The sequence below is a fragment of the Massilia sp. Bi118 genome, from assembly GCF_918697865.1.
Taxonomy (GTDB): Bacteria; Pseudomonadota; Gammaproteobacteria; order Burkholderiales; family Burkholderiaceae_D; genus Telluria.
Genome location: NZ_CAKKMV010000018.1, coordinates 54,358 through 110,993 on the forward strand (window position 1 = coordinate 54,358; position 56,636 = coordinate 110,993).

The 56,636-nt window shown below is 62.9% G+C and carries 47 protein-coding genes, 4 tRNA genes and 1 pseudogene (1 of these 52 running past the window's edge); 12 read left to right on the top strand and 40 right to left on the bottom strand.

Annotated elements, in window-relative coordinates:
• Positions 1 to 970, bottom strand: the 5' portion of a protein-coding gene (locus LQV39_RS22490) for a copper resistance protein B (RefSeq protein WP_230029413.1). It extends 188 nt beyond the left edge of the window; only the first 970 of its 1,158 coding nucleotides appear in the window; the start codon lies at positions 968 to 970; its stop codon lies off the left edge, out of view.
• The gene (locus LQV39_RS22495; protein WP_230029414.1) at positions 967 to 2,856 is read right to left on the bottom strand and encodes a copper resistance system multicopper oxidase; all 1,890 of its coding nucleotides are present in this window, start codon (positions 2,854 to 2,856) and stop codon (positions 967 to 969) included. Before LQV39_RS22495 ends, LQV39_RS22490 begins: the two co-directional genes overlap by 4 nt.
• An 806-nt stretch (positions 2,857 to 3,662) precedes the next feature.
• Between LQV39_RS22495 and LQV39_RS22500 the strand changes: the two genes are divergently transcribed.
• The 5 genes from LQV39_RS22500 to LQV39_RS22520 all read left to right on the top strand — a co-directional run bounded on the left by LQV39_RS22500 (position 3,663) and on the right by LQV39_RS22520 (position 6,514).
• Positions 3,663 to 4,058 (top strand): DUF2946 family protein, encoded by a 396-nt coding sequence (locus LQV39_RS22500; RefSeq protein ID WP_230029415.1) that lies wholly within the window; start codon positions 3,663 to 3,665, stop codon positions 4,056 to 4,058.
• A 190-nt stretch (positions 4,059 to 4,248) separates the two neighbouring features.
• A complete protein-coding gene (locus LQV39_RS22505; protein ID WP_374199461.1) occupies positions 4,249 to 4,605 on the top strand; it encodes a copper-binding protein in 357 nt (118 codons plus the stop codon).
• Positions 4,606 to 4,687: 82 nt separating this feature from the next.
• The gene (gene copC, locus LQV39_RS22510) at positions 4,688 to 5,053 is read left to right on the top strand and encodes a copper homeostasis periplasmic binding protein CopC (RefSeq protein WP_230029416.1); all 366 of its coding nucleotides are present in this window, start codon (positions 4,688 to 4,690) and stop codon (positions 5,051 to 5,053) included.
• Positions 5,053 to 5,985, top strand: a complete 933-nt coding sequence (locus tag LQV39_RS22515; protein ID WP_230029417.1) for a copper resistance D family protein — start codon at positions 5,053 to 5,055, stop codon at positions 5,983 to 5,985. The genes copC and LQV39_RS22515 overlap by 1 nt, the downstream gene beginning before the upstream one ends.
• An 85-nt stretch (positions 5,986 to 6,070) precedes the next feature.
• Positions 6,071 to 6,514, top strand: a complete 444-nt coding sequence (locus LQV39_RS22520) for a DUF411 domain-containing protein (RefSeq protein WP_230029418.1) — start codon at positions 6,071 to 6,073, stop codon at positions 6,512 to 6,514.
• A gap of 18 nt (positions 6,515 to 6,532) precedes the next feature.
• Here LQV39_RS22520 and LQV39_RS22525 read toward each other — a convergent pair whose 3' ends face one another.
• From LQV39_RS22525 to LQV39_RS22615, 18 genes and pseudogenes are all read right to left on the bottom strand, one after another.
• A complete protein-coding gene (locus LQV39_RS22525; RefSeq protein ID WP_230029419.1) occupies positions 6,533 to 8,905 on the bottom strand; it encodes a heavy metal translocating P-type ATPase in 2,373 nt (790 codons plus the stop codon).
• 53 nt (positions 8,906 to 8,958) lie between these two features.
• Entirely contained in the window at positions 8,959 to 9,165 is a 207-nt protein-coding gene (locus LQV39_RS22530; protein WP_230029420.1) for a heavy-metal-associated domain-containing protein, read from the bottom strand.
• 58 nt (positions 9,166 to 9,223) lie between these two features.
• Positions 9,224 to 9,520 carry a heavy-metal-associated domain-containing protein gene (locus tag LQV39_RS22535; protein ID WP_230029421.1) on the bottom strand — a complete coding sequence of 99 codons (297 nt, stop codon included), beginning with the start codon at positions 9,518 to 9,520 and terminating at the stop codon, positions 9,224 to 9,226.
• 19 nt (positions 9,521 to 9,539) lie between these two features.
• Positions 9,540 to 12,707 (bottom strand): efflux RND transporter permease subunit, encoded by a 3,168-nt coding sequence (locus LQV39_RS22540; protein ID WP_230029422.1) that lies wholly within the window; start codon positions 12,705 to 12,707, stop codon positions 9,540 to 9,542.
• Positions 12,704 to 14,248, bottom strand: coding sequence for an efflux RND transporter periplasmic adaptor subunit (locus LQV39_RS22545; protein ID WP_230029423.1), 1,545 nt, complete (start codon positions 14,246 to 14,248; stop codon positions 12,704 to 12,706). The genes LQV39_RS22540 and LQV39_RS22545 overlap by 4 nt, the downstream gene beginning before the upstream one ends.
• Positions 14,245 to 15,585: a TolC family protein gene (locus LQV39_RS22550; RefSeq protein WP_230029424.1), complete on the bottom strand. Its 1,341-nt coding sequence runs from the start codon at positions 15,583 to 15,585 to the stop codon at positions 14,245 to 14,247. The genes LQV39_RS22545 and LQV39_RS22550 overlap by 4 nt, the downstream gene beginning before the upstream one ends.
• A gap of 906 nt (positions 15,586 to 16,491) precedes the next feature.
• Positions 16,492 to 16,728 carry a helix-turn-helix domain-containing protein gene (locus tag LQV39_RS22555; protein WP_230029425.1) on the bottom strand — a complete coding sequence of 79 codons (237 nt, stop codon included), beginning with the start codon at positions 16,726 to 16,728 and terminating at the stop codon, positions 16,492 to 16,494.
• Positions 16,729 to 18,171: 1,443 nt separating this feature from the next.
• Entirely contained in the window at positions 18,172 to 18,648 is a 477-nt protein-coding gene (locus LQV39_RS22565; RefSeq protein WP_230029427.1) for a hypothetical protein, read from the bottom strand.
• Positions 18,635 to 20,839 (bottom strand): integrase, encoded by a 2,205-nt coding sequence (locus tag LQV39_RS22570; protein WP_230029428.1) that lies wholly within the window; start codon positions 20,837 to 20,839, stop codon positions 18,635 to 18,637. Before LQV39_RS22570 ends, LQV39_RS22565 begins: the two co-directional genes overlap by 14 nt.
• A gap of 1 nt (position 20,840) precedes the next feature.
• A complete protein-coding gene (locus LQV39_RS22575) occupies positions 20,841 to 22,766 on the bottom strand; it encodes a hypothetical protein (RefSeq protein ID WP_230029429.1) in 1,926 nt (641 codons plus the stop codon).
• Positions 22,763 to 24,034 carry a tyrosine-type recombinase/integrase gene (locus LQV39_RS22580; protein ID WP_230029430.1) on the bottom strand — a complete coding sequence of 424 codons (1,272 nt, stop codon included), beginning with the start codon at positions 24,032 to 24,034 and terminating at the stop codon, positions 22,763 to 22,765. The genes LQV39_RS22575 and LQV39_RS22580 overlap by 4 nt, the downstream gene beginning before the upstream one ends.
• A 196-nt stretch (positions 24,035 to 24,230) precedes the next feature.
• Positions 24,231 to 24,479: pseudogene (locus LQV39_RS22585) on the bottom strand (radical SAM protein); the annotation flags it as partial.
• A gap of 110 nt (positions 24,480 to 24,589) precedes the next feature.
• Positions 24,590 to 25,210: a tRNA-uridine aminocarboxypropyltransferase gene (locus LQV39_RS22590; RefSeq protein WP_230029431.1), complete on the bottom strand. Its 621-nt coding sequence runs from the start codon at positions 25,208 to 25,210 to the stop codon at positions 24,590 to 24,592.
• Positions 25,211 to 25,247: 37 nt separating this feature from the next.
• On the bottom strand, positions 25,248 to 25,871 hold the full coding sequence (locus LQV39_RS22595; protein WP_230029432.1) for an NADPH-dependent FMN reductase: 624 nt from the start codon (positions 25,869 to 25,871) through the stop codon (positions 25,248 to 25,250).
• Between the two features lie 69 nt (positions 25,872 to 25,940).
• Positions 25,941 to 27,326 (bottom strand): efflux transporter outer membrane subunit, encoded by a 1,386-nt coding sequence (locus LQV39_RS22600; RefSeq protein WP_230029433.1) that lies wholly within the window; start codon positions 27,324 to 27,326, stop codon positions 25,941 to 25,943.
• Between the two features lie 35 nt (positions 27,327 to 27,361).
• The gene (locus LQV39_RS22605; protein WP_230029434.1) at positions 27,362 to 28,462 is read right to left on the bottom strand and encodes an HlyD family secretion protein; all 1,101 of its coding nucleotides are present in this window, start codon (positions 28,460 to 28,462) and stop codon (positions 27,362 to 27,364) included.
• Between the two features lie 20 nt (positions 28,463 to 28,482).
• Positions 28,483 to 30,228 carry an MFS transporter gene (locus tag LQV39_RS22610; RefSeq protein ID WP_230029435.1) on the bottom strand — a complete coding sequence of 582 codons (1,746 nt, stop codon included), beginning with the start codon at positions 30,226 to 30,228 and terminating at the stop codon, positions 28,483 to 28,485.
• On the bottom strand, positions 30,225 to 30,701 hold the full coding sequence (locus LQV39_RS22615; RefSeq protein WP_230029436.1) for a MarR family winged helix-turn-helix transcriptional regulator: 477 nt from the start codon (positions 30,699 to 30,701) through the stop codon (positions 30,225 to 30,227). Before LQV39_RS22615 ends, LQV39_RS22610 begins: the two co-directional genes overlap by 4 nt.
• Positions 30,702 to 30,951: 250 nt before the next feature.
• Between LQV39_RS22615 and LQV39_RS22620 the strand changes: the two genes are divergently transcribed.
• Positions 30,952 to 32,136, top strand: coding sequence for a dienelactone hydrolase family protein (locus LQV39_RS22620; protein WP_230029437.1), 1,185 nt, complete (start codon positions 30,952 to 30,954; stop codon positions 32,134 to 32,136).
• Positions 32,137 to 32,314: 178 nt separating this feature from the next.
• Complete coding sequence (locus tag LQV39_RS22625) at positions 32,315 to 33,514, top strand: triacylglycerol lipase (protein ID WP_230029438.1); 1,200 nt, start codon at positions 32,315 to 32,317, stop codon at positions 33,512 to 33,514.
• Here the strand turns inward: LQV39_RS22625 and LQV39_RS22630 are convergent, their stop codons facing one another.
• On the bottom strand, positions 33,515 to 35,428 hold the full coding sequence (locus LQV39_RS22630; RefSeq protein ID WP_230029439.1) for a PAS domain-containing sensor histidine kinase: 1,914 nt from the start codon (positions 35,426 to 35,428) through the stop codon (positions 33,515 to 33,517). It abuts the gene before it with no gap.
• Positions 35,429 to 35,666: 238 nt separating this feature from the next.
• Between LQV39_RS22630 and LQV39_RS22635 the strand changes: the two genes are divergently transcribed.
• The gene (locus LQV39_RS22635; protein WP_230029440.1) at positions 35,667 to 37,919 is read left to right on the top strand and encodes an ATP-binding protein; all 2,253 of its coding nucleotides are present in this window, start codon (positions 35,667 to 35,669) and stop codon (positions 37,917 to 37,919) included.
• A gap of 19 nt (positions 37,920 to 37,938) precedes the next feature.
• A complete protein-coding gene (locus tag LQV39_RS22640; protein ID WP_230029441.1) occupies positions 37,939 to 38,397 on the top strand; it encodes a response regulator in 459 nt (152 codons plus the stop codon).
• A 30-nt stretch (positions 38,398 to 38,427) separates the two neighbouring features.
• Here LQV39_RS22640 and LQV39_RS22645 read toward each other — a convergent pair whose 3' ends face one another.
• From LQV39_RS22645 to LQV39_RS22680, 8 genes are all read right to left on the bottom strand, one after another.
• Positions 38,428 to 40,026, bottom strand: a complete 1,599-nt coding sequence (locus LQV39_RS22645; protein WP_230029442.1) for a response regulator — start codon at positions 40,024 to 40,026, stop codon at positions 38,428 to 38,430.
• A gap of 158 nt (positions 40,027 to 40,184) precedes the next feature.
• A complete protein-coding gene (locus LQV39_RS22650; RefSeq protein ID WP_230029443.1) occupies positions 40,185 to 40,526 on the bottom strand; it encodes an HNH endonuclease in 342 nt (113 codons plus the stop codon).
• A 42-nt stretch (positions 40,527 to 40,568) separates the two neighbouring features.
• Positions 40,569 to 41,663 carry a tartrate dehydrogenase gene (locus tag LQV39_RS22655; protein WP_230029444.1) on the bottom strand — a complete coding sequence of 365 codons (1,095 nt, stop codon included), beginning with the start codon at positions 41,661 to 41,663 and terminating at the stop codon, positions 40,569 to 40,571.
• A gap of 78 nt (positions 41,664 to 41,741) precedes the next feature.
• Positions 41,742 to 43,142: an MFS transporter gene (locus tag LQV39_RS22660; RefSeq protein ID WP_230029445.1), complete on the bottom strand. Its 1,401-nt coding sequence runs from the start codon at positions 43,140 to 43,142 to the stop codon at positions 41,742 to 41,744.
• A gap of 69 nt (positions 43,143 to 43,211) precedes the next feature.
• Entirely contained in the window at positions 43,212 to 43,409 is a 198-nt protein-coding gene (locus LQV39_RS22665) for a hypothetical protein (protein WP_230029446.1), read from the bottom strand.
• A gap of 132 nt (positions 43,410 to 43,541) precedes the next feature.
• Positions 43,542 to 43,617, bottom strand: a tRNA-Asn gene (locus LQV39_RS22670).
• Between the two features lie 13 nt (positions 43,618 to 43,630).
• Complete coding sequence (locus LQV39_RS22675) at positions 43,631 to 44,749, bottom strand: acyl-CoA dehydrogenase (RefSeq protein WP_230029447.1); 1,119 nt, start codon at positions 44,747 to 44,749, stop codon at positions 43,631 to 43,633.
• 55 nt (positions 44,750 to 44,804) lie between these two features.
• Positions 44,805 to 44,880 (bottom strand) — tRNA-Asn (locus LQV39_RS22680).
• Between the two features lie 98 nt (positions 44,881 to 44,978).
• Between LQV39_RS22680 and purT the strand changes: the two genes are divergently transcribed.
• Both purT and LQV39_RS22690 read left to right on the top strand, forming a co-directional pair.
• The gene (purT, locus tag LQV39_RS22685; protein ID WP_230029448.1) at positions 44,979 to 46,193 is read left to right on the top strand and encodes a formate-dependent phosphoribosylglycinamide formyltransferase; all 1,215 of its coding nucleotides are present in this window, start codon (positions 44,979 to 44,981) and stop codon (positions 46,191 to 46,193) included.
• Position 46,194: 1 nt separating this feature from the next.
• Positions 46,195 to 46,854: a class I SAM-dependent methyltransferase gene (locus tag LQV39_RS22690; protein ID WP_230029449.1), complete on the top strand. Its 660-nt coding sequence runs from the start codon at positions 46,195 to 46,197 to the stop codon at positions 46,852 to 46,854.
• Here the strand turns inward: LQV39_RS22690 and LQV39_RS22695 are convergent.
• From LQV39_RS22695 to LQV39_RS22715, 5 genes are all read right to left on the bottom strand, one after another.
• The gene (locus tag LQV39_RS22695) at positions 46,793 to 47,287 is read right to left on the bottom strand and encodes an RES family NAD+ phosphorylase (RefSeq protein WP_230029450.1); all 495 of its coding nucleotides are present in this window, start codon (positions 47,285 to 47,287) and stop codon (positions 46,793 to 46,795) included. The genes LQV39_RS22690 and LQV39_RS22695 overlap by 62 nt on opposite strands.
• Positions 47,284 to 47,778, bottom strand: coding sequence for an antitoxin Xre/MbcA/ParS toxin-binding domain-containing protein (locus tag LQV39_RS22700; RefSeq protein WP_230029451.1), 495 nt, complete (start codon positions 47,776 to 47,778; stop codon positions 47,284 to 47,286). Before LQV39_RS22700 ends, LQV39_RS22695 begins: the two co-directional genes overlap by 4 nt.
• Before the next feature lie 107 nt (positions 47,779 to 47,885).
• Positions 47,886 to 47,961 (bottom strand) — tRNA-Asn (locus tag LQV39_RS22705).
• Positions 47,962 to 48,047: 86 nt separating this feature from the next.
• Positions 48,048 to 48,123: transfer RNA gene (locus tag LQV39_RS22710), tRNA-Asn, on the bottom strand.
• Between the two features lie 53 nt (positions 48,124 to 48,176).
• Entirely contained in the window at positions 48,177 to 49,388 is a 1,212-nt protein-coding gene (locus tag LQV39_RS22715; RefSeq protein WP_230029452.1) for an amino acid aminotransferase, read from the bottom strand.
• A gap of 107 nt (positions 49,389 to 49,495) precedes the next feature.
• On the opposite strand from LQV39_RS22715, the gene uvrB reads away from it, so the two are divergent.
• Positions 49,496 to 51,580: an excinuclease ABC subunit UvrB gene (uvrB, locus tag LQV39_RS22720; RefSeq protein WP_230029453.1), complete on the top strand. Its 2,085-nt coding sequence runs from the start codon at positions 49,496 to 49,498 to the stop codon at positions 51,578 to 51,580.
• 122 nt (positions 51,581 to 51,702) lie between these two features.
• Here uvrB and LQV39_RS22725 read toward each other — a convergent pair whose 3' ends face one another.
• The 6 genes from LQV39_RS22725 to LQV39_RS22750 form a co-directional block, all read right to left on the bottom strand.
• Positions 51,703 to 52,803 (bottom strand): trypsin-like serine protease, encoded by a 1,101-nt coding sequence (locus tag LQV39_RS22725; protein WP_230029454.1) that lies wholly within the window; start codon positions 52,801 to 52,803, stop codon positions 51,703 to 51,705.
• Between the two features lie 268 nt (positions 52,804 to 53,071).
• Positions 53,072 to 53,542 carry an FKBP-type peptidyl-prolyl cis-trans isomerase gene (locus LQV39_RS22730; protein WP_230029455.1) on the bottom strand — a complete coding sequence of 157 codons (471 nt, stop codon included), beginning with the start codon at positions 53,540 to 53,542 and terminating at the stop codon, positions 53,072 to 53,074.
• 54 nt (positions 53,543 to 53,596) lie between these two features.
• Positions 53,597 to 54,841: a glycosyltransferase gene (locus LQV39_RS22735; RefSeq protein WP_230029456.1), complete on the bottom strand. Its 1,245-nt coding sequence runs from the start codon at positions 54,839 to 54,841 to the stop codon at positions 53,597 to 53,599.
• Positions 54,842 to 54,920: 79 nt separating this feature from the next.
• On the bottom strand, positions 54,921 to 55,751 hold the full coding sequence (locus LQV39_RS22740; RefSeq protein WP_230029457.1) for a helix-turn-helix domain-containing protein: 831 nt from the start codon (positions 55,749 to 55,751) through the stop codon (positions 54,921 to 54,923).
• A 10-nt stretch (positions 55,752 to 55,761) separates the two neighbouring features.
• Entirely contained in the window at positions 55,762 to 56,361 is a 600-nt protein-coding gene (locus LQV39_RS22745; RefSeq protein WP_230029458.1) for a MarC family protein, read from the bottom strand.
• A gap of 27 nt (positions 56,362 to 56,388) precedes the next feature.
• Positions 56,389 to 56,636: hypothetical protein (locus LQV39_RS22750; RefSeq protein WP_230029459.1), on the bottom strand; the 248-nt coding region annotated here is incomplete at its 5' end.

Here is a 56,636-nt window from a genome sequence, read left to right on the forward strand (position 1 = left end):
CCCTGGCCGGATCGGCGCGGCTGTACAGGTTGGCCTCGACTTCGGGTTCGAGGATCAGCTGCTGCGTGAACAGCAGTTCGTAGCGCACGTTGAAACGCGCGGCAAGCCTTCCACCGGACCAGTAGGCGGTCGCTTCCGTATCGAACCAGTACGGCGCCAGGCCGCGCACGCCGAAGGCCAGCCAATTGCGCGAATCGCCGCCGCCGCTGTCGTGGCGGACGCCGAGCTGGGTGCTCCAGAAGGTCGCGAAGGTGCGGTCCCACAAGGCTTCCGTGCGCAGGGACTGCAGGTGCCCTCCGCGCCGCTCACCCTCGGCCTTGAACCAGGCCTTGTTGTAGTCGTTCCCGTACCACGCGTCGGCGTCGAGGTTCTGGCCGTGTTCGCCGTCACCCTTCGCGTATTCGAACTTGTCGAGCAGGATCCGGCCGAAGCGCATCTCGTCGTTCATCTCGTTGCCAGGCAGGTGCGCGAAGCTCGTGCCTTCGGCATAGGCGTCCGGGTCGCGTGCGTCGGGCGGTGGACTGCCGCCCTGCATCGGGCCCATCTTCATGTCGTGGTCCATTCCGCCCATGCCGTCCATGCCGCCCATCGCTTGTCCCATGCTGTGGTCCATGCTTGGTTTGCCCTGTTGCGGCGCAGGCTTGGCGCCCTGCACCTGATCGTCACCCGCATGATTCATCTGCGAATGATCCATCCCGGACTGGTCCATCTGCGATTTTTCCGTCTGCGTGTGGTCCATCCGGGAATGGTCCATCCGCGAATGGTCCATCTGAGAATGGTCCATCTGAGAATGGTCCATCTGGGAGTGATCCATTCCTTCCATCGTTTTGGACTGGCCCGTGCCGGATGCCTGGCCGGTGCCGCCCTCCTTCGGCGGCTCGGTCGTCTGAGCCGATGCCGCGTCCGCCGCCACGAGGCCAAAGATCAGCAGCGCGACCGCTGCACCAGTTTTCGTCGTTGCGGTTTTCATGAAACGACCACCTCCCTGAACATGCCTGCTTCCATGTGATAAAGAAGATGGCAGTGGTAAGCCCAATGGCCTGGGGCGTCGGCCGTCACCCGGTAAGTGACGCGCTGGGCCGGCTGCACGTTAATCGTGTGCTTGCGGACCAGGAACTCCCCGCTCGGCGACTCGAGCTCGCTCCACATGCCATGCAGGTGGATCGGATGGTTCATCATGGTGTCGTTCACCAGCACGATGCGCAACCGCTCGCCGTGCCTGAAGTGGACGGGCTTGGACTCCGAAAACTTCTGGCCGTCGAAAGACCACATGAAGCGCTCCATGTTGCCGGTCAGATGCAATTCGATCTCGCGGGTCGGCTCACGGTCGTCGACCGGTCCGCCGATCGTGTGGAGGTCGGCATAGGTCAGCACGCGCCTCCCGTTGTTGCGCAGATTGACACCGGGGTCGTCAAGATTGGTGCGAGGCATATCGACGTGCATGTCGACACCCGGGCCATACTCGGTGCGGGCGTGGGTGACTTTCGGAGGCATGCCCTGGGCCATTGGCATCATGTGGCCGCCGCCATGGCCGGCGTGCTGCATCGGCATCGGCATCTGCATCTGCCCGTGGCCCTCGCCCATCCCGCCGTGGGACATGCCCGGCATGTCATGCATGCCCTCCATCGAGTGCATGTCATGCGGCGTCTTGCCTCCCTTGCCGGGCGCCTGGTCCATGCCCGACATGCCGCCCATGCTCCCCATTGCCATCGCGCCCATCATGTCCTGCATGGCCAGCCACTGGGGCGGATCCATCTCGGGCACCGGGGCAGACATGCCCGCGCGCGGTGCCAGCGTCGCGCGCACGAAGCCGGAACGCCCGATCGACTGCGCGAAGATGGTGTAGGCCTGGTCGCCGGTTGGCTCGACCAGCACGTCATAGGTTTCGGCAACGGAAATCCGGAATTCGTCGACCGGCACGGGCTCGACGTCCTGTCCGTCCGCGGCGATCACCGTCATCTTGAGGCCCGGAATGCGAACGTCGAAGATCGTCGTCGCCGAGCCGTTGATGAAGCGCAGCCTCACTTTCTCACCCGGACGGAACAAGCCGGTCCAGTTCCTGTCCGTAGGTGTACCATTGATCAGGTAGGCCATCCTCACGCCCAGGTTGCGACTGGCGGTCACGTCGCTGAAGTCGGTCGGCAACATGCGCATCTGGTTCCACATCTTGCGTTTGTCGAGCGCGGCCCCGAGGCCGTTCTTCCGTAAGTCGTCCAGGAACTGGCCGACGGTCGGCTGGTTGGTGTTGAAGAAGTCGCTCATTTTCTTGAGCTTGGCGAAGACCTTGGCGGGATCGCCATCGACCCAGTCCGACAGCATGACGACGTAGTCACGGTCCGCCTTCACCCGTTCGCCGTTCTTCGGCTCGATCACGATCGAACCGGCCAGGCCGCTCTGCTCCTGGAATTCGGAATGGCTGTGGTACCAGTAGGTCCCGCTCTGCTTGACCTGGAAGCGATAGGTGAAGGTCTGGCCCGGAGGAATTCCGGTGAAACTGATGCCGGGCACGCCGTCCATCTCCGCCGGCACCAGGATGCCGTGCCAGTGAATGGAACTCGTGACCGGCAGCCGGTTGGTCACGCGCAGCGTCACGGTGTCGCCCTCGCGCCAGTACAGGACCGGCCCAGGAACCTGGCCGTTGACCGCGGTGGCGACCTGCGGTGCGCCAGTGAAGTTGACCGGCGACGGCACGATCTCCAGGTCGAATTCGGTGCCGCGCAAGATCGGCTGCGCGGCCTGACCGGCTGCCAGCAGTCTGGCTGGGACCAGCCCGGCGAGGGCGGCGGCCCCTGCGCCCTGCAGGAGCCGTCGTCGCCACCAGTTCACGGCGCTCTCCTCAAAAACACGTTGCTGCATGAAGTATTCCCCTAGATGAAGTGATGAAACAATTGCCGCAGTACGGGCCCGCGTCGCGCACGCAGGCGCACTCGCAGCAAACCTCGCTGCGCAGCTACGTGGCGAACGCGGCCTTCGCGCGCCTAAAGCGTGCGGGCTCCGCGCGTGTTTCGTCGATATCGAAATTCGAATGAAGATGAATGGCTGGCAGGCATCGATCGATGGCATGTCGCGTGCATCCCGCATGCGCGACGTCTCCGACGGATGCCGGGAGAGCGTTCAGCCAACCTGGGAAGTCAACCGCGTGGCGGTCGCTCTATGCGGGATGGGATCCAGCCCGTGAAGGAGGAGATTGGGGAAACGGAGTCAGTTGCAAACTGCTCTGCTGGAAACCCAGCAACTGCGAACGGCGGGGGCGCCGAGGCGCCGATATAGCCGGCACTGCACGCCCGGCAGGAAGAATGCTTTTGGTGGGCGCCACTATCGCAGGGCATGTCATGATCTGCGGCGACGCTCGCGTGCGCTTGTGCGGTCGACTGGGTCATCGACATCGCCATCTCATGCTCGTCGCAGTCATCCATGACCGCAGCTTCCGGGCTTGCCGACGTGGTATGCGCCATTCTGCATGGCGATGTGATCGTGGCGGCGATGCCCTGCATGGGCAGCGACACGATCAGTATCCATAGCATGAGGACTCGAACGAATGGGCGCATGTAATCAATCTAGCACATGCAAAAATGACATGTCCGCACGATACGGCATCGCAACGTTCGAAGCTTACCTGCCGATGGGATTGCCGATACTTTCGCATATGCTAGAATCGACCTGTGAAAGCCATCCTGAAAGTCTTGATCGTCTGGATGACGTTGCTGGCGGTGCCGCTCCAAGGCTTCGCTTCCGCGACGATGTCCTTCTGTGTGGCGCCAGTGGCGGCACAGGACAGTCACGACCACGAATCGATGACCGACGACGTCGACATGTCCAGTACTCACGCCCATGACGAGCACGCGGGTCCGGACATACAGGCCGATCATCATCCCGCGTCTCATCATCAGGCCGGCAAGTGTGCTACCTGTGCGACATGCGGCTCCTGCTTGTCGATGGCGCCTTCGTTTCTTGCCGTGCTGCCGGCAACTGCTTCTTCGTCGACGACCATTCCATTTGACCGGCATCTCTTGCCATCGGTCTACCTTGCGCTCCTAGAGCGACCTCCACGCGTCTGACCTTTCACACTGCTGAACGCTTCGTTCGTGTCAAGGCACGGACCTACCTGGCTACGCCTTCGTCGCCGGCACTTCAGCGTACACAGCCCTTCTTTATCTGTAACTGAAACGGACTGCGTCAGACCGGCAAAGGCCGTCGCGCGTCCACTGCAATTAAATTTTGACTGTTTTGGAGTATCAAATGACTCGTATGTCTTCCCTGTTCAGCACCCTCATCGTTTCCGCCGGCCTTACGCTGGCAGCGGCCAGTGCCTCTGCACAGATGCAGATGCAGGACCACAGCCAGCACCACGCCGCGCCTGCCGCTTCGCAGGATGATGCGAATGCGCTAACCGATGGTGAGGTCAAGAAAGTCGACAAAGACACCGGCAAGCTGACGGTGCAACATGGCCCGCTGACCAATCTCAACATGCCTGGTATGACCATGTCCTTCAAGGTGCAGGATCCAGCGATGCTCGACCAGGTGAAAGCTGGAGACAAGATCCGGCTGCGCGTCGAGCGCATCAACGGCGCCTTCACGGTGACCAAACTGGAAGCTGCCAACTAAAGCTGCAGGCGTTCTGTCGGCGCTGCGGGCAGAACGCCACACATCCATACCCCGACCTAACCACCGAATCAGGAATAAAAACATGTCCATCAAACGCATCCTGGCCTTGGCCACTTTCGCTTTCGCAAGCACCGTAACTTCGGCCGCATTCGCACACGCCAAACTGCAATCGTCGGACCCTCAGGCCGGCAGTACACTCGGCGATGCACCGAAGCAGGTGCGCCTCAAGTTCAACGAAGCGCTCGAGCCTGCGTTCAGCAAAATCAAAGTGATGGGACCCCAAAATAACGAAATCCCAGTCACCGCGACCACCGTCGACAAGGCGGATCCCACCGTCATGACGGCGCCGCTCCCGCCGCTGTCCTCGGGCGAGTATCACATCCAGTGGGCGACGATGACCCACGACGGTCACAAGGCAAAGGGCGAAGTCACGTTCAAGGTCAAGTGATGGGGCTGGACCTGCAAGCTGTCCAGCACCTCATCACTGCCCTTCTGAACCTCGCAGTAGCCCTCGTCACGGGAGCGAGCGCTTCGCGCTTGTGGATTAGTCGTGACGCATCCAGCTGGGCCGACGCGCGCCGCCAGTCCGTCCGCAAGACTGCCTTGATCGGTGTCGTGGTCGCTCTGGCCGCGAACGCCGTGCTGTTGTGGCTGGAATCGGCGGCCATGGCCGAGGTCCCCGTGACCGAAGCGGCTGGCGCCACCTGGTCGATGCTGACCTCGACACACCTTGGGCTCGCGTGGTCCATTGGGATGTTCGGGCTGGCCATGGCTACCGTCGGAACCTGCATGCGCGGCGATCGGAACCAGGTGCCTGCACTGCTGACTTTGGCGTCGCTTGCCGTATTCTGGTACACGCGCGGCATGGTCAGCCACGCCGCCAGCGAAGGCGACTTCAGCCTGCCCTTGCTGGCGGACTGGATCCACCTCGGCCTGATCAGCCTATGGGTCGGTGAAGTGTTCCTTGCTGGCGGGGTCATGTTGAGGGCAACCGAAAACATGGTCACGGCCGACAGACGCGCGCGGGCAGCTTATGTGGCGTCCCTATCCAGCTCGGCGACGTTCGCGCTTACAGGCATCCTGGCCACGGGCCTGTACGCAAGCTGGCGCAACCTGGACGGATTCGAAAACCTGGTCGGCAACCCGTATGGCAACACGCTTGTAGCGAAGCTGCTGCTCGTAGGCGTTGCGGCGATGCTGGGTGGGATCAATCGCTTTGTCGTGATGCCGCCGTGGCTCACGCGCGAGTCCGCAGGAAATGCCGCCCCCGAGCTTTTACCGATGCGGTTCAAGCGCATACTTTGGATCGAAGCGCTTGTCTTGCTTGCGGTCGTCGTTCTGGCGGCCTGGCTTGCATCGACATCGCCCCCGGGCGAATAGATGTAGGACGTTCCAGCTGACTGATAGTTGATTTGACGCTGGCAGCCGACCATATCCGTCGGCGCCAGCACTTAGGAGAAGGATTATGTTAATCGGAAAATTCAGAAATCTCGCGGTCGCTGCCCTGATCGGGCTGCCGATGCTCGCCAGCGCCTCAACCCAGGCCGTCGAGGTCTACAAGACCGCAACCTGCGGCTGCTGTGAAGAATGGGTCAAGCACCTGCGGGCCAACGGATTCAAGGTCAATGCGCACGATGTCGCCAATCCATCCGACACCCGCGAGAAAATGGGCATTCCCAATCGGCTCGGCTCATGCCACACGGCAGTTGTCGGCGGTTATGCGATCGAAGGGCATGTGCCAGCCGCCGAGATCAAGCGGCTGCTTGCTGCGAAGCCGAAAGCGAAGGGGCTGGCCGTGCCGGCCATGCCGCCTGGCTCTCCTGGAATGGAGGGACCGACGCGCATGCCGTACGACGTGCTACTGGTCCGCAACGACGGCAGTACGACGGTCTACAAGCACTACAAGTAAGCGATCGGGCGCCTGCAGCTACTTCGCCGTACCGCGCAGGCGAAGCGCGTTGGTAATCACGGATACCGAGCTCAGACTCATCGCCAACGCCGCAATCATCGGCGATAGCAGGCGACCGGTGAACGGATAAAGCACGCCTGCGGCCAACGGAATCCCGAGCGCGTTGTAGAAAAAAGCGAAGGCCAGATTCTGCCGCATGTTGCGCACGGTCTCCAGCGACAGCAGGCGCGCCCGCGCGATGCCGCGCAGGTCGCCCTTGACCAAGGTGACGTGGGCCGAGTTGATGGCGACATCCGTTCCGGTACCCATCGCGATACCGACATTGGCCTTGGCCAGTGCGGGGGAGTCGTTGATGCCATCCCCTGCCATCGCAACCGTTTTCCCCTGCGCCTGCAGCTTTTCCACCAGTGCCAGCTTGTCCTGCGGCTTGACCTCGCCGTAGACTTCCGGGATGCCAAGCTTGGCCGCAACCGACCTGGCGGTCGTGACACCGTCGCCGGTCGCCATGACGACCGTGATGCCAGCCTCCTTGAGCGTTGCCAGCGCTTCCGGCGTGGTCTGCTTGACCGGGTCGGATACCGCCACCAGCCCCAGGAGCTGCCGATCGGCCGCCAGGTACATGACGCTTGCACCTTCCTGGCGCCAGCTTTCCGCCTGGGCCGTGAGTGGCTTCCAGTCGACCTTTTCGATGTCCATAAGCGCGGTATTTCCGAGGGCAATGCGCTTGCCCTCGACAACTCCACGCACGCCGATGCCGCTGGACGATTCGAAGGACTCGGGCTTAGCCAGGATCAGACCGCGGCTTCGCGCCTCGGCCACAATCGCATGGGCTAGCGGGTGTTCGCTGCCCTGGTCGATGCTGGCGGCGATCCGCAACACCTCCTGTTCGTCCCCGCCCGACACTGCGGCAGCCGAATGGAACGCCGGCCTGCCTTCAGTGAGCGTCCCCGTCTTGTCGACGATGAGGGTATCGATCTTGCGCATGCTCTCGATGGCCGCCGCGTCACGGAACAGGATGCCCTGCGTGGCGCCGCGGCCAGTGGCCGCCATGATGGACATCGGCGTCGCCAGCCCGAGCGCGCACGGGCAGGCAATGATTAGCACCGAGACGGCATTGACAAAGCCGTATACCCAGCTTGGCTCCGGCCCGAAGAGCCCCCAACCAAGCAGCGTCAGCAAGGCAATGGCCACGACAATCGTCACGAAGTAGCCTGCCACCACGTCGGCCAGGCGCTGCATCGGTGCGCGCGAACGCTGTGCCTGGGCGACCATCTGGACGATTTGCGACAGCATGGTCTGCGAGCCCACTTTTTCCGAGCGCACAACCAGGCTGCCGCTGGCATTGATGGTGGCACCGATCACCTTGTCACCCGGGCGCTTGGTCACGGGCACAGGCTCGCCGGTCAACATGGATTCGTCGACCGCGCTGTCGCCCTCCAGGACAATGCCATCGACCGGCACCTTTTCGCCCGGACGCACACGCAGCGCATCGCCGACGTGCACATGGGTCAACGGAATGTCTTCTTCCGTGCCATCGGCATTGATGCGGCGCGCCGTCTTCGGCGCCAGACCCAGCAGCGATTTGATCGCAGCGGATGTCTGCGACCGTGCCCGCAGCTCGAGGATCTGACCCAGCAGGGTCAGGGAAATGATGACTGCGGCCGCCTCGTAGTACACCCCGATGCGCCCATGCATGAGGAAGGTTTGTGGGAACATGTCCGGGGCCACGGTCGCAACCACGCTATAGCCGTAGGCCGCGGCTACGCCGAGCCCGATCAGCGTCCACATGTTGGGGCTGCGATTCCTGATCGACTGCACCGCGCGCGTAAAGAACGGCCACCCCGCCCACAGCACGACCGGAGTGCTCAGCACGAGCTCGATCCAGCTTTGCCCAGCCAGACCGTCCGGGAAAATACGATGCCCCGCCATCGCAAGCACGGTCACGATGACTGTCAGCGGCAGAGTCCACCAGAAGCGGCGCTTGAAATCCACCAACTCCGGATTTTCCTCTTCTTCCAGGGACGGAAGCATGGGCTCGAGCGTCATGCCGCAAATCGGGCAGTTGCCGGGCTGCGGCTGCCGAACTTCTGGGTGCATTGGGCAGGTGTAGATCGTGCCTTCCGGCGCGCTCGCCAGCGGTTCATGGGCAGCGGAGCCTATGTACTGCTGGGGCGCCATCCGGAACTTGTCCATGCACCTGGTGCTGCAGAAATGATAGGTCTGCCCTTCGTGCGGAATTTCTTTGGCGAGGTCGGGACCGACTTTCATCCCGCAGACCGGATCGGTGAACGGCTTGTCACCGGTTCCGCTCGCGTGGTGAACACCGTGACCAGTGCCATGGTCATGATGATGTTCGTGGCCGTCGTGATCGTGATGCGACTGGTCGTTCATATCGAAGCCTTTGTGGATTCGTTATTCAAAGCTCACATTGGGCGCACCCGGACTCAGACCGCCGCCACCTGGGTTGCCGGATAGCCGGCAGCGGTAATCGCAACGGCGACTGCATCTGGTGCTTTCGCGCTTTCCACGCGGACCAGTTTGTCTTTCAACAGCACCTCAACTTTTGCGTCCGGATCCAAGGTCTGCACGGTACGGGTCACCCGGTTGGCGCAGCCGCCGCAGGACATCTTTTCTACCTTGAGCGTGTACATGGCGTTCCTCCTGTTTGATTGCTCTGGCTACAATGTAGACCTTCCCATGATAGGAAGGTCAAGCCTGATCCGCGCGATCAGAGACAAGACGTTTCAATACTCGCTCGACTGTTGCTACGTCCGTCGGCCGTTCGACACTGACCCTGCTGGTTTTCAAATCGATGCCGACTTTTAAGCAGGGGTCGATTGCCCGGATTGCCGCTTTCAGCCGGTAGGCGCAAAACATGCAATACATACCGTTCACTTGAAACTCAACCATATAGCCCTCCTGAGGGATAAGTTCAGGGAAGCGTAAACCTTCCAATAATGGCAAGGTCAATGGGTTCCGAAATCGGCGATCTCGCAGCAGAGCCATGGCTCTTGCGTGTCGGACGTCAACTTGCTCCTTCCGACACAGCCTGCTTGATCCTTGACTGTTGACGCAAGCCTCGTCGCCGAATCAGCAAGTAGACCACCGGCACCACGAACATCGAAAGCACCGGCGCCGTAATCATCCCCCCAACCATCGGCGCGGCGATCCGCTGCATGATCTCCGACCCGGTCCCGGCCCCGATCATGGCCGGCACCAGGCCGGCGATGATCACCGCGACCGTCATCGCCTTCGGCCGTACGCGCAACACGGCGCCCTCGCGGATCGCTTCGACCAGGTCGGCCTCGCTTCCCTTCCCTTCCGCAAGGCGCGCCTCCCAGGCATGCTTCAGGTACAGCAGCATGATCACGCCAAACTCGGCCGAAACACCAGCCAGCGCAATGAAGCCTACTCCGCTCGCCACGGACAGGTTATGCCCCAGTAGCCACAACAGCCAGGCGCCGCCGGCCAAGGCGAACGGCAGGGTCGCCATGATCAGCGCAGCCTCGTCGAAGCGGCCAAAGGTCAGGTACAGCAGCACGAAGATGATGGCCAGCGTCGCCGGCACCACCACCCTCAGCTTCGCAACGGCGCGTTCCAGGTATTCGAACTGACCGGACCAGGAGATCGAATACCCTGCAGGCAACCGAACCTCCTTCGCGACAGCCTGCTGCATGTCCCGTACCGCCGACCTCAGGTCACGTCCCCGGACGTCGACATATGCCCAGCCCGACAGTCGGGCATTCTCGCTCTTGAGCATGGGCGGCCCATCGTTGATGCGGATGGCGGCCACGTCGCCCAGCCGGATCTGGGCGCCCGCTCCAGTGAGCACGGGCAGATCGCGCAGTTTTTCCAGCGAATCGCGCACCTCGCGCGGGTAGCGCACATTGATCGGAAAGCGCTGCAATCCCTCGACCGTTTCGCCGATGTTCTCGCCGCCGACCGCGGCGGAAATCACGCTTTGCACGTCCGCCACGTTCATGCCGAAGCGGGCCGCGGCTGCACGGTCGATCTGCACGTCGATATAGCGCCCGCCATTCAGCCGCTCGGCCAGGGCCGACGAGACGCCAGGCACCTTGCGCACCGCAGCCTCGATCGCACCGGTGACGCGGTCGATCTCCTGCAGGCTGGTCCCGGCCACCTTGATGCCGACCGGGCTCTTCACACCGGTCGCCAGCATGTCGATGCGGTTGCGGATCGGCGGCACCCAGACGTTGGACAGGCCCGGCACCTTGACGACCCGGTCGAGCTCCTCGACCAGCTTGTCCGGCGTCATCCCGGCGCGCCACTGGTTCCGCGGCTTGAACTGGATCGTGGTCTCGAACATCTCGAGTGGGGCTGGATCGGTCGCGGTTTCCGCCCTGCCCGCTTTTCCGAACACGGTCCGGACCTCGGGAACCGTCTTGATCAGGCGGTCAGTCAGCTGCAGCAGCTCCGCGGCCTTGCCGACGCCGATGCCCGGCAGCGCCGACGGCATGTATAGCAGGTCACCTTCGTCCAGCGGCGGCATGAACTCACCTCCGAGCCGGCTGACCGGCCAGATCGTCGCGATGGCGATCAGGGCCGCGGCAAACAGCGTGCCCTTCGGGTGGCGCAGCACGGCATCGAGCAGCGGCCGGTACGCCCGGATCAGGAAGCGATTGAGCGGATTTGCCTCTTCCCTGGGAATCCTGCCGCGGATGAGGTAACCCATCAGGACCGGAATCAGCGTCACCGCCAGGCCGGCGCTTGCTGCCATCGCGTAAGTCTTGGTGTATGCCAGGGGCGCGAACAGCTTTCCTTCCTGCGCCTCCAGTGCGAACACGGGAATGAACGAGAGCACGATGATGAGCAGCGAGAAGAACAGTGCCGGCCCGACCTCGGCGGCCGCCTGCTCGATCACCTGCCAGTGCGCTGCGCCTTCGAGCTTCCTGCCGGGATGCCGGTGGCTCCAGGCTTCCAGGTGCTTGTGCGCGTTCTCGATCATGACCACGGCCGCGTCGACCATCGCTCCGATCGCGATCGCGATGCCGCCCAGCGACATGATGTTGGCGTTCACACCCTGGTAATACATGATGGTGTAAGCGGCGAGGATACCCAGCGGCAGGGAGACGATGGCCACCAGTGCCGAGCGCAGGTGGAACAGGAACAGCGCACAGACCACGGCGACGACGATGAATTCCTCGATCAGCTTGTGCTCCAGGTTCGTCACCGCGCGCGTGATCAGACCCGAGCGATCATAGGTCGGCACGACCTCCACGCCCGCCGGCAGGCTGGCCTTGAGCTGGGCAAGCTTCGCCTTCACGGCACCGATGGTCTCGAGCGCGTTCTTCCCCGAGCGCATGACGATGATGCCGCCGGCAACCTCGCCCTCCCCGTTCAGCTCCGCGATCCCGCGCCGCATCTCCGGACCGACCTGCACGCGCGCGACGTCCCCCAGCGTTACCGGCACGCCGCCAGCGCCGGTCCTCAGCGGAATGTGCCGGAAGTCGTCGAGGGAGGACAGGTAGCCGGACGCCCGAACCATGTACTCGGCCTCGCCCAGCTCGAGCACGGAGCCGCCGGCTTCCTGGTTGGCCTTCTGTACCGCATCGACCACGGTGGCGTGCGTAATGCCGTAGGCGCGCAGCTTGTCGGGGTCGAGCTGGATCTGGTACTGGCGCACCATCCCGCCGATGCTCGCGACTTCGGACACGTTCGGTACCGTCTTCAGTTCGTACTTCAAAAACCAGTCCTGCAGGGCGCGCAGCTGCGACAGGTCGTGCTTGCCGGTGCGGTCGACCAGCGCGTACTCATAGACCCAGCCGATACCGGTCGCATCCGGCCCAAGCGCCGGCTTGGCCTGCGGCGGCAGGCGCGACTGGATCTGGTTCAGGTATTCCAGCACTCGCGAACGGGCCCAGTAGGGGTCGGTCCTGTCCTGGAACAGGATGTAGACAAAGGAGTCGCCGAAGAACGAGTAGCCGCGCACGCTCCGTGCGCCCGGGACCGACAGCATGGTGGTGGTCAGCGGATAGGTCACCTGGTTCTCGACGATCTGCGGCGCCTGGCCTGGATAGGTCGTCCGGATGATCACCTGCACGTCCGACAGGTCGGGCAGCGCGTCGACCGGTGTGCGCTGCGCGGCCCAGATGCCCCAGGCCACGAGTCCGACGGTCGCCAGCAGCACCAGGAAGCGGTTGACGATCGACCAGCGGATCAGGCGCGCGATCATTTGCCGTCTCCAAGTACGGCGCCGCCCGATGCGCGGGAAATCGAGACGACCTTGAACGTCCCGTCATCCGAGGCCTGGAATTCGAACTGCACGGCATCCCCGACCTTGATGTCCTTCGGCAGACCGCCGGCCGGTGGCACGAAGCCCATGGTCATCGGCGGCCACTTCAAGCTGGGAACCGGTCCATGGGAAATCGTCACCTCGTCGCTGGCTATCTGCTCCACCTTGCCGGTGGCGCGATGCGTGGGGGTTTTCGCCGGCATGGTGGGCATGGCGGGGTTGGATTCGGCGGGGCCGCCTCCGCCAAGGCGCTGCAGGGTACCGCGCAGGCTCGCCTCCGAATCGATCAGGAACTGGCCCGAGGCCACCACCTTCTGGCCTGCGCTCAGTCCTTTCACGACCTCGGTCTGTCCGTTCGCCTCGGCACCTGTGACGACCTCCACTGGCGCGAACCTCCCTTGATCGGATACCGTGATCACGGCGGTGCGGGTCCCGGTCTGGATCACGGCTTCGGACGGTACCAGCAGCGTTTCACGGCCTTGCGCCGGCGCCATGTGGATGGTCGCGAACATGCCCGGCACCAGCTTGCCGCCCGGATTCGCCAGCTCGATCCGAGCCTTCAGCGTGCGCGTGGCCGTGTTCACATCCGGCAGCAATGCCTCCACCTTGCCGCTGAACTCCGTTCCAGGGAAAGCCGGGCTGGTGGCCCGTACCGGCATCCCGGGCCGGACCTGCGCCGCCGCACTCTCCGGCACCTCGGCATTGACCCAGACCGTGCGTAGGCCGTTAATCCGGAACAGCGGGGCCCCGAGCGAGACTGCCATTCCTTCACGTACCGCCAGCTCGCTGACGACCCCGTCGACCGGTGCCGTGACGGTGATGCGCGGGCTGACCTGTGCTCGTGCACTCACCTGCCTGACCTGTTGTTCGGTCATGCCCACCAGGCGCATTCGCTGTAGCGCCGCATCGAGCAGACCCGCGGTATCGCCACCGGCCGGCATGCGCTTGATGGCCAGGTATTCCTCCTGTGCGGCCACCCAGTCGGGCACATACAGCTGGAGCAACGCCTGGCCCTTGCGCACCGGATCGAGCGGCGCACGCACGAACAGCTTTTCCACGTAGCCGCTGCTGCGGGCCTGCAGCTGGACGAGATCGCGCTCGTTGAACGCGACATTGCCGACGGCATCCAGTGTGCTTGCCAGGGAGCCCTTCCGGACCTCGGCGACGCGGATGCCGAGATTCTGCTGGACGCCCGGGCTGACGGCCACGCCGCCTTCCGCCTGGGCTTTATCGGCATAGACCGGCACCAGATCCATGGCCATGAAAGGCGATCTGCCGGGCTTGTCGAACTTCTGGCCAGGCACCATCGGATCGTGCCAGTACAGGACTTGCCGCCCCGTTTTATCGGTTCCCGGAGCGGCGGCCGCAGCGGGAACTGCATCGCGTGCGCCCGCCCGAATACCGAGGCGATACGCACCGGCGCCGCTCAACCCGAGCACGAGCAACGCGCCGATGACTGCAATGATGATGCGACGGTTCATGGCCTTGCCTCCGGCTGATTCATGGAAGGCGGCATACTGCGGCCCGATGGATAAAGAAAGTTCAGTTGCGCCCAGCGGTTTGCCGTCTCGGCCGCGAGTTGCAACGCCTGGAGGCGGATGTCGAGTTCGTTGCGCCGCGCGGCCAATACCTCGGCCAGGGCGGCCGTGCCGCCACGATAGGCGGCGAGAACGGCCGCGCTCTGGTCGGCGGCGAGGGGCTCGAGTTCGCGTTTGTAGCGGGCGAGGCGCTCACGGCCGCTGCGCCACTCGTCCAGCATCACCCGCACTTCCGCGACATGAGCGCGCAGCACCTCCTCGCGCTCGTCCCTGACCTGGTCGGCTTGCATGATCTTTGCTGCGAGTTCGCGGTCCTGGCGGTTCTTCTTGTCCCACTGAAGCGGTACCGACACCCCCACGGACAGCATGTTCGAATAACCCTGTCCCCGATGCTGCAGTGACACCTCGACCGACCAGTCGGGATGCCGGTTTGCCTCGGCAAGCCGGGCTTCCGCGCGCGCGATCGCTTCCTGGCGGTCGAGCACAGCGATGTCGGGGTGGTGCGCGAGCTGGCTGTCGAGGGACCCCGGATCGAGCCTGACCTGGTCCATACCCGGCAAACCCACCAGCGCGGTATCGGCGTCGGGACCGGCCCAGCGCGTCAACACGCTGCGAGCCGTCCTAACACGGGTATCGAATTCGCTCGCCTTATCCTGGGCCGCGCCGATGCGGCCGCGGGCCGCAAACACATCGCCCTGGCTACCCTTGCCGGACCGGTAGGCAGCTTCGGCCGCATCCAGGTCCAGCTGCGCCTGGGTGATTTGTTGCCGGACGAGGTCGGCCATCTGCTTCGCGAAATACAGGTCGATCCAGGCCTGCGCGGTTTCGCGCTCAATCCGGGCAATGGCCACTTCCTTTTCCGCTGTGGCCTTATCCGCCGTCCGGTCCAGCTGTGCCGCTCGCAGGCGCCGCTTGTCGGACCCGGTCAGTTCCTGCGTGACGCCGATCCTGCGCATGGTCATGAAGTCGGAACCGATATTGAAGCGGTCTGAACCGCTGACCGGCAGGTTGTCGATGCCGGCGCGGAGGACCGGGTCGGGCAAGCGCCCCGCGGCGACCGCGAGTTCTCGGGCAGCTGCGATGGAGGCGTCCTGTGCTGGCAGTGAGCGCGAGCGCTCCAGGGCGCGCTGCTGAGCCTCCGCCAGCGTCAGGCCTGCGTTTGCGGCCGTGGCCTGTTCATTGGGTAAGGCAAGGCACAACAGCATTGCGAGCGCAAGCGTCGAGCCGAACACGTCGGGGCGACACGGGGTGCGCCTCCTGGTGAGGTGAAGGAAATGCATGTAATAGCTCCAGAGTGCGAAGAACGGCACCGCCACGTGCTTAGCGTGGCGGAACGATGACTCGGCAACTGAAGGCTATAGACGGAAACAGCAGTGGCGTATCGCTATCGGTGGCGATGTGCCGGTGGCGTGCAGGAAGACCAAAGGAGGGGCTGGCGTCGCGCCCCTGTCCTCTGGCCACAGTAGGGACAGCGCAAACCCGGTCGCGACGAAAGGCATCACCAAGGGATTCGCTGGCTTCTCGAGCGAGACGGTCTGTTTATGCGTGTCCGCGTAGCACAGCGCGGGACTTTGCTTGTCGGCCTCCACGCAATCCACCATCGCCTGGCCGGAACTGTCCAGCATCGGTGTGTTTTTGGCGGGACTCAGATTTGGACAAGCGTAAGCCGCCAGGGCCACCTGCATGAACAGGAGGCTCAACAGCGCGACAACGGCGCTCAGGAGGCGGATTCGGCGAGGATAGCGCATTGGTCGATAGCAGATTTACACATTATAAGAGTGCGATCCCGGTTGCGCTAGCAGTCTCTGATCCGTGCCCAAGCGACTCCACTGGAATCGCGCCTTCCGTCGACATTATCCCCATGATGTTAAATCGCAACCCGATCGTGATTGCTTCCAAATTCGGTAGGTACGTTGACTTCGAAACCGGCAAGCGTCCTCCCGGACTGATCAGTCAACCTGCCCACATCAAGCAAGAAATCGAAGGGCTGTTGAAGCGCCTGCTTACCACTGGATGGACGGCAACGAGCGTAATCGCTGCTGATCTGATTCCTGGCCGTAGCCGCAGCCGGTCAGCTATGAACGCTTTAGCAAAGGGTGCAAAGCATACAAGTCTACAACCTGCCGTGTCACCATCGAACGCCTAGTATGTGACATCATACGGCTGGCCTTTCGAGGAGCGTCCGCTCACGCTTCACCTTGATCCACGTCCATCATGTCCAGAACCCGCCCTGGCTTGATGTTTAAGGCCAAACTCAGCTTATAAATGGAAGTAAGCGTAGGCTGCTGCGCGCCTAGTTCAAGCAAAGAGATGTACTTTCTCTGTAGCCCTGCCTTGAAGCCAAGCTCTTCCTGAGTCAAGCCTGCTGCCAATCTCAATTTTCGCAGCACTTTTCCAAAAACTAGTGCAATGTTCTGTTCCACGCTCCCCCCTTTGATGGGAGGGAACAGTGGGATACCAGCTAAGCTTTGTCTTCCCACTATTGTGGGAATTTTTGGATAGCCTTATGATGTAAGCTTTTTAACATGATCGTCTCATCAGCCGGAAGACCCGTCCTCGCCATAATGATCAAAAACTTAGTGGAAGCGCACCCCAAAGTCTTCTGTGGGAAGTACCCTCAAGTGTCGCCTACCATTCCAGTTGGATGGCACAGGTTATTAGATGAGTTTTGTCTACTACTGGAAGCGATTTGCGATGAGTATGAACTCGCCAGCCTACAGTTTCACAGTATTCTTAATGAATCGAGTTGCCTCATCCTAAACTTTGATTTCGCTTGTGAGCTTAGCGAGAGAAAGGCCCAGACTATCGACGCTCGCGTCTTTGCTCTGAGAAATCGCAGTTTTTTTTCTTGTTCCGTCTGTGGCCATTTGGTCGAAAATATAACAAATCCTGCTCTTTGCAAAGAACACGAAAAATTAGCTAGCGCTTTTCCCACACCTCATCCACAAACAAACTCAAGGCTCGGGCCCTTTCCAAATTGAATTTTCAGTCATAATCTGAAAATCCCTAGTTTCTTCTCTTTACCGAGAACCTAAACCGTTAAATAAAACATAGGCATGTCATCTAATCATTTGATTTTCCTAGACACGGAGTTCACTAGCTTCGAATCGCCTGAACTGATCAGTCTTGGGCTGGCAGCTTCTACTGGAGAAGATTTTTACGCTGAAGTCCCTTTTTCAACTACTTCGGTTAGCCCATTCGTACACGAAGTAGTGATACCTCTTCTTAAACAAAATTCGGCGGATTACTGCAAATTTGATGAGCTACATGTTCGCATCCTAAATTGGCTGACTGTAGTACGGACGGGTGTTGAGATCGTGCTTTGTTTTGATTCGCAATATGACGAGATCTTGTTCCGAACTATCTTCGACGGATATCCTCCGCAATTCCTCCGCTTCCGCAATGTCGACAGGAACATCAATGAGTTCTTACGACACGAATTTCATGTAAAAAATATGCTTCCGGAACATCATGCGTTAAATGATGCCATGGCAATGCGCTATGCTTTTCGAGAGTCATTGCATAGACCAACCAGCCCCTAGCCTTCTATAATAGCTTGGCGATGTATTTCAACTAGTTGCCAGCTTCGCCCGACATATAACCGCTAGACATATGGAGCGAAAACTTACGACATCACGGTGATTTTTCCAAATCAAATGAACAGGGATGACATCTTAACTGATCTTACCCAGTCGCACTTTGAGAGAGCATCTAAGCCTTCGATTGAATTTGCGCGAGCAGCTTCTATTTCTCACATCGAAATTTCACCAACAAAGCAAAATGTGACCCAGTTGAATTCCCGGAAATTAGCAACGCTTGTCTTTGTGAATAATTCGTTAATTTTGCTTCGCCATGCGAATTTTCCACTATTGCTCTGTCGGCAACAAATGCGCCACCTTGCCTTGTTGTGCAATTGCTTTGCGCATTCGTGATGCAGCAGCACGCTCCCGAGCCGCCTCTTCCTCAGCCTTGACGCGGGCTTGAAAATGCGCCATGGCTTCCGCCTGATATTTTTTCACTTGAGCCGCCAGTTCCGCCTTATCCGCTCGCAGCCTTTGGATAAGCTCAGTATGCGTCGTCGGCAAAGTATTCCTTCCGCCCTTGATCTGCTTTATCAATTCCCTTACCCGTGGGTACCGACAACCCGTCTCAACCGCAATAAGAGTACGTGCTCGACCAGCCTCCAGCGCTACAGTGCTCACATTAACTTTAAGGACGCCTTTCGTTTTCTGCTCCTTCAACTTCTTGTGTTTCGGCTCACCGTCTTGAAGACGCTTGATTGCATCGAGAAAATCCTGCTCAATAGGATCAATCGCAGGTGCTTTGGCTTTAAGCTGAGGCATACGTTTCTTCCACTGTTTTTGCTACGCGCACATCCAACTCTTCTAGGTCCACATCAAATTTTCGAAGAATGCTTCCAGCTTGGTTTGCACGAAACTGAATAACTCGGAAATCGACCAAACTCACCCCGGCAGCTTCGTTTAATTTTATGGAAACCCAATTGTTTACGTAGCGATCCACCCAGAATGGCTCATGGCTCTTATCCATGATCGCGCATGCACAGCCTGCGCAAAGGCTCGGCTCACGTGTTGCGGTATTCGGCTCTTTTCGGACCCAAACAGGCGTTTGCACTGTGTCATGACAGCGCATTTCGCTTGTGCGAGTTGGGCAGCAAGTTGCGTGAGGCGAGAAGTACATTTGCAACTGACTTGCGTCTGCCCATTCCACCACATGTTGCCACTTCTCAGATGTCGGAAGATTAGCGATCGCTTCACGCAATATTGTTGTCGCAGCCTCCAACTGTTCCCCCATCCTCCCCGCGAATGCAGACCTTCCAATCACCATTTCAAAAATTATGCTGTTACGCTTCTGACGGGAAACAGAATTAAGCGACTCGACTAGGAGCGGGTTCTTGCCAATATACCCCCCTTCCGTCATAGCCAAGCTGAGGTGGTGGAACTGCATCTGGATTGCCGGCAGCAAGCGCGAGTCGCATGCCAAGGTATAGTTTGCCCAGGTTTTGCGAAGCATGTGGGATCTAAAAATCATTCCTTTACTCTCGCGCCATTGGATCAAGTCGTTATCTTCAGATTTGTGTAGACTCTCATCCGGCAGCCCCGACAGATCAACCCAGTTAGAAATGAAACGCTTCATTGCCACGTGCATTTTACCCGCATGCATTGCGCCAAGCTTATTCACTTTTGTTTGGAGGGTTTCACCGCTTTTCGATGCCAAAATGAGTCTATCCGTTTTAGCGTTAGCTCTCCAAGGCTCGTAAATCCTGTTTAGAATTACAAGAGCACGTATCGCGTGAGGTAGTTCGTGCGTCCCCTTAGGGCGCATGCCTAAAACCCAGTCCACCTCCCGTGGCAAACCGGCTTCCGTCTTAGACAGTACAGTGCGAATTACAAACCATTCATACAACCCAGTACTACTCTCATCGATACGCACCCCCGTCGGCAACCCTGTTACGTCATCAAAGCCAGCTTGAATTCCGAGTAACTCTGACATTCGCATTCCTGACATAGCTTGAATGGTGATTGCGCACGCGTCGCGAACAGCTTCGAACAATTTGCGCAGCTTGATTTGCGCATCACTCGATTTACCAGTTTCTCCCGTTGTCTTAACGTCGAGCGGCCGGTGCCACGGTTCAGAATCCTCTTCTAAAGTAGAGAACCGAAAGTTAGCCATAAATACGCTCGCCCTGCGACGCCGAGCCTGTTCGCCCTTACCGCCAAGTTGAGTCCTCGTGCCACCTCTACCATTATCAACGATCACAATACCTCCCTCGTCCGGATCGCGTACAACGTCGAGTAGGCGAATAACGTCTTCGGCAGGCTTTCCCAGGAACCACGTTGTCTTGTTTAAGAGCGGAATTGCCACCTCATCGGGTAGCGGTTTTATCCAACCCATAGCCTCAGTTGCTATTTCCCGAGCAATTTTCGCAGCGCCGTGCCCAAGGAACGGGTGACTAGATAGCGATCGAATACCCATCCTTGTCAAAGCTACTCGCTCGTTCCAGAGATCGTACAACGGCTGCAACGCGACCCTAACTGTAGACTCGCCAAATACCTCGCTGTCCAAGACTTCTGAAATGAAGCTCGGCAAGTCATTCAAGTAATGATCGCAAACAGCGCTTGTCAATTCGGATGGGTCGTTGTATCCCTCCTTAACCATCCAAGAAATAAGCCACTTGAGCGATGACTGAATCGTTCCCAAAGTACCAGGAGCTGGTGGACCGCCTGTCGCGGGCACTTTTAGTCGAACCAACACAAGTACTTTGGCCCAGTGAAGCCGCTTACTGTGCTGAGGCTCAGTCAGCCGCGAATCGTCATGCAGCTTCATGCTCCAGTTGATCGTGCTTGTGGACTTACCGACCCCCGGCGTAGGATTGTATTCAAACCACTTATTGTCCTCGAACAGACTGTATTTTGTGACCTGCAACTTACACAACTCGGCATAAGTCAGCTCATGCAGTTTGGTCGGCGCACAAACATTCTTAGTCGGTTGAGACGAATTGATTTTTAACGTCATACTAACCAACCAAAGGTAAAGCAATACGAATTTTTTTAGACTCTTCCAAAACTTCGTTAGAGACCAAAGCTAACAACGCACGTAGATCCGCCAAGATAGGAGCCCATCGCTCCAACCAAGTTTTTGCGCTCATTTTAGGTTGACTCTTAAAGATCGCCTGCTCTAAGGCTGAGTAATACGCCACGCTTGTGGGATCGTAAGGACGTGCACCGCCTAATGGGCAGCCAGGACACGCACCATAATCTGCGCACAATTTACCGGGTTGTTGGTTTGGCCGAGGAGAATCGAATGGATCAAGGCAAATGAAACCGGGAGTGGCAGCTCCCTTATCTTGGGCGCGCTCCAAACTCCGGGGATCGATGTCGCCACCACTAGTTATCCAACGTTCACGAAGCAGGATCACTTGTCCGATTCTCTCCCGATAGCGATTACGTACACCTGAACTCGTATAGTGTGTCCAAGTCGTTATCGGATTGCGATGGTTTCCAACCTTCTGCGCCGCTTCCAATCCACCATCAATCATCTGGACCATGTCAATGATAGTAGGCCGCAACTGCCCGAGCGAGAAGTATGGGAGTTGGTTCTCGTTAATAAATCGTCTTAAATTATATCGCCAAGTAATATCGGCCGACGCGACGTCATTCCCGCCTCTGTACGAACCGAAGCTACATGGAGCTTTGCCTCGCACCTCCGGAACATAAACAAACAGTCTGTCGGCGTGCTCCTTATTTACCGTAGGCCTGATGCGCGCGCATATCTCATTGAGACAATCAAGCAAACGATGAAGACTTAGCGATTGAGAAACGCTACCCGCTGGATCGAGGAGTCGCACCAAGTCGCTTGAAGCTCGCCCCTTGACACCCACAATTTCGACCGCCGGCGTGCCAGCTCGGTCTCTGTCGCGGTTTATGCATGACCATTCTAACGTCAAGACCGTGTCCGGATTAAAGACGGTGCAGATCGTCAAAAGAATAACAAACGGCACCAAATCGCGTGGAGTCGGCTGAAAGAAACCCGATACTTTTCTTTGCGTGTGAATATGTACAATTGCATTAGCCAACCTTTTATTTTCCCTAGCAATCGAGCCTAAGTCAGGAACAACATTTGGAAACATGGCATCGATTTCAGCCAAGCAGACGGCAAGGTCAGCGTAGTCGTTCATGTTATGTTGTAGTTGCCGACTAGGCGACTCTAAACCTTCGCGCCCCTCAACGATCAAACGCCTGCCTCTATCCCATCGTGCTTGTATTTCAAGCACCTCTTTCTCCGCACTGTGCATGATTTGCAAAAGCGAGTGCAAGGAGAGAACTTCAGTCGGTTGAAGTGTCTTCCTGACTCCGACGACGCCGAACGGTACACGTTCTGCTATGCGTCGGGCTTCTGCAACCCACTGGCCGGTTTCTACAGCTTCGAGAAAGATTCGCACCACACCTAGTGTTTTCCCTACGGTTTTCGGGTGTAGTGGCTTTCCAGATGAGGGATGCAACAACCACTCTCTAAATCCGACGAGCACCTCATCACCAATATCACTTGGGTGAATATGTGCCAGCTTCGAATCACGTAGAAAGGCAAAAAACCCGCGCCTGATGGTCCTGAACATGTCGGAGCGTGAACTCGGCGCCCGTGTGGCCCCGGCCGTAAGAAAAGCATCCTGAAACATCGGTTTCAGGTTAGGAAAATCAAGCAAGAAACTTATGTCGTTCCTATTTGGTATTTCACCCCTCGCACTGGGGAATATTGCAATCAGAGAAATTTTCCCTGTTTTCGGATTAACATCATTCTTAACACGAGCTTGAATGAATGGGTTGCGATTTTCGCCTCCCTTAGCCCTAGAAAGGGTTTGAGCAACTACACTTGCCGCGGCAGACAGCTTTCTATTGGATGCATTGAGAGATTTAGATGAGGTCAAAGTTTGTCGTCCTTTCATAGGCCGATCAGCCTACGCACATTTAGAAGTCCAGGGCGATCAGTAAAAATCTCGACATGAGCCAAATAGGTGTCAATTGTTGTGCTTAAATGGGAGTGACCAAGCTGGGCCTGAATCTTCTTCCAAGGCTCCGGGTTCCCGCTCGCCACTTCGGCGTGATACATTAAGACAGCGCAAGTATGTCTGAGGTCGTGATAACTGTGCTTCGGCACCTTGTCGTGGAACACTTCTCCGGTCTCGGGGTTAACCTTTTCCACTGTCTCCACAAAGCCGAGCGAAATGCACGCTTCACGCATCATTTTCTGAATAGCGTCATTAGAAATCGGCTGTCCGCGCCTAGGGGACTCAAGACGTCCAAGCAGTAATTGAATCGGCGCACTGCGCGGTCGTCCTTTCCATGCACGCAAGGCTTCGGCACGCTCACCATTAATATATTCAATCGCATCGACGACTAGCCAAGTAGGAATCGCCACTTGCCTGGTCTTGCTGCCTTTTCCGCAGACGATAAGTTTAAGATCCGCATAGGGTGAACTCAAGTCAGGACTTAAACTGAGAAATTGCAAGGTAGTAAGCGATATGACTTCAGATAAGCGAAGTCCAACTACCCACCCTAGATCGCAGATAAGTCTATCTCGTGCTGCTCGCCTATCGGCCTGACGATTTGCAGCCTGCGGTCCCACATGATTGAGGAGGTTGGTCAGATCACGCACCATCAACGGGTGAATGACCACATTGGGACGCGTTTTAGGTAAATCACGATCTTTCGCTCTCGGCAGACTCACTGATCGGGTATGCGCAAAGGCATCACGATCGATTTCAATATTTGCTACGACTTCCTCAACGTAGCCATCAATGTCCCCTGCATACCACCCTTTGCGTCGCGCAAACGCATAGAAGCTTCTGACAACCGACATTGAATCTGAAACGCCTTGGGCGCGATAGTGTCTACCAGTGCGCGGAGAAATACTGGAAAGGTAGGCGTCGCGATACGATCGACGATCCTCCGCACTGGCGTCGAGCCAATGCTTTCCCATGGCCTGGAGAAATTGAAACCAACTCTTCAAGGAGTAGGCAGCTTTGGACCACGTATGAACGCTTGGGGTGCTTCCGGCCGAAACATACCGATCCCATAGAAAGCGCGTCGGCTCCTCAAAAAGGGTGGCTTTCCCTGCAGATTCCAGAAAGAGCGCTGGCTGGCCCGCTTTGAGTTCTGCATGACTTCCATCATGCGTCATTAAGACTATTTCATTGTCCAAAAATGTGTTCATGCGCCAAATCCGATAGTAGCACAAGCATAAACACAATCATTCCATAGAGCAATAGCTCAGCCCAGTAGTTTTTTATGCCGAGCGGAATGGATGAACAAATCTAATTGTCGAGAAATAGTATGGGAATCAAAAAATTTAGCCGTCCTCGCCCCATGAAACCCGTCAGTCTCACCTGCTCTTTTCAAGTCGACATTTCATGCTCGCAGCCCCGGTAGGGGTTCAGTGAGACATGGAAGGGGATGTCCGGCGAAGCATTGCGCGTCAGGATGGTCTTGGCGAACTCATCCGTAACGATGGTCTTCGGCGGCGCCGCTTCATCGGTCTTCAGTCCCGGGACCGTCCAGCCGTCGTCGAAACGCTCACGGCCGTGGACTTCGTAACGGCCCTGGAGGTTGGACACGGCGCCACGGCCCTTGTGCGGCGTCAGCGGCCGCGGGGGGATCATGACCTGCCCTTGCAATTCCACGTCTTCAGCCCAAGCTTGTTGGCGATTCACTATGGCGCTCCCGAGTACTGTATGGATATACAGTATCGTACACCCGCTTTACTGGAGGTTCAAGCGCGAAATCGCTGGGATTGTTGTTCCACAAAGCCGGCGAAGCCAGCAAACAACGGTGCGTAGTGTTCAGGCCGGTTTTCGAGTTGCGAAAGTGCATAGGCGGCCGCTTCCAGCGACGATAGCTGGTCCGGGGCATGGGCCTTGCGAATCCGATAAGCCGAGGGTGGCAAGTCCTGCAGGGCCAGGCGCGGCAGGGCTTGCAGTGAGGAATTCAGGTAGAGCATCTTGCGGCTCTTGCGCCAGGTCGCATCGAGCAGAACCAGGCGCAGCCTGCCGGGCGCGGCCAGCAGCGAGGGATCGAGCATGGGCGGCGCCGGCAGGCCCAGCTCGGCCTCGCCCGCCGTCCGCGGATACAGCAGCAGCGGCGTGCGCCCGTCCGCATGGAGGGCCGTCTCCAGCTCCACGGCAGGGAAAGCCTCGCCGACCAGCAACCGGCTCGAAGGCAGGCACAGATGCAGCAGCCGGGCGCTGTTCTTGGCGTTGTGCACCTCGAGCGGGTGCTGCAGGACCAGCAGCTCGACCTGGCTGTCCAGCGGGGTCACGAAGCGGCAGATGCAGGCGCTCTGCGCGCGCAGGCAGGCGGCGCAGGTGGCGCGGCGGGATTCGGTCGTCGTCATGGGCCGCGATTGTACCCGCGCCCCTCGTGCAAGCAGTTCAGTAGCTGCCGCCCACGCGCTCCCCGCGCGGCGGCATATTGTCCGGCACAGGTACCGGCGGATCGTCCTTGCGCAGCGGCTTGAGGGCGCCGGCCCACTGCACCACCTGGTCGAGCATGGCCTCGACCGAACGCTCGTGGTGCTCGGCCGGATTGAAGGTCGTGAAATTCTCGAAGTCGGTGAACAGCGACAGCATGACCTGGGCGCGCACGTCGGCCACCATCAGCTCACCCATCACCAGGCGCAGGTTCTCGATCGCCCGCGAGCCGCCGGCGCTGCCGTAGCCGACGAAACCGGCCGCCTTGTTGTTCCACTCCTTGTACAGGTAATCGATGGCGTTCTTCAGCGCGCCCGAGGTGGCGTGGTTGTATTCGGGCGTGACGAAGACGAAGCCGTCGAACTGGGCGATCCTGGCCGCCCAGGCTTTTGTGTGCGGCCGCGAGTACTGGCCCATCGAGGGCGGCACCGGCTCGTCCAGCAGCGGCAGCTGGAAGTCCTGGATGTCGACCAGTTCGAAAGCGGCGTCGCCGCGCGTGCCCGCGCACTCCATCACCCAGCGCGCCACGTCCAGCGCCTTGCGTCCGGGGCGGGTGCTGCCCACGATGATTGCGATGTTGATCATGCCTGTCTCCTTTGTCTGCAAAATGGTGAAAACCGTTTATCACCGATCCACACATGGTAGGCCCGTCAATCAGTCCCCCGGACTGATTGACCCCACCCTACTCCAGCCTCCACCCAGCGCCCGATACAAGTCCACATGCGCCGCCAGCCAGCTCGCCCGCAACTGCAGCACGCTGGTCTCGGCACTGAAAGCATTGCGCTGCGCATCCAGCTCTTCCAGATAGGACGAATAGCCGTTGCGGTAGCGGTTGTGGGCGATGCGCAGCACCTCGGCGGTGGCGACGCGGCGCGCCTCGGCCTGTTCCAGCTGTTCGCGCAGGCGCTGCACGGCCGACAAGCCGTTCTCGGTCTCGGCGAAGGCGTTGCGCACCACGGACTCGTAGGCGAACACGGCGCGGTCGCGCAGCGACGCCGAGATCTCGGCCTGGGCGCGCAGGCGGCCGGCGTCGAAGATCGGCGCCAGCACGCTGCCGCCCACGCTCCACAGCATGGTGCCGGAGCCCAGCAGGTCCGGCAGGTTATGCGCATAGCCGCCCACCGATGCCGTCAGCCGCAGCGAAGGCAGCATCTGGTCGCGCGCGGCGGCCAGGCTGGCGTCCGCGGCGGCGATGGTTCGTTCGGCCTGGGCGATGTCGGGGCGGCGGCGCAACAGTTCGGACGGCAGGCCGGGGGCGATGCCGGGCGGGCGCAGCGCCGTCAATTCGGCGCCGCGCGCCACCGGGCCGGGACTGGCGCCCACCAGCAGGTTCAAGGCATTCTCCTGCTGGGTGATGGCACGCTCCAGCTGGGGCACGACGGCCGCCGTGTTGCGGTACTCGGCCTCTGCCTGCGACAGTTCCAGGCGCGAGCTGTAACCGACCTCGAACTGCCGCCGCGCCAGCGCCAGCGACTGCTCGCGCGATTGCAGGGTCTGGCGGGCCAGCGCCAGCTGGGCGTCCAGTCCGCGCAGGTTCAGGTAGCCGGACGCGGTGCTGGCGGCCACCGACAAGGCCACCGCATCCGCCGCCGCCTGCTGGGCCGCATAGTCGAAGCGCGCCGCCTCGGTGGCCGACGCCAGGCGCCCCCAGGGGTCGAACTCGTAGGCCGCCTGCACGTTGCCGGTGATCGCCGTCGATTCGACCGGTGTGCCCAGCGGCCCGATGGCGCGCGCCCTTGTCGGCCCCGCACTCACCGACACGCTGGGCGCCGAGGCCGAGCGGGCCACGCGGATGCGCGCCTGGTATTCCTGCAGCCGCGCGCGCGCCGTGCGCAGGTCGCCGTTGTGCGCCAGCGCCTGCGCCACCAGGCTGTCCAGCACCGGATCGCCGAAGGCCCGCCACCACGCCTGCTCGACGGCGGCGTTGGACCCGACCTGCAGCGGCGCGCGCCAGCTGGCCGGCACCTCGAGCGTGGAGCTTGGGCGCTCCTGCACCGGGATGCGGCAGCCGGACAGCAACAGCACAGCCGCACCCGCCATAAGGGTCAGACGCGGCGGCAAACGAAACGCCCTGTTCATCGCTGCTGCCCTTTCGGCGCGGCGGCCGGCGCTCCGGTATCGATGCTGGCCACCACCGACATGCCCGGCCGCAGGCGCGCGGACAGTTCCTGGTTCGGGTCAATGCTGATGCGCACCGGGATGCGCTGGGCGATCTTGACGAAGTTGCCGGTCGCGTTGTCCGGCGTGATCACCGAGAACTCGGAGCCCGTGGCCGGGGCGATCTGCTCGACGTGGCCGCGCATCTTCGCGTGGTTCAGGGCGTCGACGGTGAAGGTAACGGGCTGGCCGAGTCTCACCCCGGCCATCTGCGTCTCCTTCATGTTCGCCACCACCCACATGGCCTGCGGCACCAGCGCGGTCAGCTGGGCGCCGGCATTGACGAAGGCGCCCAGGCGCACAGTCACCTGCCCCAGCTGGCCGTCGCGCGGCGCATTGATACGCGTGTTCGCAAGGTCGATTTCCGCCAGCTTCACCGCTGCTTCGGCATTCGAAACAGCCGCTTCCAGCGAGGCGCGGTTGACGTCCACGGTGCGCAGGTTCTGGCGCGAGATCTCCAGCGCGGCGCGCGACTGCGCGATCTGCGCCACCGCCTGCGCATGCGCGGCGCGCGCGGCATCCCGTTCGCGCGCGGACAGCGAACCGTCGGCCGCCAGCTCCTCGACCCGGCGCAGGTCGGCCTGGGCGCGCTGGGCCTGGGCGCCGGCGTTCGCCACCGCCGCCTGGTTCTGGGCGATGGTGGCGGCCGCGCTCTTCTGGCTCTGGGCGAAGTTGGCGAGCGCCGCGCGCTGGGCCGCCAGCTGGGCGCGCGCCTGCGCCAGGCGCTGCTGGTAGATGCGGTCGTCGATGCGCATCAGCAGCTGGCCCTGTTTCACGTTCTGGAAATCCTGGACGTCGACTTCGACCACGTAGCCGGACAGCTGCGGACTGATGATGGTGACCTGCCCGCGCACGGTCGCGTTCTCGGTACTCTCGACCGTGCTGCGGAAGGGCGGCAGGTCCCAGGCATACAGCACGATCAGGACACCGATCAGCGCGATGAGCGCGAACAGGGCGCCGCTGACGATGACGTGGCGGTTCGACTTTTTCTGGGCGGGGGTGCTGGTGGTCTCGGCCATGGTGATGTCGTTTCAAAAGATCATGTTGGGCGGGTCGTCCCGTCGACGGTCGGCTCGGGCGCTTCCCCGGCGGCGTTGGCGATCGGCGAATCGGTGACGGTTTCCGGCGCCGGCACCGCGGCGGTCGGTGCGGTGGGCGGCGGCGCGGCGGGCGGCAGCGGGGCCACGTATTTGAGCCACAGCGCGCGTCCGAAAATCCAGGCGGCCAGCGCGGTGGCGAGGACGGCAATCGCCAGGAACACGTCGTTGTAGGCGAGGATGTTGGCTTCGCGGGTGGCGGTCTGGCTCAGTATCGAGATGCCCTGGCGCGTGCGCGAGGACGGATCGGCCAGCACCCGCCCATACGCCGCCCCGCCCTGCTGGATGCGGGCCGCCACCAGCGGATCGAGGCTGCTGAGCTGGTCGGCCAGGTTCGAGGAGTGGAATTTTTCGCGCATCACCTGCCAGGTGCCCAGCAGCGCGGAGCCGAGCAGGCCGCCCAGGTTCTGGGTCAGGCCGAACAGCACCGAGAAGGTGATCAGGTTGGCCGGGTTGGTGATCACGGTGCCCAGCAGCGTCAATAGCAGCGGGCCGAGGAAGAACACGCCGCCGAAGGCCAGCAGGCCCTGGCTGACGTACATCTCTTCGGGGCGCGTCAGGCTGGTGGCGTGCGAATCGATCCAGGCCCCCAGCGCCATGATCAGCAAGGCGATCACCTGCGGCGCCATCAGGTGCGGCGGATTGAAGGTCAATGCCGACATGACGATGCCGAGGATGGTCGCCAGCAGCACCACCAGGAACAGGGTCTGCAGCTGGTCGTTGTTCAGTCCCACCATGCGCAGGAAGCCGACCGCGCCCACGCTCTGCTCGGACAGCACCACGCGCACCAGGATCATGGCGATGAACAGGCGCGCGATCATGCCGTTGGTGAGCCAGCGCAGGTTCAGCAGCGGGTTCTTGCGATTGTGCTCGACCGCGACCGCCGCCAGGATCAGGACGATGGACACCGCCAGCGCCACGCCGATCCAGGGCGCCTGGGTCCACCACAGCACGCGGCCGAAGCTCAGGGCCGCGCACAGCAGCGCCATGCCGGGCGCGAACAGGGCGAAGGTGACGAAGTCGGTCGGGCGGAAGGCTTTGAAGCGGTCGCCGGGCGGCAGCTTGAGCCACAGCACGGCGCCCAGCGTGACCAGGGTCAGGCCCAGCTCGAACACATAGAGCCCGCGCCATTCGGCCAGTTGCAGCAGGCGGGTCGAGAACAGATAGGCGATCGGCTGCGCCAGCTGCGAGACGCCGGTCGAGATGATGATCCCGCGCGGCCGCCAGGCCTTGGTGAAGGATTGCAGCGTGTAGTACAGCCCCAGCGTGGACAGCGCCGCGCCGACCATGCCGTGCGCCGCGCGCACCGCGATCGCCGAGCCGAGGTCGTTGACGAACAGGTGGGCGAAGGTCACCAGCGCGTACAGCACCAGGAAGAACTCGGTGAAGGCGCGCAGCCCGAACTGCTGGCGGAACTTCACCAGCAGCAGGTTCATCGAGATATTGGTCATCACGTAGGCGGTCGGCAGCCAGGTGGTCTCCGCCGCGAAGGCGCCGAGCGTGCCCTGCAAATTGACCAGGTTGACCGTCACCAGCGCATTGCCGAGGCCACCCGTGATGGTGACCAGGGTCCCGACCAGGAAGAAGGCGATGCGGCGCGGCGTCGAGTGGGCGGGAAAGGAGGGGCCGCCGGGCATGGTGGGGCGCTCGTCGGGGTGCCATTCGCGCGGGGCGTACTTGTCGCTCATGCGTTCTCCAGCACCTGCTGCAGCTGCTCCAGCACGCCGACCGCCAGCGCGACCTCGCCCGGGTCCAGGCGCGCCAGCGCTTCGCGCCGCAAGGCGTCGGCCTGCACCCTCACCTTTTCCTCGAGCTCGCGACCCTCCGGCGTCAGCACCACCAGCTTGACGCGGCGGTCCCGCTGGCTGGGGATCCGTTCGATCAGTTTTGCCGCGGCCAGGCGGTCGATGGTGGCGACCAGGGTCGCGCCGTCCACACCCAGCTGCTGGGCCAGCGCGGTCTGCGAGGGCGGATGCGCATCCTCGGCGCCGGCGCGTTGCATTTCCGCCAGCGCGGCGATGGCGCTCCAGCTGGCCGCGGTCAGGCCGCAAGGCTTGAGCTGGCGCTCGAGCGCCTTCTGCCACGCGCGCCCGCCGGCCTGCAGAGCCTGCGTGAATCGTTCACTGAGGTGCTCGCTCAGCCGTTCCTCGAGAGTAACCATAGGCCACCTAATCGTTGGACATACAAATTATCTGCCTGTTCTGGCAAATGTGGCCACACGCGAAGATTTAATGCGCGAATTGGTTAAACGGATATTGCTCTCAGAAATTACAGTGCTTAGAATCAACTCATTCCACTAAGCAATTGGTTCCAAACGGACACATCCGTGAGCCCCGTTTCCAGAGTCTTCCATGTTTAGAGCACCCGCATCTGTTCGCAAACTTACGTCCGCGGCGATTGTCGTCCTCGCCATGCTGCCCGGCTTTTCTGTCGAGCAGGAGCTGCAGCTCGACTACCGGATCAACGAGCACATTGTCCTGATCCCTGCCGGCCGCAACCACCAGGCGCGCCTGGAGACGACGGTGTTCCAGCCGAACGGGCCGGGCCCGTTCCCGTTAATTATCATCAACCACGGCAAGGATCCGGGCCACCCGAACCTGCAGCCGCGCGACCGCTTCTATCACATGGCCCACGCCTTCGTGGCCCGCGGCTACGCGGTGATGGTGCCGATGCGCCAGGGCTTCGCCAACTCGACCGGCCGCTACCGCGACCACGGCTGCGACATGACGGCCAACGGCTATATCCAGGCCGAGGACATCCGCGCCACTCTCGAATTCGCCCGCGAACAGAAATGGATCGACGCCGACCGCATCGTGGTCGCCGGCCAGTCCTATGGCGGCCTGGCGACGATGGCGCTGGGCACCGAGGAACTGCCGGGCGTGCGCGGCCTGATCAACTTTGCCGGCGGCCTGCGCGACGACAGCAACGGCTGCGGCTGGCGCTCGGCCCTGGTCTCGGCCTTTGCCGAATACGGTTCGCAGAACAAGGTCCCGAGCCTGTGGATGTACGGCCAGAACGATTCGCTGTTCGGCCCGGAACTGGTGGCGCGCATGCACGACGCCTTCGAACAGGCCGGCGGCAAGGCGAAGCTGGTCGAATACGCGGCCTTCAAGCGCGATTCGCACGGCATGCTGGCCAGCCGCGACGGCGAAAAGGTCTGGCTGGCCGACACCATGCAGTTCCTGGAACGCGTCGGCATGCCGACCAAGGTGCTCTACAAGGTGCCCGAGCCGCCGCTGCCGCAGCCGACCAATTTCGCCAAAGTCGACGATGTCGAGGCCGTACCATTCCTGAGCGAAAACGGCAAGCGCGCCTACGCCGACTATCTCACCAAAATGACCCCGCGCGCCTTCGCGGTTTCAAGCAGCGGCGCCTGGTGCTGGGCCGAGGAAGGCGAAGACCCGGAAGCCCGCGCCCTGGCGACCTGCTCGGCCAAGAGCGACAAGCCGTGCCGCCTGTACTCGGTGGACGAGCATGTGGTGTGGAACCCGGACCTGGCCGAGAAGGCGGCGGTGACGGCGTCGAATACGCCAGCGCCGGCTACCGATAATGCCGGGACGACGCAGTTGGGTGGGACGGTAGCAACTACCAACTAATCACTTAGCACCCGCACACGCGAGACCGTCGTCCCCGCGAAGGCGGGGACCCAAGTTTTTCGAGCTACCAGCAACTTGGGTCCCCGCCTGCGCGGGGACGACGGTTTATGGCAGCTCAACCTGTAGCGCCAATACCAAAACGACAATGTAGAGCCCGCCACCCAAAAGGGAGCCCTGCATGCCGTCAATAAAACACCTCAGCGCCCGAGCGCTCCTGGCCCTGGCCTGCCTGCTGAACGCCGCGCCGGCCGGGGCCGCCAATAACTACCCGGTCGTGCTGGTTCACGGCTTCCTCGGCTTCGGGCCGGACACCTATCCCGGCAGCGGCTTCCTGTACTGGGGCGGCTACCACGACATCGCCGCGCGCATGCAGCTCTACAAGGGTCCGCACGCGGTCTACACCGCCGGCGTCGGCGCGATCAGCTCCAACTGGGACCGCGCCGCCGAGCTGTACGCCCAGATCAAGGGCGGCTGCGTCGACTACGGCGCCACCCACGTCGCCCGCTACGGCTATCCCGGCCAGCCGCGCCAGCCCGCCGGTAAATGCTGGGCCGCCGATCCGGACAACAATCCGCACGGCTATCCCCTCGCCTTCTATCCGCAATGGGATGCGGCGCACCCGGTCCACCTGATCGGCCACAGCCAGGGCGGCACCACGATCCGCGCGCTGATCCAGCTGCTGGAGCACGGTTCGCCGGATGGCGACGAAGGCGGCGGCGAGCTTTACCGCGGCGGCAAGACCGGCTGGGTGAAGAGCGTGGTGACGATCTCGGCGCCGCACAACGGGACCACCTTGCGCGACGCGGTGCTGGACGTCCTGCCGAATCTGCGCAGCCCGCTGCGCGACATCCTCGACAAGCGCCTGGCGCACTGGGAGCTGGCGCCGGACGGCGCGCGCGAATTCAACCGCTGGGCGCTGACCTCGCCCTCGGTCTATTATTTTTCGGTGGGGACGCAGGCCACGGTGGCCGGCGCCTGGTGCTGCAACGGCAGCGACCGCGCGATCGCACCGGTCCAGAGCAGCCAGTTCCAGTACCCGCGCGAGGACATGATCCCCTACTTCAAACTGTTCGCGGGAGAGCTGATCGTCGGCTCGCTGGCGCAGCCGGGCATGGGTTCCTATACGCAGTCGGCGCTGGGCCGGGTACGCATCGACAGCAGCTGGTTCGCCAGCGACGGCGTGGTCAACACGGTCAGCATGCGCGCGCCCGCCGGCCATCCGGTGCGCGACTACGATGGCCGCGCCGTCAAAGGGAGCTGGAATTTCCTCGGCACTTACGAGGGCTACGACCACTTCGATATTTTGAACTGGCCGAATTCGGGGCCGTCGGCGGATCCCTTGTATGACCGGATTTGCGACATCATTTTCGGGTTGTGATCACATCGCCGAGCGCAGCGTCCGCGCCAGATCGGCCAGGCGATAAGGCTTGTTGACGAAGGCGAAGTCGTTCAGGTCCTGGCCGTGGCGCTGCTTGAGGGCCGGCAGCGGATAGCCGGAGGCCAGCATGATCTTGGTGTCCGGATAATGGGCGCGCGTGTAAGTGGCCAGCTGCAGGCCGTCCATCCCGTTCGGCATGACGACGTCGGTGAACAGGATGTCGACGTCGCGGTGCTCCAGCATGTCCATGGCCTCGCGGCCGCTGGAGGCGGTCAGCACGTCATAGCCCATGCTGGTGAACAGCGAGGCCGCCACGTCCATCAGGTCCGGCTCGTCCTCTACGATCAGCACGCGCTCGACGTGCGCGCGGCGGTCTTCCTGGGCCTCGGACACCACCGCCGGCAGATAGATCGCGATGGTGCAGCCCTCGCCCGGCCGGCTCTCGATCACGACGTCGCCGTTCGACTGCTTGATGAAGCCGTAGACCTGGGACAGGCCCAGGCCCGTGCCCTTGCCCACTTCCTTGGTGGTGAAGAAGGGTTCGAAGGCGCGCGCCACCACCTCGGGCGGCATGCCGGTGCCGGTATCGCTGACCGACACCCGCACGTAATCGCCGGCCGGCAGGCTGCCGGCTTCGTGGTGGCCGAGCGTGACGTTGCGCGTGGCGATGACGATGCGGCCGCCGTCCGGCATGGCGTCGCGCGCGTTCACCACAAGGTTCAGCAGCGCCGATTCGAAGCGCGCGCTGTCGATGGTTGCGCTGTGCGCCTTGCGCTCGAGGTCGACTTCGAACTCGATGTCGGCATTGCCGGCGCGCCGCAGCACCGGCTCGAAGGAGGTGATGATGCGGTTCAGGCTGCGGGTTTCGGCCTGCAGCGGCTGCTGGCGCGCGAAGGCGAGCAGTTGCTGGGTCAGGCGCGCGCCGCGGTCGACCGCGCGCCGCATGCTGTCGACGGTGCGGCTGTCGCCGCCCTGGCCGCCGCGCTGCAGGGCCAGCACTTCCAGGCCGCTCGACAGCACCGACAGCAGGTTGTTGAAGTCGTGCGCGATGCCGCCGGTGAGCTGGCCGATCGACTCCATCTTCTGCGCCTGGTAGAGCGCGGCGTTGGCCGCCTCCAGCGCCTCGGCGGTGCGCTTCTTCTCGGTCAGGTCGCGGGTGATCTTGGCAAAGCCCACCAGCTTGCCCTCGTCGTCGTGGATGGCGTCGATGATGACGTGGGCCCAGAAACGGGTGCCGTCCTTGCGCACGCGGCAGCCTTCGGCTTCGAAACGCCCGACCGCGGCGGCGGTCGACAGCGCGCGCTGGGGCACGCCGGCCGCCAGGTCCTCGGCGGTATAGAAGCGCGAGAAATGGCTGCCGACGATCTCGTCGTAGGTATAACCCTTGATGCGCTCGGCGCCCGAGTTCCAGTTGGTGACGATGCCTTCCGGCGAGAGCATGTAGATCGCGTAGTCGGTCACGCCCTGCACCAGCAGGCGGAAGCGCTGCTCGCTCTCGCGCAGCTTGTCCTCGGCCTGCTTGCGCTCGGTGACGTCGCGCGTGATCTTGGCAAAGCCGAGCAGCGCGCCTTCCTCGTTGTAGATCGGATCGATGATCACGTGAGCCCAGAAGCGGGTCCCGTCCTTGCGCACGCGCCAGCCCTCGGATTCGAACTTGCCCTGCTCGAGCGCGGTTTTCAGGGCGTGCGCCGGCAGGCCCGAGGCGCGGTCTTCGGCGGTATAGAAACGTGAAAAGTGCTCGCCCAGGATTTCCTGCGCCACGTAACCCTTGAACCGGTTGGCGCCCGCGTTCCAGCTGCTCACGTGCCCCTGCGGGTCGAGCATGTAGATCGCGTAATCGTTGATCCCGGAGATCAGGTACTGGTAGCGCCGTTCATCCGACAGAAGCTTCTTTTGCTGCATGTGTTCGCTCATGGCTGATTGCTCGTGTCGAGCCTTTGGAATTCATTGATCCAAATCCATATAAATCATACACGCTTGCAGTTCGCCCTGTCGGCACACGCGGCAACAGATTTCACACTTTTAGCACCCGGGAAATGTTGCAATATCGCCGCATCGTCAATATCGGCAAAAAGCCCGGCGGGAGCCCGCATTTCGTTTCATTGTAAAATGGCGAAGTTTCAATTTACGATTCCGATCCGCCCACATACACATGAATCCGGCTCCTCACGCTCCCGAACTCGACCTGTCCGCCTGCGACCGGGAGCCGATTCGCACGCCCGGCAGCATTCAGCCGCACGGCTTCCTGCTGACCCTGTCGGCCGGCATGGAGGTGCTGCAGGCCAGCGCCAACCTTGGCGACTGGGCCGGCTACGGCGCCCAGGACGCCATCGGCCGCCCGCTCGCCGAGGTGATCGGCGAAGCCGCCGCCCTGCGCCTGGCGCCGGAGCTGGAGACGGAACTGGGCCAGCGCCCCTACTACGTGGGCACGGTCACCACCGGGAACGGCCGCCATTTCGACGTGCTGGCCCACCAGTGGGACGGGCTGACCATCCTCGAATTCGAGCCGACCGAGCGCCCTGCGCCGGCCGACTTCCGCCACCTGTATTCGCTGATCGGCGACTTCCTCAAGAAGGTCAACGGCGCCGAGAGCATCGAGTCGCTGGCCCGGCTGGCCTGCCACCACGTCCGTTCGGTCACCGGTTTCGGCCGCGTGCTGGTGTACCAGTTCGACCGCGACGGCCATGGCCACGTGATGGCCGAGGCGAAGCAGGACGACTATGCCTCCTACATGGGCCAGCACTTCCCGGCCTCGGACATCCCGGCCCAGGCGCGCCAGCTGTACGCGCTGCAGCCGATCCGCCTGATCCAGGACGCCAACTACACGCCGGCCCCGCTCATCCCGGGCAACAACCCGGTGACGGGCAAGCCGAACGACCTGTCGTTCGCGGTGCTGCGCAGCGTCTCGCCGGTGCACCTGCAGTACATGCGCAACATGAACACGCTGGCCTCGATGTCGGTGTCGCTGATGGTCAAGGGCAAGCTGTGGGGCATCATCTCCTGCCACAACGAAGGCCCGTCGCCGGTGCCCTTCGAGCAGCGCACGGCCTGCGAGCAGCTGGGCCAGCTGCTGGCGCTGTGCATCGAATCGCGCGAAGACGCCCAGGAGCTGCAGTTCCGCCTCGAGGTGCGCCGCATCATGGTGGCCATGCTGGCCGGCCTGACCCAGGGCAGCGACTTCGTCGAGAACCTGGCCAGCGTTTTCCCCGATCTGCTGCGCTTTGCGCGCGCCACCGGGGTCGCCGTGGTCGTCGACGAGCGCGTGCTGAGCTTCGGCGACGCGCCCGAACAGGACCACATCCTCGAACTGGTCGACTGGCTGGCGGTGCATGACCACGGCGAGGTGTATCACACCGAGAGACTGTCCGCGAACTGGCCGGAGGCCGGCAAGATGATCCGCAACGCCAGCGGCCTGCTGGCGATGCCGATCTCGCGCATCCACAAGCATTACCTGCTGTGGTTCCGTCCCGAGTTCGTGCACACCATCGAATGGGCCGGCAACCCGCACGGCAAGCTGGTGCAGGCCGCGGTGGACGGCCGGCCGCTGCAGCTGTCGCCGCGGACGAGCTTCGCCGCCTGGCGCGAGACCATCCACGGCGCCAGCGTGCCCTGGCACAGCGCCGAGATCGAGCTGGCGGTGGAATTCCGCAGCGCCCTGCTGGGCATCGCCCTCGAGCGCGCCGAGCAGATGGCCGAGCTGGCCGGGGAGCTGACCCGCTCGAACAAGGAACTCGAAGCCTTCTCGTACTCGGTGTCGCACGATCTGCGCGCCCCGCTGCGCCACATCGTCGGCTTTGCCGACCTGCTGATCGAGTCCAGCGGCAGCGAGGACGGCGAACAGCGCCAGCGCTTCCTGAAGAACATCAAGGACGCCGCGCGCCTGGCCGGCAAGCTGGTCGACGACCTGCTGTCCTTCTCGCAGATGGGCCGCGCCTCGCTGCGCCCGACCGATGTCGACATGGGCGACCTGGTGGCCGCCTGCATCGACAAGCTGGCGCTGGAAACGCGCGGCCGCAACATCGAGTGGGACATCGCGCCGCTGCCGCTGGTCCACGCCGATCCGACCTTCCTGCACCTGGCGCTGTTCAACCTGCTGTCGAACGCCGTGAAGTTTACCGGCCAGCGGAACCCGGCCGTCATCCGCATCAGCGCCGAAGACACGCCGGACGAAACCATCATCCATGTGGCCGACAATGGCGCCGGCTTCAACATGGACTATGTACACAAGCTGTTTGGCGTATTCCAGCGCCTGCACCGCATGGAAGATTTCCAGGGAACCGGCATCGGCCTGGCCAACGTCCGCCGCATCGTCGAGCGGCACAACGGCCGGGTATGGGCCGACTCGAAGCAGGGCGAAGGCGCGACCTTCTCCTTCGCCTTGCCTAAAAACGTCACGAATAATTAATCAGGACCAGATAGAACTTATGCTCAAGCCCATCCTGCTCGTCGAAGACAATCCGAACGACCTCGAATTGACTTTGATTGCGCTGTCGAAGAGCCAGCTCGCGAACCAGGTCATCGTCGTCCGCGACGGCGCCGAAGCGCTCGACTACCTGCACCGCCGCGGCGAATATGCGCAGCGCCCGGTCGGCAGCCCGGCCGTCGCCCTGCTCGACCTCAAGCTGCCGAAGGTCGACGGCCTCGAAGTGCTGAAGGAGATCCGCACCACCGACGGCCTGCGGGCGCTGCCGGTGGTGATGCTGACCTCGTCGCGCGAAGAACAGGACGTGGTGAATAGCTACGAACTGGGCGTGAACGCCTACGTGGTCAAGCCGGTGGACTTCACGGAATTCGTGCGCGCGATCGCGGACCTCGGGATCTTCTGGGCCGTGCTGAACGAACCGCCGCCGGGTTCGCAGAAGTACATCCGCCCGACCAAATAAGTCATGCGTGGGCACGGGGTGCCCACGATGTCACCGGTGCCGCAAAAGGTGCCTGATGCGCGCACTCAGCGCATCCGGGTGATAAGGCTTCTGCAGCAGATTGACGTTCGCCTCCATCTTCCCCTCGTGCGCCAGCACGCCTTCCGCATAACCCGAGGTGTACAGGATCTGCGCCCGCGGCAGCAGCGTGCGCACCGTTTCTCCCAGTTGCAGGCTGCTCACCGGCCCCGGCATGATGACGTCGCTGAACACCAGGTCGATCTGCTCGCCGCTCTCGACGATGCCCTTCGCCACCGCCGCATCCGGCGCCTCCAGCACGCGGTAGCCGAGCGCCGACAGGATGCCGCAGGTGGCGCTGCGCACGTCTTCCTCGTCCTCGACCACCAGGATGGTCTCAGGCCCGCCCAGCAGCGGCGCCGCGGCCACGTCCTCGGCCTGCGCCGGTTCGCCTTCGCTGCGCGGCAGGTAGATGCGCACGCTGGTGCCCTTGCCCGCCGCGCTCTTCAGCACGATCTCGCCGCCCGACTGCTTCACGAAACCATAGGCCATCGACAGGCCCAGGCCCGTGCCCTGCCCGGTCGGCTTGGTGGTGAAGAAGGGTTCGAAGGCGCGCTCCAGCACTTCCGGCGGCATGCCGGTGCCGGTGTCGGCAACCTCGATCAGCACGTACTGGCCGGCCGGCAGCGAGGGCGGCAGCAGCGCGCTGTCCGGCCCGACGTTGGCGGCGCGGATGGTCAGCGTGCCGCTGCCGGCCATGGCGTCGCGCGCATTGATGGCCAGGTTCAGCAACACGTTGTTCAACTGGTTCGGATCGACCAGGGTGCTGCCCAGGCGGTGTTCGATCTCGGTGACGACACGGGCGCGCGGGCCGAGCACGCGGCGCATCATGTCGTCCATCTCGCGCAGCAGGTGGCCAGGGTTGACCACCACCGCCTGCAGCGGCTGGCGGCGGGCGAAAGCCAGCAGGTGCGAAGACAGCTTGGCGCCGCGCTCGACGCCGGACAGGGCGACGTCGACGCGCGCGCGCCCTGCATCGTTCAAACCGCCGACCAGCTTCAAAAGCTGCAGGTTGCCGCCGATGATCTGCAGGACGTTGTTGAAGTCGTGGGCCACGCCGCCGGTAAGCTGGCCGATCGCTTCCATCTTCTGGGCCTGGAACAGGGCCGACTGGCTGGCCGCCAGCTGCTCCTGGCTGAGGCGCAGCGAGACGAAGGCGTCGTCGCGCTGGCGCCGCGCGATGAAGGCGTCGCTGTGGTAGCGCACGCGCGCCACCAGCTCGCGCGGATCCGGCCACTTCACCAGGTAGTCGTTGGCGCCGACCGCGAAGGCCTTGGCCTTGATGTCCGGGTCGTCCTCGGACGACAGGACGATCACGGGGATGTGTTCGGTGTCCTTGTCGGCGCGCAGGCGGCGCGTGACTTCCAGACCGTCGATCTCCGGCATGCGCATGTCCACCAGCACCACCGTGGCGCCGATTTCCTTTGCCAGATCGACCGCCATCTCCGGATTGCTGGCATAACGCAGCGTATGCGGGGCACAGGCTTTCAGGCCATGCGTGATGATGTCTTCGGAAAAGGACTCGTCGTCGATGAGGAGAACGGAACAGCGGCTGGAATCGTCTTGGGTCATTGCAAAGCGGTGAGATGAAGGGGATGAACCGAATTGCAAAATTAGAAGACTTGATTTTACACCCAGGAACAATCGCCAAGCATGAATTCTTACGAGGAAGCGAAGTTTTTTTGCCGAATTTGCGCGATCATCAGCGAAAATATTGTAAATACCCTTCTTCAGCGCCGCTTCTTTTTATTTGACGTGAAAGTGCGAGTGTAAAATGCCGGTGGCTTGTTCGCGACCCAGGCAATGAAGGAGCGGATGTCCTCATGCCCCTGCAGGGCTTCCCAGGTGTGATAGGCACGCAGCAGCTCTTTTTCCGACAGGGTCGCATGGATCTTGCGGTGGCACACCTTGTGGATCGCGAACTGCTCCCTGCCCTTGAGCGATTTGGGAATCAGATGGTGGCGGTCGATGTTCTCACTGCCCAGCGGCCGGCCACACAGGGGACAAGGCGCGTCCCCGGCGGAGGCCGTGGACGGCTCGGGATCATCGGGGATGCGGAAGCGGCGCGCCATCCTCCCCATATCGTGGCGGGCGCCGCGGTTTAAAGATCTGTTTCAGCCGCGGACCAGCGCCGCAATCGCATTGCCCACTTCCACCGTGCCGGCGTCACCGCCCAGGTCGCGCGTGCGCGGCCCGCTGCGCAGCACCTCTTCGATGGCGGCGAGGATGGCGTCGTGGGCCTGGCCGTAGCAGCGCGGCACGTTGGCGCCGGCGGCCAGGAAAGCCAGCATCATCGCACCCGACCAGATCATCGCGATCGGATTGGCGATGCCCTGCCCCGCAATGTCCGGCGCCGAGCCGTGCACCGGCTCGAACAGCGAGGGGAATGTGCGGTCCGGGTTCAGGTTGCCCGACGGCGCCAGGCCGATGGTGCCGGTGCAGGCCGGACCGAGGTCGGACAGGATGTCCCCGAACAGGTTCGAGGCCACCACCACGTCGAAGCGGTTCGGCTGCAGCACGAAGCGCGCGGTGAGAATGTCGATGTGCTGCTTGTCGACCGTGACCTCCGGGTACTCGGCATGCATCGCGTCGGCGCGGCCATCCCACCAGGGCATGCTGATGGCGATGCCGTTCGACTTGGTGGCCACCGTCAGATGCTTGCGCTCGCGCGCCTTGGCCAGCTCGAAGGCATAGCGCAGCACGCGGTCGGCGCCGTGGCGGGTGAACACCGACTCCTGGATCACCGTCTCGCGCTCGGTGCCCGGGAACATGATGCCGCCCAGGTTGGTGTACTCGCCCTCGGTGTTCTCGCGCACCACGAAGAAGTCGATGTCGCCGGGCTTGCGGCCCGCCAGCGGACAGGGCACGCCCTCGAACAGGCGCACCGGCCGCAGGTTGATGTACTGGTCGAACTCGCGCCGGAACTTCAGCAGCGAACCCCACAGCGAGATATGGTCCGGCACCGTGGCCGGCCAGCCGACCGCGCCGAAATAGATCGCGTCCATGCCGGCCAGCTGGTCCTTCCAGTCGGCCGGCATCATGTCGCCGGTCTGCAGGTAATAGTCGCAGCTGGCCCAGTCGAACTGCGTGACCTCGAGCTCGAGCCCGAAGCGCTCGCTGGCGGCGGCCAGCACCTTCAGGCCTTCGGGCAGGACTTCCTTGCCGATGCCGTCGCCGGGGATGGCGGCGATTTTGAATACTTGAGTCATGGCTGAACCCCAATCGTCGTCCCCGCGAAGGCGGGGACCCAAGTTTGCGCGCGCTTCGTCAGCTCATGCTAGCAGCTTTCAACGCCCCGGCGCAGCCACCACCAGCCGCGAAAAACTCGCAATGCTGGCCACCGCGGCAAACGCCGCCGCAATCGCGATCGCGTACCAGGTGCCGCGCAGGTGGAACATGGTCAGGCAGAAGGCCACCAGCGCCGCCCCGGTCGACTGTCCGATCAGGCGCGCGGTGGCCACCATGCCGCTGGCGCTGCCGCTGCGCGAGGCCGGCGCGCTGCCCATGATCGCCTTGACGTTGGGCGCCTGGAAGAAGCCGAAGCCGAGGCCGCACACCGCCATGCGCCAGCCGATATCGAAGGCCGACGGATCGCCCGGCATGCCCAGCAGCAGGGCCAGCCCGGCTGCCAGGATCATCAGCCCGACGCCGCCCAGCAGGCCCGGCGAATAGCGGTCGCTGAGGCGCCCCGCGACCGGCGCCATGATGCCGACCATGACCGGCCAGGGCGTCAGCAGGAAGCCGGTCTCCACGGCCGAGCGGCCCAGCTGGCTCTCGAAGTAGAACGGCAGCGCGACGAAGGCCAGCGCCTGCGCCGCGAAGGTGCAGATCGCGGTCAGCGTCGACAGCGTAAACAAGGGCAGCCGGAACAGGTCCACCGGCAGCAGCGGCGCCGGGTGGCCCTTCTGGCGGCGGATGAGCAGGAAAAAGAAGAACAGCGCAATCACGGTTTCCGGCAGCAGCGTACGCATGCCGACGCGGTGCGCGGCGTCGCCCAGCGCCAGGATCGCCATGCCGAAGGCAGCCACGTTGTACAGCCCGGCCACGCCGTCCACCTTGTGGCTGGCGCGCGTGGTCTCGGGCAGCGCCTTGCGGGCCAGGAAGAAGCCGAGGATGCCGGGGATGACGTTAATCCCGAACAGCCACTCCCACGACGAGACGCTGAGGATGATCGAGGCCAGGCTCGGCCCGAGCGCAAAGCCGATCGCGACCACCAGCGCATTGTTGCCGAAGCCGCGTCCATGCATCCGGGTCGGATACACGCTGCGGATCAGGGCCGAGTTCACGCCCATCAGCGCGCTCGCGCCCAGGCCCTGGAACAGGCGCCCCACGATCAGCACCGGCAGCGACCACGCCAGCGCGCAGGCCAGCGAGGCCACGGTGAAGATGGCCATGCCGGCGATGTACACGCGCTTGTAGCCGATGGTCTCGCCCAGCGCCGCGATCGGCAGCAGGGTCGCGACCATCGCGAGCTGGTAGGCGTTGACGATCCAGACCGAATCCGCCGGGCTGGCGTGCAGTTGCTGGGCCATGGCCGGCAGCGCGGTGTTGGCGATGGCGGTGTCGAGCGCGGACATGCCGACGCCGAGGGAGAGGACGATGACTGCCCAGATGAGCTGGCTGCCGGCGAGACCGTCCAGTAAAGTCGCGGGTTGCTCGTAAGTACTTGTATTTACTGGAGATTTCATGCTCGGCCTGCGACAAAAGACCGATTATAGGAGGCTTGGGGGAGGTCTGCTGGCGAGGCCCCAAATACCCTATGCCGCAGACGCCGCCGGCTGTCTGGACGGGTTATGGCGGCGCCTGGCCGGCTCCTGGAAGATGCGTATGGCGAAATCGCGCGGAAGGGGGCGCTCGGCAAGCCCGTCTGCCGCATGCGAGCGGACTTCGGCGGACGCCGAGTAGCACACGGCGTCGATCAGCAAGGCAGTTTTGTAGTCGCGGCGTCTGTTCATGATTTCTTCCCGAAATGATTTCCTGTACTGCTGAGTATATGCATTCGCGCTACGAGTGGCGCACTCATCAGTTAAGCGGATTCGGTCATGAAAACAAAAGGCCACTTCGATGAAGTGGCCTTTTCCATATTCTGGCTCCCCGACCTGGACTCGAACCAGGGACCTGCGGATTAACAGTCCGTCGCTCTACCGACTGAGCTATCAGGGAATTGAGACAGCAATTATAACGGCTCAGTTGCCGTTTGACCAGAGCACGCGCACGGCAGCAGCAAGGCGTGCTGGGACGCCGTGTGGAAGTCGCGCCAGACGCGGTTGATCGGACTGTCCTCGCGCGCTGCGTACAGGCCACAGTAGGGGTACAGCGCATCGACGGCGCGACGCGATGCGTTCACCCATTCCATGGCCAGCGCCTGCATCTGCGCCGCTTCTTCAGCGCTGACCGATGCGCCTTCAGTCACCTTCGTCCAGGTCGCATCCAGATGTGCGTAAAAGCGTGCACGGACGTCGTCGAGAGAAGCGCGCGTTGAGGCCAGCACCGAACGCACAGCCGGCACCTCGATCAGCGGCTCGCCTTGCCCGCCAAAGCGATTCCGCCGATGCGCAATGCACTCCTCCGCCAGCTCGACGAAGTGCGATGCCATGCCGGCCACGTTCGCCGCCAGCGTGACGAAGGCAAACGCCATGAAAGGAAAACGGTACAGCGGACCGTTCGAGCAAGCCCGCGCCGGATCGATCTCGAAACCATGCTCGGCATGCACCCATTGGCCGGACACGCGGTAGGCGTGCGAGGCCGTCGCGCGCAAGCCGATGCTGCGCCAGCGCGGCACGATCTCCACCAGCGCGGCCGGCACCACGAAAGCCTGAATACGGGGATTGCCGGCAGCGTCCAGCAGCGGCTGCCCATCCTGACGCAGCACCGCATTGAAGGTGAAGTGCGTGGCCATCGGCGCACCGCTGGCGTAATCCCACAGGCCATCGATGCGCCAGCCCTCTCCTTCGCGGTCGGCATAGCCGGTCGGTGCGCCGCTGCCGGCCAGGCAGACATTCGGCGTAGCCAGGATCTCGCGCGCGAGCCGCGGCGCCAGGAAGCCCGCGAACCAGCCGGCGCCGGCGCACAGCGTCACGGTCCAGCCCATGCTGCCGTCGACGCGGGCGATGGACTCTTCGAGCCGCACGACTTCCGGCAGCGCCAGTTCGAAGCCGCCGACGGCGCGCGGGGCCAGCATGCGCAGCCAGCCGCGGTCAATGATCAGGGCCTGCTGTGCCGGATGCAGCCAGCCTCCCGCATCGGCTTCAAAAGCGTGTTCGGCGATCAGTGCGGCATCATTCAAGGAGAGCATGGGCATGGCCTGGAAAAGCAAAAGGCCGCTTCAGTGAAGCGGCCTTTCTTGATTCTGGCTCCCCGACCTGGACTCGAACCAGGGACCTGCGGATTAACAGTCCGTCGCTCTACCGACTGAGCTATCAGGGAATTGAGGCTCGCATTATAACCGCTGGGAGCAATCCGGCAAGTTTTTTTTGGGTTTGCTATAGTCGCAAGTCTCCCAGCACGCTTATCAAGCTTCCCCCATGACCACTGCACCTATCCTCGGCACGCCCCTCTCCCCTTCCGCAACCAAAGTCATGCTGCTCGGCTCCGGCGAGCTCGGCAAGGAAGTGATCATCTCCCTCCAGCGCCTCGGCATCGAGGTGATCGCCGTCGACCGCTACGCCAACGCGCCCGGCCACCAGGTCGCGCACCGCGCCCACGTGATCGACATGACCGACGGCGACGCCCTCGCGGCCCTCATCGAGCGCGAGCAGCCGGACCTGGTCGTGCCCGAGATCGAGGCCATCGCCACCGACAAGCTGGCCGAGCTGGAAGCGGCGGGCAAGATCACCTGCATCCCGACCGCGCGCGCCGCCCAGCTGACCATGAACCGCGAAGGCATCCGCCGCCTGGCCGCCGAAGAGCTGGGCCTGGCGACGTCTCCCTACCGCTTCGCCAGCAGCCTCGAAGAACTGAAGCAGGCCTGCGCCGAAATCGGCTTTCCTAACGTTGTGAAGCCGGTGATGTCATCCTCGGGCAAGGGCCAGTCGAAGCTGGACAGCGCGGCCGACGTCGAAAACGCCTGGAACTACGCGGCCAGCGGCGCGCGCGCAAATGCCGGCCGTGTGATCGTCGAAGGCTTCATCGACTTCGATTACGAGATCACGCTGCTGACCGTGCGCGCGACGAACGGCAATGGCGAAATCGCGACCCAGTTCTGCGAGCCGATCGGCCACAAGCAGGTGCACGGCGACTATGTCGAGTCCTGGCAGCCGCAGGCGATGAGCCCGCGCGCGCTGGAGAGTGCGCGCGAGATCGCCAGCAAGGTGACGGCCAGCCTGGGCGGCCGCGGCGTGTTCGGCGTCGAGCTGTTCGTGAAGGGCGATATGGTGTGGTTCTCGGAAGTCAGCCCGCGTCCGCACGACACCGGCATGGTGACCATGGCCACCCAGATCCAGAGCGAATTCGAGTTGCACGCGAAAGCCATCCTCGGCCTGCCTGTGAATCCGGAGCTGCGCTCGGCGGGCGCTTCCGCCGTGATCTACGGCCAGCTGGAACAAGGCGGCATCGCCTTCGAGGGCGTGGCCGAGGCGCTGCGCGTACCTGGATCGGACATTCGCCTGTTCGGCAAGCCGGAATCCTTCGCGCGACGCCGCATGGGCGTGGCGCTGGCGACGGCGCCGGATGTCGACACGGCGCGCCAGCGTGCGCTGGAAGCGGCGAGTAAAGTCAAACCGGTGCCGGGCAAAGCCTGAGATGGACCACGCGGTCGCAACGGCCTACGATGAGATTGCCGAACGCTGGCTGGACGGACGCTTCAGCCAGAGCAACGGCATCCGCCAGCACGCGCAGGCGCTGCGCTTTCTCGAAGACGGCGCCGGCGGCTGGGCGCTGAACGCCGGCTGCGGCTGCAATACCCGCTTCAACGGCCTGCTGCGCGATCGCGGCCTGCGCATCGAAGGCGTCGACATTTCGAAGCGCATGGTCGATCTGGCCAGCGACGCCGACCCCGCCGCCCTGCTCCACCACGCGGATGTCTGCGAGTGGCAGCCGCAGCGCAGCTACCGCTTCATCTCCGCCTGGGACAGCATCTGGCACGTGAAGCTGGAACAGCAGCGCGCCCTGATGCTGAAGCTGATGCATGCGCTCGACACCGGCGGCGTCTTCCTCTTCACCGCCGGCGGCCTCGATGCCGCGGACTGCCACGTCGATTCGACGATGGGGCCGGAAGTCTATTACAGCACGCTCGGGATCCCCGGCCTGCTGGCGGTCATCGAGGAAGCCGGATGCATCTGCCGGCATCTCGAATTCGACCAGCTGCCGCACAAGCACCTGTTCATCATCGTCCAGCGCATCAGCGCTTCACTGAGCGCATCACTGAGCGCATCAGGCGCGGATCGTAAGTCCACTTCCTGAGCTTGTGCGCGACGATTCGCGCAGCGTCCGGATGCAGCGGGTTGATGAGCACATTCTTTTCTTCGCTCACGATCACCGAGGGCACCACCAGCAGCGCGCTGGTGTTCGCCTTGAGCCAGCGGTCGCCTTCATCGAGACTGGTCTTGCCCGCCGGGATGGCATCCCAGCCGACCGCCGGCGGCAGCAGCGCGTCCGCCCGCGCCCACACCTCGTCGGGAATCGCCAGCTCCACCAGGTAGCGGTTGAGCGGCAGGCCGCCGGCTTTCAGGTGGACGAAGGTTTCGAGCACGGCCAGCGAGATGTTGCTGGCGCAGTAGAGCATGGCGTTGCCGGGACGGTTCCAGCGGCCGCCGGAAAGCTTGGCGCCGGCGCCGCTCAGGTCGTCTGCGGTGTAGCCAGGCGCATCGGTGGCGATACGCCAGACGCTGATCAAGCGTAGGCCCCGGTCTGCATCGTCGCGAGCAGGCGCGAGATCATTTCCTGGCCTTCGATGGTGTCCATGTAGTCGGCGGGAGAGGCGCCGCCGAGCGCGGGGATCGGCTCTTCCATCCAGTGGGTGAGCCAGCGCGCGGCGTCGAAATCCTGCATGAGTGCGGGATCGCCGGATTCCTCGAGCATGGCTTCGACCTGGCCGATGAGCTTGGCCATGCCGACGATTTTTTCGCTGTCTTCGCGCGACAGCGATTCGTTGCGGCTGGCCTTGCGGTTGACGGTGGCAGTGGCGATGTCCAGCATCGTGAACACTTTTTCTTGCTGGATGTCGAGGCGGCTGACGAAGGTCTTGAAGTCGGCGGCGTTCACGCCGCTGCGGATGAGGTCGATACGATCGACGGGGGTGGTGTGATAGAGCGCGCGAAAATTGAGCCAGCGGCTCTTGCCCTCATCGTCGGACTCCGGGAGAACTTGCTGCGCAGCCATCGTCATGATTTTTGCTCCTTTGAGCAGAAATCTTAGATCAAATGAGCAGAGCGCACAAGCGGCGTCGTCAAACGAAAAGGCCGCTTGCGGAACAAGCGGCCTTTTCTAAATTCTGGCTCCCCGACCTGGACTCGAACCAGGGACCTGCGGATTAACAGTCCGTCGCTCTACCGACTGAGCTATCAGGGAATTGATGTTGCTATTATAGCTTCCCCATCGCGACTTGCACAGGGCAACCTTCCCAACCGTGCATGCCTCGCTGAGGCTTGAAACTTTGGCTCCCCGACCTGGACTCGAACCAGGGACCTGCGGATTAACAGTCCGTCGCTCTACCGACTGAGCTATCAGGGAATTGCCTACTTGCTCTTCCGATTCATGCATGCCGAATCGGAAGAGCCAAGAGTTTAGAGAACTTTTGCGATGGCGTCAACGACCCGATCGATGTTCTTCGAATTCATCGCAGCAACACAGATGCGGCCGGTGTCCACGGCGTAGATCGATTCCTCGCGCAGCTTGCCCACCTGCTCCTTGGTGAGACCGGAGTACGAGAACATGCCGACCTGCTTGCGCACGAAGTCGAAGTCGCGGCCCGGGGCTTTCTCGGCCAGCTTCTTGACCAGCTCTTCACGCATTGCCTTGATGCGCACACGCATGCCGGCCAGTTCCTCTTCCCACAGCTGGCGCAGTTCCGGGGTAGACAGCACGGTGGCGACCACCTTGCCGCCGTGCACCGGCGGGTTCGAATAGTTGGTACGCACCACGCGCTTCAGCTGCGACATGATGCGGGCCGCCTCTTCCGCGGACGACAGCACGACGGACAGCGCGCCGACGCGCTCGCCGTAAAGCGAGAACGACTTCGAGAAGGAGTTCGACACCAGCAGCGGGCCGCCGGCGTCGACGAAGCGGCGCACCACGGCGCCATCTTCGGCGATGCCCGAGCCGAAGCCCTGATAAGCCATGTCCAGGAACGGAATCAGGCCGTTTTCGCGCACCGCAGCAATCACTTCGCCCCACTGGTCGGCGGTCAGATCCGCGCCGGTCGGGTTGTGGCAGCAGGCGTGCAGCACGACGATCGCGCCTTCCGGCATGTTACGCAGGTCGGCCAGCATGCCTTCGAAGTTCACGCCATGGGTGGCGGCGTCGTAGTAGGCGTAGTTGTTGACATTGAAACCGGCGCTTTCGAACAGGGCGCGGTGGTTTTCCCAGCTCGGGTCGCTGATGTAGACCTCGGAGCCCGGCGAGAAACGCTTCAGGAAGTCGGCGCCGATCTTCAGCGCGCCGGTACCGCCCAGGGCTTGCACGGTAACTGCACGCTTCTCTTGAATTACGGCGCTGTCGGCCCCAAATACGAGTTCTTGTACAGCCTTGTCATACGTACCCAGGCCTTCGATCGGCAGGTAGGTACGCGGCGCCGGTTGTTCCATCAGCATCGCTTCCGCCTTGCGCACGCATTCCAGCAGAGGCACCTTTCCGTTGTCATCGTAGTAGACGCCGACGCCCAAGTTGATCTTGGCCGGATTGGTATCTGCATTGAAGGCTTCGGTAATGCCCAGGATAGGGTCGCGGGGGGCCATGGCAATGGCGCCGAAGATGCTGGCAGGAGCTGTGGAATTCATCGTGATAAACTCTGGTTTGTCGGCTGGGTTCGCAGCGGTTGTATAGACAGCGGCTTAATTGTTGCAGTGCCGCAGGCGGAGTCCCATTCTAGCAAAGGTCTGAATTCATGGCAGAACTATCGGTCGTTAACACCCCCGCGCCCACCGTCATCACCTATCCCAACTCGCCGTTCAAGCTGCACCAGCCCTTCCCGCCCGCCGGCGACCAGCCGACCGCGATCCAGGGATTGGTCGACGGCATCGACGACGGCTTGATGTACCAGACGCTGCTCGGCGTAACGGGTTCCGGCAAGACCTACACGATGGCCAACGTGATTGCCCGCGCGGGCCGTCCGGCGATCATCTTTGCGCCGAACAAAACCCTGGCAGCCCAGCTGTACGCGGAGTTCCGCGAGTTCTTCCCGCAGAACGCGGTCGAGTACTTCGTCTCCTACTACGACTACTACCAGCCGGAAGCCTATGTTCCGCAGCGCGACCTGTTCATCGAAAAGGACTCGTCGATCAACGAGCACATCGAGCAGATGCGCCTGTCGTGCACCAAGTCGCTGATGGAGCGCCGCGACGTCGTCATCGTCGCGACGGTCTCGGCCATCTACGGTATCGGTAATCCGAACGAATACCACAAGATGATCCTGACCCTGCGCGCCGGCGATAAAGTCGCGCAGCGCGACGTCATCGCGCGCCTGATCCAGATGCAGTACACGCGCAACGAGATGGATTTCTCGCGCGGCTCCTTCCGCGTACGCGGCGACACCATCGACATCTTCCCGGCGGAGCACGCGGAACTCGCGATCCGCGTCGAGATGTTCGACGACGAGATCGAATCGCTGCAGCTGTTCGATCCGCTGACCGGCAAGGTGCGCCAGAAGATCCCGCGTTTTACGGTCTATCCGGGTTCGCACTACGTGACCCCGCGCAGCACCGTGCTGCGCGCCGTCGACTCGATCAAGGCCGAGCTGCGCGACCGCCTCGAACAGTTCCGCGAACAGGGCAAGCTGCTGGAAGAACAGCGCCTCGAACAGCGCACCCGCTTCGACCTCGAGATGCTGGCCGAAGTCGGCTTCACCAAGGGCATCGAGAACTACTCGCGCCACCTGTCCGGCGCCATGCCGGGCGAACCGCCGCCGACGCTGATCGACTACCTGCCGAAGGACGCGCTGATGTTCATGGACGAGTCGCACGTGATGGTCGGCCAGCTCAACGCGATGTACAACGGCGACCGTTCGCGCAAGACCAACCTGGTCGACTACGGCTTCCGCCTGCCGTCCGCGCTGGACAACCGGCCGCTGAAGTTCCAGGAATTCGAGGGCAAGATGCGGCAGTGTATTTTCGTCTCGGCGACGCCTGCCGACTACGAAAAGGAAAAGGCCGACAACGTGGTCGAGCAGGTGGTGCGTCCGACCGGCCTGGTCGACCCGCAGGTGATCGTGCGCCCGGCGCGCTCGCAGGTCGACGACCTGATGGGCGAGATCAACGACCGCATCGCCAAGGACGAGCGCGTGCTGGTGACCACGCTGACCAAGCGCATGGCCGAGCAGCTGACCGAATACCTGGGCGACCACGGCATCAAGGTGCGCTACCTGCACAGCGACATCGACACCGTGGAACGCGTCGAGATCCTGCGCGACCTGCGCCTGGGCACCTTCGACGTGGTGGTCGGCATTAACCTGCTGCGCGAGGGCCTGGACTTGCCGGAGGTCTCGCTGGTGGCCGTGCTGGACGCCGACAAGGAAGGCTTCCTGCGTTCCGAACGCTCGCTGATCCAGACCATCGGCCGCGCGGCGCGTAACCTGAACGGCGTGGCGATCCTGTACGCGGACCAGATGACGGACTCGATGAAGAAAGCCATCGACGAAACCGAACGCCGCCGCGCCAAGCAGATCGCCTTCAACGAAGCCAACGGCATCGTGCCGAAGGGCGTGAACAAGAAGATCAAGGACATGATCGACGGCGTCTACAGCGCTGCCGCGGCCAAGAACATGTCCCAGGCCGAAGAGACCGCGAAGATCGAGGGCATGAGCGAGAAGCAGATTTCGAAAGAGATCAAGCGCCTCGAGAAGCTCATGGTCGACCATGCCAAGAACCTCGAGTTCGAGAAGGCGGCCCAGGTGCGGGACCAGCTGCATGTGCTGAAGCAGCAGGCGTTCGGGGCGCCGGGGGCGGACAATGTGGTGTCGATTCTGGGCAAGTAAGCCCGGACGTCGGCCCCGCGCCTCCACCGTCGCCCCCGCGTCCTCAACCGTCGCCCCCGCGAAGGCGGGGGGCCAAGTTAACAAAAGCGGCCCGCAGGCCGCTTTTTTTTAGCGCAGAAAACTTACTGCTTGCGACGACGGCGCAGCCCACCCAGCAAGCCGCCACCCAGCGCCAGCAGCGCCAGGCTGCCCGGTTCCGGCACGAAGGTGATGTTGCCGCCGGTGGCTTCGCGCAGGTAGTCGGTATAGCTGCCCAGCACGATGCCGCCGAAGTAGGTACCGAAGGAACCGTCGACGTCGCCGTCATTCCAGATACCGCCGAAGGTGTTGTTCGCGACCAGCATCAGCTCGCCGTTACGCATGATGAAGGACGGGCCGCCGGAGTCGCCGCCGCCGATGTTGCCTTCCTTGTCGTTCGCCAGCTGCGGGGTGCAGATGCCGAACTGCTCGCAGAACAAGTCCTTGCCGGCGCCGTCGAAGTCGGCGTAGTAGACCTCCTGGTTGCCGGCAGCGAAGCCCTGCTCGTCGTCGAGGTCGAACAGGTCGACGTAGTTCTCGCCGGTGCGCTTGATGAAGAAGTCCGGGTCGATGTAATAACCGTTGGTGCCGTCGCCCGAGGTGCCGTAGCCGGCCATGATGATGTGCGTGCCCTCGCTGATCGGCGAAGTCGAGACCTTGTAGATCTTGGCGTCGGCCGGGGCATCCTTGCTCAGCGTGATGACCGAGATGTCGTCGTTGGTGCAGAACGAGTTGACCCCGGCAGGGCACTTGCCGAAGCCGTTGTAATCCGGATTCATCGATACCTTGGAGGCGCCGATCAGCTGGTAGTCGTCGCCGTGGTTATTGAAGACCACGCGCACGTCGTTGCCCGGGCGGTTGATGTCGATCAGGGCGCCGTTGCCGTTGGTATCGACGCAGTGACCGGCCGAGATCACCTGGCGCTTGCCCACCAGGGCGCCGGAGCAGATGTAGGACTCCGTCTCGCCGGCGGCGTTGGCATAGCGAATGTTAATGCTGACCACACCAGAGAACGGCGACGAGGCCACGTTCGGATCGATCCGCTTGTCCGGGGTATCCGGCAGTGCGCCGGAAACGATCAGCGGCTTCAGGGAGCCGGTCGTTCCGATGACGGCTGCCTGCGCCTGCGTGCCGGCGGCCATCGCGGTAACGATGAAGGCGGCAGCACCGAACAGTTTCTGGTAGATGGTTTTCCGTGTCGGCATTTCGTTTCCTTTTATAAGAGCTCGGTTGTGTGCGGTAACGTACGCCCGAACGGATGAGCAGGAAACGTGCCAGAAATAAAATTCCCTAAGGAATCAGAACCTTATTGAATTTCGTAAAGTATTTACGGCCTAGAATTGTAAAGTTTCTCGACTTTTATTGTTTTCCAATAGGACACAATTGTTTCGGAGCGAAAACCAGCATGCATATTTACACGTGGCTCAAGCAGGGCCGGCAAGCATGCGCCAGCCCTTCCCGACGATGCCGGTGTTATTTCACGTCGAGCAGTTCGACGTCGAAGATCAGGTTGGCGTTCGGCGGGATCGGACCGGCGCCCTGCGCACCATAACCCAGCGACGCCGGCACGATCAGGGTGCGCTTGCCGCCCACCTTCATGCCCTGCACGCCCTGGTCCCAGCCCGGAATGACCTGGCCGGCGCCGAGGTTGAAGGTAAACGGTTCGCGTCCGACCGACGAGTCGAACTGGGCGCCGTGCTGCTTCTCCGCGGTCGGCGTGTACAGCCAGCCGGTGTAGTGGACGGTGACGGTGGAGCCGGCTGTCGCTTCCTTGCCGGTGCCGGTCACGGTATCGATCTTCTTCAGTTCGGCCGCAGAGCTGTCCTCCGCGCTTGCGGCCGGGGCGGCGCCCTGGCTCTGGGCTGGCGCTTCGCTGCGTTTGCAGGCGCTCAGGGTGAAGGAAAGGGCCAGGCCGAGGGTGCAAACGGTAAGCAGCTTTTTCATATTGTTCTTTCATGGTGGTTGCGGGTGCCGCCGCAGCTTACACCGCGCCCGTCGCTAGGGCAACGGCACGCTCGCGGCGCCGCCGAGCATGGCGTCGACGGCGGCGGCGATGCCGTCCTCCTTCGCCATCGTCTGCGCCAGCTGGCGGGCACGCGCCTGCATGGCGGGCGTCGTCGCGCCTGCGATCAATCCGGCGAGGTCGGCGCGGCCGAGTTCCTGCGCCGGACAGGCCAGCGCCACGCCGGCCTGCGCCAGGCGTGCGGCCCAGAAGAACTGGTCGCCGGCGAAGGGCACCACCACCGAGGGCACGCCAGAGCGCGCCGCCGCATGGCTGGTCCCTGCCCCGCCATGGTGGACGATGGCGCTCATGCGCGGGAACAGCCAGTCGTGCGGCGTATCGCCCAGCACGAACACGCCTGGCGGCAGCGCTGCGGTGTCGACGCCGCTCCAGCCTGGATAGAACAGCACGCGGCGCTCGATCGCCAGGCGGCGCAGCGCCTGCAGCAGTGCCTGCGGATCCAGCCCCGCCATGCTGCCGAAGCCGACGTAGACGGGCGCATCGCCGCCCGCCAGGAAGTCGGCCAGGTCCTGCGGCGGCTGCCAGGCCTGCTGCGCTCCCAGTTGCCAGGCGCCGGTGACGTCCACCTCGGCCGGCCAGTCGGCGGGCCGCGGCACCAGCGCCGGCGAGCAGCCGTACAGCACCGGGTAGCCGCTCCACATGCGGCGCCGCGGCGGCAGGCCGAAGACCTGCTTGCGGGCGGCGTTGACGGCCGGCCGGAACATCGCCCACGACAGCGCGCCGAAGAAGCGGTGCGTGAGGCGGTTGGCCCAGCCGGGCAGCCGGCGCGGACGCAGGAAGGCGGCGCCGAACTCGCGCGTCGGCGTCATCGGCCACAGCCCCGCGCCGATGCAGGGAATCCGCAGCGCCTCGGCCACCGCCAGGCCGACATAGCTGGCCAGCCCGGAAAATACCAGCACGTCGCAGCCGCGCGCTTCCTGCGCCGCGGTGGCCATCCATGCATCGGTGTGCTCGCGCGCGATGCGGGCGCAGGCGCGCGTGACGCGCGAGAGGTCGGCGCGGCCCTGCGTCACGGCGCCCAGTTCGCCGCCGGGCAGCACGGCCTGACGGATGTCGCTGGCCAGCGCCGTGAAGGGAATGCCGTGGGCCAGCGCCAGCGGCGCGCTGGCGCGGTCGGCCAGCAGCCTGGCCTCGTGGCCGCGCTGGATCAGTTCTTTGGCGAGGGCCGCGAGCGGGCGCGTGTCGCCATCGGTGCCGTAGGTAAGGAAGAGGAATTTCATGGCCTGCCTTTCGTATCGAAGGCAGGATTGTCGGCGGCTCAGGCGGGCCTGGGCTTGTACAAATCCGACATGCGCGGGCTTACAGCCGGTATGCCCAGTAATCGCGGTCCGACGCGATATGCGCTTCCAGGCGCGATGGCGGCAAGCCGGTCAATTCGCGCAGCTCGCGCGCCATGTGGGCCTGGTCGGCGTAACCCAGCTCCGCTGCCAGCGCGGCCAGCGTGTCCTTGCTGGCGGCCGGGTCGCGCAGTGCGTAGACGGCCTCGTTCATGCGCTGCAGGCGGCGCGCCTGGGCCGGCGTCACGCCGATCTGTTCGCGGTAGCGGCGCTGGGCCTGGCGCTCGCCGACGCCGAGCGTGCGCGCCGTCTCGGCCACGCCCTCGTGGCTGGCGATGCCGCGCAGGCTCTCGCCCAGGCCCGGGTCCCAGTCGGCGCGCTTCTGCTGCCAGCGCGCGGCCAGCCAACTTTCGATCCACGCGGCCTGCGCAGCTTCGTCATCCGCCCGTTCGCACAAGGCCTGCGGCCAGGCTTCCCAGTCGGCGTCCAGCCAGCCGGCGGCCGGCTCGTCGCGGTCCTGCAGGCTTGCCGGCGCGAGGCCGGTCAGCAGGTGAAAGGCATCGGGGTAGAGGATGGCGGACAGCGAGCGCACCGGCGCCAGCGATACCGAGGTGACGGGCCGGGTGCGCGGCCCCGAGACCAGCAGGCCGGACAGGGCGCGCGGCCTGCCCTCTTCCGTCGGCAGCGCGACTGCCCCATCGAGGATGAGCGTGATGCTGCAATAGACCATCGCCGGGAAGCGGTTCAGGTGCGGCTGCGCGGGCGGCCAGGCTTCGTCGAGCGTCGACATGAAGCCGATCCCGTGCAGGACCTCGGTCAGCATCCCTTGCGGCAGGTGCATCGAGGTCCGCATGCGGCGCGCTTTACTTCAGGGTCTGGACGAAGGAGCGCACGCCGCCCAGCAGCATCTCGATCGACATCGCCGTCAGGATCAGGCCCATCAGGCGTTCGAAGGCGGTCATGACCTGGGCGCCGAGCGCCTTCTGCAGGCGCTCCGCCGCCAGGAACACGGCCAGCCAGACCACGCCGACGGCGGCCAGCGCGGCCACGTGCACCATCACCTCTTGCGTCGTCTGCGAACTGAACAGCAGCACGGTGGCCAGCGCCGACGGGCCGGCCAGCGCGGGGATCGCCAACGGTACGATGAAAGGCTCGCCGCCTTCGCTGCGTCCCAGCACGCCGTCGGGATGCGGGAAGATCATGCGGATCGCGATGATCAAGAGGATCACGCTGCCGCCGATGCGCAGCGAGATGTCGGTAAGCTGCAGCGCCGCCAGGAAGTGGCGGCCGAAGAACATGAAAAGTAAAAGTAGCAGGAACGCGATCGCGCACTCGCGCAGCACGATGCGCGGCCGGCGTTCCGGGGCGACGTCCTTGAGGGCGGTGACGAACAGGGGCACGTTGCCGAAGGGGTCGGTCACGAGCAGGAGCAGGATGAAGGTCTGGAAGAAGCTTTGGGTCATGGGGCGGCCAGGGTAATTCCTGCAATCTTAACCGATCGGCACGCCATGCCCTAATACGTCGTTCCCGCGCAGGCGGGAACCCAAGTTTGCCAGCATGCCTTCGGCTTCAACCGCTAGCGTTACACGACGAACTTGGATCCCCGCCTTCGCGCACTGCTGTCCAAGATAGTTCGTTACCTCTTCGTTAAAGTCTACGTCGCTGTCTCGGTTGTAGTGTCCGGGCCTTTTTTCGACACGTTCGAAAAGGCTCGGGGTCGACAACAGGTGGCTCGAAG

Bases quoted from the DNA above. Each gene is read 5' to 3' on its own strand.
- LQV39_RS22495 (WP_230029414.1), bottom strand. From the start codon at position 2,856: ATGCAGCAACGTGTTTTTGAGGAGAGCGCCGTGAACTGGTGGCGACGA.
- LQV39_RS22505 (WP_374199461.1), top strand. From the start codon at position 4,249: ATGTCTTCCCTGTTCAGCACCCTCATCGTTTCCGCCGGCCTTACGCTG.
- copC (WP_230029416.1), top strand. From the start codon at position 4,688: ATGTCCATCAAACGCATCCTGGCCTTGGCCACTTTCGCTTTCGCAAGC.
- LQV39_RS22515 (WP_230029417.1), top strand. From the start codon at position 5,053: ATGGGGCTGGACCTGCAAGCTGTCCAGCACCTCATCACTGCCCTTCTG.
- LQV39_RS22520 (WP_230029418.1), top strand. From the start codon at position 6,071: ATGTTAATCGGAAAATTCAGAAATCTCGCGGTCGCTGCCCTGATCGGG.
- LQV39_RS22525 (WP_230029419.1), bottom strand. From the start codon at position 8,905: ATGAACGACCAGTCGCATCACGATCACGACGGCCACGAACATCATCAT.
- LQV39_RS22530 (WP_230029420.1), bottom strand. From the start codon at position 9,165: ATGTACACGCTCAAGGTAGAAAAGATGTCCTGCGGCGGCTGCGCCAAC.
- LQV39_RS22535 (WP_230029421.1), bottom strand. From the start codon at position 9,520: ATGGCTCTGCTGCGAGATCGCCGATTTCGGAACCCATTGACCTTGCCA.
- LQV39_RS22540 (WP_230029422.1), bottom strand. From the start codon at position 12,707: ATGATCGCGCGCCTGATCCGCTGGTCGATCGTCAACCGCTTCCTGGTG.
- LQV39_RS22545 (WP_230029423.1), bottom strand. From the start codon at position 14,248: ATGAACCGTCGCATCATCATTGCAGTCATCGGCGCGTTGCTCGTGCTC.
- LQV39_RS22550 (WP_230029424.1), bottom strand. From the start codon at position 15,585: ATGCATTTCCTTCACCTCACCAGGAGGCGCACCCCGTGTCGCCCCGAC.
- LQV39_RS22565 (WP_230029427.1), bottom strand. From the start codon at position 18,648: ATGCCTCAGCTTAAAGCCAAAGCACCTGCGATTGATCCTATTGAGCAG.
- LQV39_RS22570 (WP_230029428.1), bottom strand. From the start codon at position 20,839: ATGACGTTAAAAATCAATTCGTCTCAACCGACTAAGAATGTTTGTGCG.
- LQV39_RS22575 (WP_230029429.1), bottom strand. From the start codon at position 22,766: ATGAAAGGACGACAAACTTTGACCTCATCTAAATCTCTCAATGCATCC.
- LQV39_RS22580 (WP_230029430.1), bottom strand. From the start codon at position 24,034: ATGAACACATTTTTGGACAATGAAATAGTCTTAATGACGCATGATGGA.
- LQV39_RS22590 (WP_230029431.1), bottom strand. From the start codon at position 25,210: ATGACGACGACCGAATCCCGCCGCGCCACCTGCGCCGCCTGCCTGCGC.
- LQV39_RS22595 (WP_230029432.1), bottom strand. From the start codon at position 25,871: ATGATCAACATCGCAATCATCGTGGGCAGCACCCGCCCCGGACGCAAG.
- LQV39_RS22600 (WP_230029433.1), bottom strand. From the start codon at position 27,326: ATGGCGGGTGCGGCTGTGCTGTTGCTGTCCGGCTGCCGCATCCCGGTG.
- LQV39_RS22605 (WP_230029434.1), bottom strand. From the start codon at position 28,462: ATGGCCGAGACCACCAGCACCCCCGCCCAGAAAAAGTCGAACCGCCAC.
- LQV39_RS22610 (WP_230029435.1), bottom strand. From the start codon at position 30,228: ATGAGCGACAAGTACGCCCCGCGCGAATGGCACCCCGACGAGCGCCCC.
- LQV39_RS22615 (WP_230029436.1), bottom strand. From the start codon at position 30,701: ATGGTTACTCTCGAGGAACGGCTGAGCGAGCACCTCAGTGAACGATTC.
- LQV39_RS22620 (WP_230029437.1), top strand. From the start codon at position 30,952: ATGCTGCCCGGCTTTTCTGTCGAGCAGGAGCTGCAGCTCGACTACCGG.
- LQV39_RS22625 (WP_230029438.1), top strand. From the start codon at position 32,315: ATGCCGTCAATAAAACACCTCAGCGCCCGAGCGCTCCTGGCCCTGGCC.
- LQV39_RS22630 (WP_230029439.1), bottom strand. From the start codon at position 35,428: ATGAGCGAACACATGCAGCAAAAGAAGCTTCTGTCGGATGAACGGCGC.
- LQV39_RS22635 (WP_230029440.1), top strand. From the start codon at position 35,667: ATGAATCCGGCTCCTCACGCTCCCGAACTCGACCTGTCCGCCTGCGAC.
- LQV39_RS22640 (WP_230029441.1), top strand. From the start codon at position 37,939: ATGCTCAAGCCCATCCTGCTCGTCGAAGACAATCCGAACGACCTCGAA.
- LQV39_RS22645 (WP_230029442.1), bottom strand. From the start codon at position 40,026: ATGACCCAAGACGATTCCAGCCGCTGTTCCGTTCTCCTCATCGACGAC.
- LQV39_RS22650 (WP_230029443.1), bottom strand. From the start codon at position 40,526: ATGGCGCGCCGCTTCCGCATCCCCGATGATCCCGAGCCGTCCACGGCC.
- LQV39_RS22655 (WP_230029444.1), bottom strand. From the start codon at position 41,663: ATGACTCAAGTATTCAAAATCGCCGCCATCCCCGGCGACGGCATCGGC.
- LQV39_RS22660 (WP_230029445.1), bottom strand. From the start codon at position 43,142: ATGAAATCTCCAGTAAATACAAGTACTTACGAGCAACCCGCGACTTTA.
- LQV39_RS22665 (WP_230029446.1), bottom strand. From the start codon at position 43,409: ATGAACAGACGCCGCGACTACAAAACTGCCTTGCTGATCGACGCCGTG.
- LQV39_RS22675 (WP_230029447.1), bottom strand. From the start codon at position 44,749: ATGCTCTCCTTGAATGATGCCGCACTGATCGCCGAACACGCTTTTGAA.
- purT (WP_230029448.1), top strand. From the start codon at position 44,979: ATGACCACTGCACCTATCCTCGGCACGCCCCTCTCCCCTTCCGCAACC.
- LQV39_RS22690 (WP_230029449.1), top strand. From the start codon at position 46,195: ATGGACCACGCGGTCGCAACGGCCTACGATGAGATTGCCGAACGCTGG.
- LQV39_RS22700 (WP_230029451.1), bottom strand. From the start codon at position 47,778: ATGACGATGGCTGCGCAGCAAGTTCTCCCGGAGTCCGACGATGAGGGC.
- LQV39_RS22715 (WP_230029452.1), bottom strand. From the start codon at position 49,388: ATGAATTCCACAGCTCCTGCCAGCATCTTCGGCGCCATTGCCATGGCC.
- uvrB (WP_230029453.1), top strand. From the start codon at position 49,496: ATGGCAGAACTATCGGTCGTTAACACCCCCGCGCCCACCGTCATCACC.
- LQV39_RS22725 (WP_230029454.1), bottom strand. From the start codon at position 52,803: ATGCCGACACGGAAAACCATCTACCAGAAACTGTTCGGTGCTGCCGCC.
- LQV39_RS22730 (WP_230029455.1), bottom strand. From the start codon at position 53,542: ATGAAAAAGCTGCTTACCGTTTGCACCCTCGGCCTGGCCCTTTCCTTC.
- LQV39_RS22735 (WP_230029456.1), bottom strand. From the start codon at position 54,841: ATGAAATTCCTCTTCCTTACCTACGGCACCGATGGCGACACGCGCCCG.
- LQV39_RS22740 (WP_230029457.1), bottom strand. From the start codon at position 55,751: ATGCGGACCTCGATGCACCTGCCGCAAGGGATGCTGACCGAGGTCCTG.
- LQV39_RS22745 (WP_230029458.1), bottom strand. From the start codon at position 56,361: ATGACCCAAAGCTTCTTCCAGACCTTCATCCTGCTCCTGCTCGTGACC.